53 protein-coding genes (1 of these 53 only partly in view) are annotated in these 53,463 nt (G+C 64.1%); 26 read left to right on the forward strand and 27 right to left on the reverse strand.

The genetic code is table 11. The features are described 5' to 3' along the window. Positions 1-65: the 5' end (the start) of a homogentisate 1,2-dioxygenase gene (hmgA, locus tag CAG46_RS07560; RefSeq protein ID WP_075046350.1), read on the reverse strand. Its footprint begins 1,237 nt before the window's first position; only the first 65 of its 1,302 coding nucleotides appear in the window; the start codon lies at positions 63-65; the stop codon falls past the left edge of the window. 174 nt (positions 66-239) lie between these two features. On the opposite strand from hmgA, the gene CAG46_RS07565 reads away from it, so the two are divergent. Then, positions 240-1,022: an IclR family transcriptional regulator gene (locus tag CAG46_RS07565; RefSeq protein ID WP_025340615.1), complete on the forward strand. Its 783-nt coding sequence runs from the start codon at positions 240-242 to the stop codon at positions 1,020-1,022. A 353-nt stretch (positions 1,023-1,375) separates the two neighbouring features. Here CAG46_RS07565 and CAG46_RS07570 read toward each other — a convergent pair whose 3' ends face one another. The 4 genes from CAG46_RS07570 to CAG46_RS07585 all read right to left on the reverse strand — a co-directional run bounded on the left by CAG46_RS07570 (position 1,376) and on the right by CAG46_RS07585 (position 4,655). Next, complete coding sequence (locus CAG46_RS07570) at positions 1,376-2,290, reverse strand: SDR family oxidoreductase (protein WP_085614334.1); 915 nt, start codon at positions 2,288-2,290, stop codon at positions 1,376-1,378. Between the two features lie 220 nt (positions 2,291-2,510). Beyond that, a complete protein-coding gene (locus tag CAG46_RS07575) occupies positions 2,511-3,416 on the reverse strand; it encodes an alpha/beta fold hydrolase (protein WP_075046353.1) in 906 nt (301 codons plus the stop codon). A 176-nt stretch (positions 3,417-3,592) separates the two neighbouring features. Then, entirely contained in the window at positions 3,593-4,279 is a 687-nt protein-coding gene (locus CAG46_RS07580; protein WP_024087732.1) for an LrgB family protein, read from the reverse strand. After that, on the reverse strand, positions 4,269-4,655 hold the full coding sequence (locus CAG46_RS07585) for a CidA/LrgA family protein (RefSeq protein WP_085614335.1): 387 nt from the start codon (positions 4,653-4,655) through the stop codon (positions 4,269-4,271). Before CAG46_RS07585 ends, CAG46_RS07580 begins: the two co-directional genes overlap by 11 nt. Positions 4,656-4,751: 96 nt before the next feature. Here CAG46_RS07585 and CAG46_RS07590 point away from each other — a divergent pair, with 96 nt between their 5' ends. Further along, entirely contained in the window at positions 4,752-5,648 is an 897-nt protein-coding gene (locus CAG46_RS07590; RefSeq protein WP_085614336.1) for a LysR family transcriptional regulator, read from the forward strand. Positions 5,649-5,775: 127 nt separating this feature from the next. Here CAG46_RS07590 and CAG46_RS07595 read toward each other — a convergent pair whose 3' ends face one another. Next, positions 5,776-6,231: a flavodoxin gene (locus tag CAG46_RS07595; protein ID WP_075046356.1), complete on the reverse strand. Its 456-nt coding sequence runs from the start codon at positions 6,229-6,231 to the stop codon at positions 5,776-5,778. Positions 6,232-6,359: 128 nt separating this feature from the next. On the opposite strand from CAG46_RS07595, the gene CAG46_RS07600 reads away from it, so the two are divergent. After that, positions 6,360-6,788: a PAS domain S-box protein gene (locus CAG46_RS07600; protein WP_085614337.1), complete on the forward strand. Its 429-nt coding sequence runs from the start codon at positions 6,360-6,362 to the stop codon at positions 6,786-6,788. 56 nt (positions 6,789-6,844) lie between these two features. Beyond that, entirely contained in the window at positions 6,845-7,462 is a 618-nt protein-coding gene (locus CAG46_RS07605) for a hypothetical protein (RefSeq protein ID WP_085614338.1), read from the forward strand. Here CAG46_RS07605 and CAG46_RS07610 read toward each other — a convergent pair. Then, on the reverse strand, positions 7,447-8,382 hold the full coding sequence (locus CAG46_RS07610) for a MerR family transcriptional regulator (RefSeq protein WP_085614339.1): 936 nt from the start codon (positions 8,380-8,382) through the stop codon (positions 7,447-7,449). The genes CAG46_RS07605 and CAG46_RS07610 overlap by 16 nt on opposite strands. A gap of 199 nt (positions 8,383-8,581) precedes the next feature. Here CAG46_RS07610 and CAG46_RS07615 point away from each other — a divergent pair, with 199 nt between their 5' ends. From CAG46_RS07615 to CAG46_RS07630, 4 genes are read left to right on the forward strand one after another with little or no spacing between them, the layout of a single operon-like run. Further along, a complete protein-coding gene (locus CAG46_RS07615) occupies positions 8,582-9,142 on the forward strand; it encodes a hypothetical protein (RefSeq protein ID WP_015271784.1) in 561 nt (186 codons plus the stop codon). A gap of 33 nt (positions 9,143-9,175) precedes the next feature. Beyond that, positions 9,176-9,913 carry a dihydromonapterin reductase gene (gene folM, locus CAG46_RS07620; RefSeq protein ID WP_046616343.1) on the forward strand — a complete coding sequence of 246 codons (738 nt, stop codon included), beginning with the start codon at positions 9,176-9,178 and terminating at the stop codon, positions 9,911-9,913. 9 nt (positions 9,914-9,922) lie between these two features. Further along, entirely contained in the window at positions 9,923-10,219 is a 297-nt protein-coding gene (locus CAG46_RS07625; RefSeq protein ID WP_003260708.1) for a DUF1244 domain-containing protein, read from the forward strand. Next, a complete protein-coding gene (locus CAG46_RS07630; RefSeq protein WP_003260709.1) occupies positions 10,212-10,553 on the forward strand; it encodes a HopJ type III effector protein in 342 nt (113 codons plus the stop codon). The genes CAG46_RS07625 and CAG46_RS07630 overlap by 8 nt, the downstream gene beginning before the upstream one ends. Before the next feature lie 128 nt (positions 10,554-10,681). On the opposite strand, the gene CAG46_RS07635 is transcribed toward CAG46_RS07630, so the two are convergent. The 3 genes from CAG46_RS07635 to CAG46_RS07645 all read right to left on the reverse strand — a co-directional run bounded on the left by CAG46_RS07635 (position 10,682) and on the right by CAG46_RS07645 (position 14,081). Beyond that, positions 10,682-11,590 (reverse strand): alpha/beta fold hydrolase, encoded by a 909-nt coding sequence (locus CAG46_RS07635; RefSeq protein WP_085614340.1) that lies wholly within the window; start codon positions 11,588-11,590, stop codon positions 10,682-10,684. Positions 11,591-11,757: 167 nt separating this feature from the next. Continuing rightward, positions 11,758-12,969 carry an enoyl-ACP reductase FabV gene (gene fabV, locus CAG46_RS07640; protein ID WP_085614341.1) on the reverse strand — a complete coding sequence of 404 codons (1,212 nt, stop codon included), beginning with the start codon at positions 12,967-12,969 and terminating at the stop codon, positions 11,758-11,760. Positions 12,970-13,220: 251 nt separating this feature from the next. Beyond that, positions 13,221-14,081 carry a LysR substrate-binding domain-containing protein gene (locus CAG46_RS07645; protein ID WP_075046364.1) on the reverse strand — a complete coding sequence of 287 codons (861 nt, stop codon included), beginning with the start codon at positions 14,079-14,081 and terminating at the stop codon, positions 13,221-13,223. A 135-nt stretch (positions 14,082-14,216) separates the two neighbouring features. Here CAG46_RS07645 and CAG46_RS07650 point away from each other — a divergent pair, with 135 nt between their 5' ends. The 4 genes from CAG46_RS07650 to CAG46_RS07665 are packed head-to-tail and all read left to right on the forward strand — an operon-like array spanning position 14,217 to position 18,351. Beyond that, positions 14,217-15,257, forward strand: a complete 1,041-nt coding sequence (locus tag CAG46_RS07650; RefSeq protein ID WP_085614342.1) for an agmatine/peptidylarginine deiminase — start codon at positions 14,217-14,219, stop codon at positions 15,255-15,257. Continuing rightward, a complete protein-coding gene (aguB, locus tag CAG46_RS07655; protein WP_085614343.1) occupies positions 15,254-16,150 on the forward strand; it encodes an N-carbamoylputrescine amidase in 897 nt (298 codons plus the stop codon). Before CAG46_RS07650 ends, aguB begins: the two co-directional genes overlap by 4 nt. A 2-nt stretch (positions 16,151-16,152) precedes the next feature. Further along, positions 16,153-17,238, forward strand: a complete 1,086-nt coding sequence (locus CAG46_RS07660) for an extracellular solute-binding protein (RefSeq protein WP_085614344.1) — start codon at positions 16,153-16,155, stop codon at positions 17,236-17,238. Positions 17,239-17,241: 3 nt separating this feature from the next. Beyond that, positions 17,242-18,351, forward strand: coding sequence for an agmatine/peptidylarginine deiminase (locus CAG46_RS07665; protein ID WP_085614345.1), 1,110 nt, complete (start codon positions 17,242-17,244; stop codon positions 18,349-18,351). Between the two features lie 117 nt (positions 18,352-18,468). On the opposite strand, the gene CAG46_RS07670 is transcribed toward CAG46_RS07665, so the two are convergent. Together CAG46_RS07670 and CAG46_RS07675 are read right to left on the reverse strand one after the other, a co-directional pair. Beyond that, the gene (locus tag CAG46_RS07670) at positions 18,469-19,002 is read right to left on the reverse strand and encodes a cytochrome b/b6 domain-containing protein (RefSeq protein WP_075046368.1); all 534 of its coding nucleotides are present in this window, start codon (positions 19,000-19,002) and stop codon (positions 18,469-18,471) included. Continuing rightward, positions 18,999-19,265: a PepSY domain-containing protein gene (locus tag CAG46_RS07675; RefSeq protein WP_025340633.1), complete on the reverse strand. Its 267-nt coding sequence runs from the start codon at positions 19,263-19,265 to the stop codon at positions 18,999-19,001. The genes CAG46_RS07670 and CAG46_RS07675 overlap by 4 nt, the downstream gene beginning before the upstream one ends. Positions 19,266-19,440: 175 nt before the next feature. Here CAG46_RS07675 and CAG46_RS07680 point away from each other — a divergent pair, with 175 nt between their 5' ends. Then, the gene (locus CAG46_RS07680; protein ID WP_085614346.1) at positions 19,441-20,619 is read left to right on the forward strand and encodes an acetyl-CoA C-acetyltransferase; all 1,179 of its coding nucleotides are present in this window, start codon (positions 19,441-19,443) and stop codon (positions 20,617-20,619) included. A 136-nt stretch (positions 20,620-20,755) separates the two neighbouring features. Here the strand turns inward: CAG46_RS07680 and metE are convergent, their stop codons facing one another. After that, entirely contained in the window at positions 20,756-23,047 is a 2,292-nt protein-coding gene (gene metE / locus CAG46_RS07685; RefSeq protein ID WP_085614347.1) for a 5-methyltetrahydropteroyltriglutamate--homocysteine S-methyltransferase, read from the reverse strand. Between the two features lie 314 nt (positions 23,048-23,361). On the opposite strand from metE, the gene CAG46_RS07690 reads away from it, so the two are divergent. Beyond that, positions 23,362-24,849, forward strand: a complete 1,488-nt coding sequence (locus CAG46_RS07690; RefSeq protein WP_085614348.1) for a methylenetetrahydrofolate reductase C-terminal domain-containing protein — start codon at positions 23,362-23,364, stop codon at positions 24,847-24,849. Here the strand turns inward: CAG46_RS07690 and yjiA are convergent. From yjiA to CAG46_RS07705, 3 genes are all read right to left on the reverse strand, one after another. Continuing rightward, positions 24,809-25,786 (reverse strand): GTPase, encoded by a 978-nt coding sequence (yjiA, locus tag CAG46_RS07695; RefSeq protein WP_015271793.1) that lies wholly within the window; start codon positions 25,784-25,786, stop codon positions 24,809-24,811. The genes CAG46_RS07690 and yjiA overlap by 41 nt on opposite strands. 185 nt (positions 25,787-25,971) lie before the next feature. Beyond that, positions 25,972-26,169, reverse strand: coding sequence for a YbdD/YjiX family protein (locus CAG46_RS07700; protein WP_013974210.1), 198 nt, complete (start codon positions 26,167-26,169; stop codon positions 25,972-25,974). Between the two features lie 13 nt (positions 26,170-26,182). Further along, positions 26,183-28,249, reverse strand: coding sequence for a carbon starvation CstA family protein (locus tag CAG46_RS07705; RefSeq protein ID WP_024087740.1), 2,067 nt, complete (start codon positions 28,247-28,249; stop codon positions 26,183-26,185). 178 nt (positions 28,250-28,427) lie between these two features. On the opposite strand from CAG46_RS07705, the gene CAG46_RS07710 reads away from it, so the two are divergent. Together CAG46_RS07710 and CAG46_RS07715 are read left to right on the forward strand one after the other, a co-directional pair. Further along, positions 28,428-28,790 (forward strand): PilZ domain-containing protein, encoded by a 363-nt coding sequence (locus CAG46_RS07710; RefSeq protein ID WP_085593014.1) that lies wholly within the window; start codon positions 28,428-28,430, stop codon positions 28,788-28,790. Between the two features lie 263 nt (positions 28,791-29,053). Continuing rightward, positions 29,054-30,571 (forward strand): nucleobase:cation symporter-2 family protein, encoded by a 1,518-nt coding sequence (locus CAG46_RS07715; protein WP_085614349.1) that lies wholly within the window; start codon positions 29,054-29,056, stop codon positions 30,569-30,571. 176 nt (positions 30,572-30,747) lie between these two features. On the opposite strand, the gene radA is transcribed toward CAG46_RS07715, so the two are convergent. Next, complete coding sequence (radA, locus tag CAG46_RS07725) at positions 30,748-32,118, reverse strand: DNA repair protein RadA (RefSeq protein WP_003251626.1); 1,371 nt, start codon at positions 32,116-32,118, stop codon at positions 30,748-30,750. A 177-nt stretch (positions 32,119-32,295) separates the two neighbouring features. Here radA and mscL point away from each other — a divergent pair, with 177 nt between their 5' ends. After that, positions 32,296-32,715, forward strand: coding sequence for a large-conductance mechanosensitive channel protein MscL (gene mscL, locus CAG46_RS07730; RefSeq protein WP_085614351.1), 420 nt, complete (start codon positions 32,296-32,298; stop codon positions 32,713-32,715). Between the two features lie 135 nt (positions 32,716-32,850). On the opposite strand, the gene CAG46_RS07735 is transcribed toward mscL, so the two are convergent. Next, positions 32,851-33,627 (reverse strand): ferredoxin--NADP reductase, encoded by a 777-nt coding sequence (locus CAG46_RS07735; RefSeq protein ID WP_025340641.1) that lies wholly within the window; start codon positions 33,625-33,627, stop codon positions 32,851-32,853. Between the two features lie 212 nt (positions 33,628-33,839). Between CAG46_RS07735 and CAG46_RS07740 the strand changes: the two genes are divergently transcribed. Beyond that, positions 33,840-34,547, forward strand: coding sequence for an autoinducer binding domain-containing protein (locus CAG46_RS07740; RefSeq protein WP_085614352.1), 708 nt, complete (start codon positions 33,840-33,842; stop codon positions 34,545-34,547). 96 nt (positions 34,548-34,643) lie between these two features. Then, positions 34,644-35,768, forward strand: a complete 1,125-nt coding sequence (locus CAG46_RS07745) for a methyltransferase (protein WP_085614353.1) — start codon at positions 34,644-34,646, stop codon at positions 35,766-35,768. A 131-nt stretch (positions 35,769-35,899) separates the two neighbouring features. On the opposite strand, the gene CAG46_RS07750 is transcribed toward CAG46_RS07745, so the two are convergent. Genes CAG46_RS07750 through CAG46_RS07760 form a run of 3 tightly spaced genes read right to left on the reverse strand, consistent with a single transcriptional unit; the run spans position 35,900 to position 38,512 of the window. Continuing rightward, the gene (locus CAG46_RS07750; RefSeq protein WP_008094148.1) at positions 35,900-36,055 is read right to left on the reverse strand and encodes a DUF2474 domain-containing protein; all 156 of its coding nucleotides are present in this window, start codon (positions 36,053-36,055) and stop codon (positions 35,900-35,902) included. 9 nt (positions 36,056-36,064) lie between these two features. Beyond that, complete coding sequence (cydB, locus tag CAG46_RS07755; RefSeq protein ID WP_085614354.1) at positions 36,065-37,072, reverse strand: cytochrome d ubiquinol oxidase subunit II; 1,008 nt, start codon at positions 37,070-37,072, stop codon at positions 36,065-36,067. Between the two features lie 3 nt (positions 37,073-37,075). Continuing rightward, positions 37,076-38,512 carry a cytochrome ubiquinol oxidase subunit I gene (locus CAG46_RS07760; RefSeq protein ID WP_025340645.1) on the reverse strand — a complete coding sequence of 479 codons (1,437 nt, stop codon included), beginning with the start codon at positions 38,510-38,512 and terminating at the stop codon, positions 37,076-37,078. Positions 38,513-38,856: 344 nt separating this feature from the next. Here CAG46_RS07760 and CAG46_RS07765 point away from each other — a divergent pair, with 344 nt between their 5' ends. The 3 genes from CAG46_RS07765 to trmA all read left to right on the forward strand — a co-directional run bounded on the left by CAG46_RS07765 (position 38,857) and on the right by trmA (position 42,736). Then, positions 38,857-40,077, forward strand: coding sequence for an MFS transporter (locus CAG46_RS07765; RefSeq protein ID WP_025340646.1), 1,221 nt, complete (start codon positions 38,857-38,859; stop codon positions 40,075-40,077). Between the two features lie 281 nt (positions 40,078-40,358). Next, on the forward strand, positions 40,359-41,654 hold the full coding sequence (locus tag CAG46_RS07770) for an NCS2 family permease (RefSeq protein ID WP_015271803.1): 1,296 nt from the start codon (positions 40,359-40,361) through the stop codon (positions 41,652-41,654). Continuing rightward, positions 41,651-42,736, forward strand: coding sequence for a tRNA (uridine(54)-C5)-methyltransferase TrmA (trmA, locus tag CAG46_RS07775; RefSeq protein ID WP_085593003.1), 1,086 nt, complete (start codon positions 41,651-41,653; stop codon positions 42,734-42,736). The genes CAG46_RS07770 and trmA overlap by 4 nt, the downstream gene beginning before the upstream one ends. A gap of 140 nt (positions 42,737-42,876) precedes the next feature. Here the strand turns inward: trmA and pcaG are convergent, their stop codons facing one another. After that, positions 42,877-43,482, reverse strand: a complete 606-nt coding sequence (gene pcaG, locus CAG46_RS07780; protein ID WP_085614355.1) for a protocatechuate 3,4-dioxygenase subunit alpha — start codon at positions 43,480-43,482, stop codon at positions 42,877-42,879. 10 nt (positions 43,483-43,492) lie between these two features. After that, positions 43,493-44,212, reverse strand: a complete 720-nt coding sequence (gene pcaH, locus CAG46_RS07785; protein ID WP_003251597.1) for a protocatechuate 3,4-dioxygenase subunit beta — start codon at positions 44,210-44,212, stop codon at positions 43,493-43,495. A gap of 226 nt (positions 44,213-44,438) precedes the next feature. Here pcaH and CAG46_RS07790 point away from each other — a divergent pair, with 226 nt between their 5' ends. Further along, the gene (locus tag CAG46_RS07790) at positions 44,439-45,326 is read left to right on the forward strand and encodes a neutral zinc metallopeptidase (protein ID WP_025340648.1); all 888 of its coding nucleotides are present in this window, start codon (positions 44,439-44,441) and stop codon (positions 45,324-45,326) included. 174 nt (positions 45,327-45,500) lie between these two features. Next, the gene (locus CAG46_RS07795; RefSeq protein ID WP_085614356.1) at positions 45,501-47,420 is read left to right on the forward strand and encodes a methyl-accepting chemotaxis protein; all 1,920 of its coding nucleotides are present in this window, start codon (positions 45,501-45,503) and stop codon (positions 47,418-47,420) included. Positions 47,421-47,550: 130 nt separating this feature from the next. On the opposite strand, the gene ggt is transcribed toward CAG46_RS07795, so the two are convergent. The 3 genes from ggt to CAG46_RS07810 all read right to left on the reverse strand — a co-directional run bounded on the left by ggt (position 47,551) and on the right by CAG46_RS07810 (position 51,006). Further along, a complete protein-coding gene (ggt, locus tag CAG46_RS07800) occupies positions 47,551-49,218 on the reverse strand; it encodes a gamma-glutamyltransferase (protein ID WP_025340650.1) in 1,668 nt (555 codons plus the stop codon). Positions 49,219-49,335: 117 nt separating this feature from the next. Next, the gene (locus CAG46_RS07805) at positions 49,336-50,232 is read right to left on the reverse strand and encodes a LysR family transcriptional regulator (RefSeq protein WP_025340651.1); all 897 of its coding nucleotides are present in this window, start codon (positions 50,230-50,232) and stop codon (positions 49,336-49,338) included. A 183-nt stretch (positions 50,233-50,415) separates the two neighbouring features. Then, positions 50,416-51,006, reverse strand: coding sequence for an NAD(P)H-dependent oxidoreductase (locus CAG46_RS07810; RefSeq protein ID WP_025340652.1), 591 nt, complete (start codon positions 51,004-51,006; stop codon positions 50,416-50,418). A gap of 154 nt (positions 51,007-51,160) precedes the next feature. On the opposite strand from CAG46_RS07810, the gene CAG46_RS07815 reads away from it, so the two are divergent. After that, on the forward strand, positions 51,161-51,475 hold the full coding sequence (locus tag CAG46_RS07815; protein ID WP_003258316.1) for a putative quinol monooxygenase: 315 nt from the start codon (positions 51,161-51,163) through the stop codon (positions 51,473-51,475). Here the strand turns inward: CAG46_RS07815 and CAG46_RS07820 are convergent. Continuing rightward, a complete protein-coding gene (locus tag CAG46_RS07820; RefSeq protein WP_085614357.1) occupies positions 51,465-52,229 on the reverse strand; it encodes a sulfite exporter TauE/SafE family protein in 765 nt (254 codons plus the stop codon). The genes CAG46_RS07815 and CAG46_RS07820 overlap by 11 nt on opposite strands. Positions 52,230-52,306: 77 nt before the next feature. Here CAG46_RS07820 and CAG46_RS07825 point away from each other — a divergent pair, with 77 nt between their 5' ends. Beyond that, positions 52,307-53,188: a LysR substrate-binding domain-containing protein gene (locus CAG46_RS07825; RefSeq protein WP_085614358.1), complete on the forward strand. Its 882-nt coding sequence runs from the start codon at positions 52,307-52,309 to the stop codon at positions 53,186-53,188. Positions 53,189-53,463 lie beyond the last annotated feature (275 nt).

Below are 53,463 nucleotides of genomic sequence, written 5' to 3' on the forward strand. Positions count from 1 at the left end.
TCGCTGGCAAACTCGTTGCCGAAGCCGCTGAGGTAGTGAAGGTCGGGTGACGTATCGCGATTCATCGATGCCTCCGGGCTCTGGCCGAGCCGTTGCTGGCAGCTGGCTGCTGGCCCGGGGCGGGGTGGCAGCGCGTCTGCATTGTTTTTATCGTAATCAGATTACGAATAACGTAATTTGCTACGGGCAATGCGTCAAGCTATAAAGGCGCGACTCGACGAATCCGGAAGAAGATGTCCATGGCCAAAGCCAGCTCCCCCGCCGACAACGGCAAGCAGAAAGTCCGCTCGGCGGAGGTCGGCACCGACATCCTCAAGGCCCTTGCCGAGCTCTCCCCGTCCACCTCCCTGTCGCGCCTCGCGGAACATGTGCAGATGCCGGCGAGCAAGGTGCACCGTTACCTGCAGGCATTGATCGCCAGCGGTTTTGCCGAGCAGGATGCGGCCACCAACCATTACGGCCTGGGGCGCGAGGCACTGCGGGTGGGGCTGGCGGCGCTGGGCAGCATCGATGTACTGAAGATTGCCGCACTGCCGTTGTCGCAGCTGCGCGATGAACTGAACGAAAGCTGCTTCGTTGCCGTATGGGGCAACCAGGGCGCGACAGTGGTCAGCATCGAGCCGGCGGTACGCGCGGTCACCGTGGTAACGCAGATCGGCTCGGTACTGCCGCTGCTCACGTCGTCCACCGGGCTGGTGTTCGCCGCCTACCTGCCCGAGCGCGAGACCGTGGAGTTGCGTGACCGGGAACTGGCCGCCCTGCAGCACAGCGCCGCCGACTACCAGGCGGTACTGGCGGGCATTCGTGAACGTGGCCTGCACCATGTGCATGGGCTGTTGATGCCGGGCGTGGATGCGCTGTCGGCCCCGGTGTTCAATGCCATGGGGCAGGTCGCCGCGGTGATGACCGTGGTCGGGCCGACGTCGATCTTCCATGCCGACGAGCATGGCCCGGCGGCGCAACGGCTGCTGGCGGCAGCGCGGGAAACCAGCTGGCGCATGGGCTATTCGCCCGCCGGCTGAGCGCTTGCGGCACTATTGCCCGATACGTAAAGGTGAATGTCATAAGCGGCTATTTTTCCTACAGGATCAGGCGCTTATTCTTAACTCACTGGCCGGCATGAAGGGCTCTCCCCCCCGCCTTTCAGGCCTGCGAGGTTCACCGACGTAGATTTTGAAGCTCCTTGATCTGACGTCTCGATTGGCCGCTGCGGCTTGCAGCGGCCTTTTTTATTTGCCCTGAAAATTTCCGTCGCCTGTGCTGGCCTCTTCGCGGGCTTGCCCGCTCCTACAGGGATATCACCAAGCCTGAGGGCAGTGCTATCCCTGTAGGAGCGGGCAAGCCCGCGAAGAGGCCAGCACAGGTAGTACAAAGCTCAGCCCAGCGGATACTTCTGCAAGTTCGCCATCATCTGCTGCAACGCCTGCAAGCTGTCCTGTGGGTGCACTGCCCCGTCGAAGTCGCCAATCCGTGCCCAGTTCTCCGCCACCTGCTCCGGGGTAAAGCCTTCGCGCGGATCGAAGCCTACCCCCAGGCTACGCTCCCACCGCACCTTGCCCACCCAGCCACCGCCCACTTCGAACAGCTCACCGCTGCCCTGGCACTGCTCGCTGCCCAGGTACACCACCAGCGGGCTGACCAGCTCTGGCTTGAGCCGCTCGAATACCTGGGGCGGGATCAACCCTTCGGTCATGCGGGTACCACCGGTGGGGGCGATGGCGTTGACCAGGATGCCGTGCTTGCGCCCTTCGATCGCCAGGGTACGAGTCAGCCCATACAGGCCCAGCTTGGCCATGCCGTAGTTGGCCTGGCCGAAGTTGCCGTAGATGCCGGACGTGGAAGCGGTGAAGATCACCCGCCCCCAGTTCTGCTCGCGCAGGTGCGGCCAGGCGGCGCGGGTGACCTTGTAAGCCCCCTCGACATGCACCTGATACACCTGCTCCCAATCGCTGTCTTCCATCTTGTGGAAGGTCTTGTCACGCAGGATGCCGGCATTGTTCACCAGCACATCGACCCGGCCGAAGCTGTCCAGGGCCTGCTCGACAATACGCGCGCCGTGGCTGACCGAGTCATGGTTGGCAATGGCACTACCACCAGCGGCGCGGATCTCCGCTACCACCCGATCGGCGGCGGAGGCGCTGGCACCTTCACCGTGGGTGGAGCCGCCGAGGTCGTTGACCACCACCTGCGCACCACGCGCAGCGAACAGCAGCGCATGGGCACGGCCCAGGCCGCCCCCGGCTCCGGTGACGATCACCACGCGATCTTGCAGACGGACAGGCTCGCTCATGCTCATGGCTCCAGGCAGGTTCAGGTCAGCCGAGTGTCCGCCGCCAGCGGCAGGTGGACAATCAAGCTCACGCAGGCTGAATGCCTGGCAATAACGCAGCACGATGGTTATGGGGCCGCTGTGCGGCCCATCGCCGGCGAGCCAGCTCCCACACCAACCGCGCCGGCCCCCAGGCCTGCGCTGTACTTGTGGGAGCCGGCTTGCCGGCGATGAGGCCCTGTCAGTACCAGGCCACTTTCTGCTGGAAACAGCTCAGCGGTTGTTCACGAAAGGCCAGGTAATGGCGCAGCACCTGCACTGGCGCTTCGGTATGCGGGTAATGGCCGATGCCCTGCAACTGCACGGTGTCCGGCTCCGGCACCAGTTGCCGGTAGCGCTCCACCATGTGCGCGCCGGACAGCGGGTCGACCACGCCATTGATCAAGCGCAGCGGCACGCCTTCGTGCTGCATCGCGCCAACCCAGCGCTCGCGGTGCAACCTGCGCTCCGGCATGTACCCCACCAGTTTGTGCAGGATGCGCGTGCCACGGTTGGCGGCGATCAAACTCCAGAAGTCATCCAGCACGCTTTCACTGGGTTGGGTGCAAGAGCCGTAGACCTGGATCACGCTGCGCACCAGGTCGTCACGCCCGAACGAACGCCCTACCAGCCAGCCCAGACGGCTGAGCAGCAACTTCTGGATCAGCAGCATGCGGCAGCTTTCGGGGAACAGCCCGCTGTTGAGGAACACGCAGCTGGCGATGTTGGCGCGCTGTTCATGATGCCGCGCCAGCAGTTCCTGCGCCACGCTGCCGCCGTAGTCATGGGCCAGCAGATGCACCGGCTGGTCGACCTTCAGCTCGGCGAGCAAGGCCTGCTGCAGGTCGGCCTGCTCCATCAGGCTGTACAGGTGATCGACCGGTTTGGCCGAATCACCAAATCCGAGCATGTCGCAGGCGATCAACCGGAAGCGCTGGGCCAATGGCCCCCACAGGTAGCGCCAATCCCAGCTGGCAGTAGGGAAGCCGTGCAACAGAAGCAGGGGCTCTCCTTGCCCTGCGGTCCAGTAGCGGATGCTCTGGCCCCGGAAGCTGAAACTCTGTCCCCGGGTACGCCAGACGCACAATGGAATTTCGGCCATGGGCATCAGAACGGTCCCGGTGAGATGGTGTAGGTGGAATAGAGCAAGGCTGCGGTCATTGCATGTCACCTCGGCACTTACATGTGCTCTCTATGTCGAGGCAGAGTCTAGCCAGCAGCCCATGGGCTGGAACTTGCATTGCCAGCCAGCTTGATGACTTGGCGAGTCAGTGGCACGAACGGTCAGAGCAGCATGGCCAGCAGCGGTGCCGCGAACAGGTTCAACAGCCCGGTCAGGACCATGACCAGGCCGGCCACCGAGCCTTCCTCGCGGCCCACCTCCTGTGCCCGGCTGACACCGGCACCATGGGCACCGACGCCGAACAGCGCGCCTCGCGCCAGTGGTGTGCGCAATGGCAACCAGCGCAGCAGCACACCGCCGAACATGGCGCCCAGCACGCCGGTGAACATCACGAACACCGCCGTCAGCTCCGGTACGCCACCCAGGTCATGGGCCAATGGCATGGCAAAGGGCGTGGTGATCGAACGCGGCACCAGCGACAGGCTGGTCGCGCTGTCCAGCGCCAACATATGAGCCAACCCCCAGGAACTGGCGATCGAAGCGCTGCTGCCGGCGACCATGCCCACCATCAGTGCCGGCCAGTGGCGCGCCAGCATGGCCCGTTGTTGCCAGATCGGCACCGCGAAGGCCACGGTCACCGGGCCAAGCACGCTCATCAGCCAGTGGGTGTTGCGGGCGTACTCGGCATAGGCGGTGTGCAGCGGCACGGCCACCGCCAGCAACAGAACCGGCACCAGGATCAGCGGCGACAGCAGGTAGCGCCCGCTGCGCCGGTACAGCCAGCGGCTGCCCAGATACGCCAGCAAGGTCAGGGCCAGCCAGAACAGCGGCATGGGTTCAAGGCTCATGGCGCAACCTCCAGCGGCACACCAGTTCCACGGTCAAGGCGGTCACCACCATTACCATCAGGGTGCTCACGGCGATCACCAGCAGGATGCGCCAGCCCTCGTCACGGATCAGGGCGCCGTAATCGAGCAGGCTCATCAGCGCCGGGATGAAGAACAGCAGCATCTCAGCCATCAACCAGCCGGCGCCCAGTTGCAGCATGGCCGGCTTGAGCACACCCGAGGCAAACAGCAACAGCAGTAATGCCAGGCCCATCACACCGCCAGGAATCGGCCAGCCCAGCCAGCTGGCAAGCTGGTCACCGAACAGGAACAAGGCACAGAGGATCGCCAGCTCGACGAGCAGGCGCAGGGCTTTTTTCAATAACGCGGGTTTCATGGGGGGTTCCTCGACAGGCCCTCATTTTAAGATTTGGCTGCCTAGGCCAGAAGCGAATTGTTAGACTGAACGCCATTCCAGAATGGAATTGCGATCATGGAATTCAAACAGCTGCGCAGCTTTATCGAAGTGGTCCACCGCGGCGGTTTTACCCAGGCGGCGCAAACCCTGCACATCAGCCAGTCGGCGGTGAGCAAACAGGTGGCCCAGCTGGAGCAAGATGTGGGCCAGCCGCTGCTGGAGCGCCAGGCCTCACAGCTGCACCTGACCGCTGCCGGGCGCATCGTGCTGGAGCGTGGCGAAGCCTTGCTGCGCCAACGTCAGGCGCTGCTCAGCGAACTGGACGACCTCAGCCAGATGGGCCGCGGTGAACTTCGCCTGGGCTTGCCGATGCTGGGCAGCGACGCGCTGTTCGCCGGCTTGTTCGCCGAGTATCGGCGGCGTCACCCGAACATCGCGGTCCAGTTGCTCGAAGGCGGCAGCCGCAGCATCGAACAGGCAGTCAAGAGTGGCGAACTGGAACTGGGTGGCAGCCTGACGCCCAGTGACGAGGCGTTCGACTACCAGCCGTTCTGCAACGAACCACTGGATGCCCTGTTGCCTGCCGGCCACGAGCTGGCGGGCCAGGACGGGGTGGACCTGCAGCAGCTGGCCGATACCCCGTTCCTGCTTTACCAGCGCAGCTTCGTGCTCAATGACCGGTTGCTGAAGGCGTGCCAGCAGCAGGGCTTTACCCCCAAGGAAGGCGGGCGCAGTGGCCAGGCGGACTTCCTCGCGGCGCTGGCGGCGGCGGGCCAGGGCGTGGTGCTGCTGCCCCGTGTGGTGGCGAAAGCGCTGGAGCGCCCCGGTGTGGTGCGCTTGCCGCTGCGCTCGCCGGGGGATTTGCGTTGGGATATCGCGTTCATCTGGCGGCGCGGGGTGTATCTGTCACGGGCGGCGCAGGCGTGGTTGGCGTTGGTGAGCGAATGGCCGGTGCTCGGCAGCAAGGGATGAGTTGCCCTTGCCGGCCTCTTCGCGGGTAAACCCGCTCCCACAGGAACACCACAGCCTCTGAAATCTGTGCAGTACCTGAGGGAGCGGGTTCACCCGCGAAGAGGCCGGTACAGGCGAAAAATACCCGTCAGGCTTTAAGTGTACTCACCAACTCAGCCAACCAAGGCTCTGCATCCGCCTCCGGAGTCACCGTCTCGCTGGCATCCAGGCGCAGCATCGGCTGCACTTCGCGCACGCCCAGTTCGGCAAACAGCTCGCGCATCTGCTCGCCACCACCGCAATAGGTATCGCCATAACTGCTGTCACCCAGCGCAATCACCGCACCCGGCAGGCCACGCCAGGCCGCAGGCAGGGTATCGCGAATGCTGCTGTACAACGGCATGAGGTTGTCCGGCAGTTCGCCCATGCCAGTGGTCGAGGTCACGGCCAGCAAGGCGTCGGGGGCGAAACCTTCAAGGTCCTGCAAGGTGGCGCGCGCCGCATGCCAGGCCTCCAGGCCCGCAGCCTTGAGCAGCGATTCAGCGTGACGGGCGACTTCTTCGGCGGTGCCGTAGACCGATCCGGAAATAATGGCGACTTTCATCGGGTAGAGGATTCCGAAACTGAGTGAAAACGTAGGATACTAGCATCCGGCGCTGGCAAAAGGCCGCCTCTAACAAAGTCACCCTCCTCAGCCCTGCTTCGCACCCTTGTTTATTCAATGGCCCGAACATGATCAACGCGCAACTACTGCAATCCATGGTCGATGCGTCCAATGACGGCATCGTGGTCGCCGAACAGGAAGGCGACGACACCATCCTCATCTACGTGAACGCGGCCTTCGAACGCCTGACCGGCTACAGCCGTGACGAAATCCTCTACCAGGATTGCCGCTTCCTGCAGGCCGACGACCGCGACCAGCTTGGCCGCGCCCGCATCCGCAAGGCCCTGGCCGAAGGCCGACCGTGCCGCGAAGTGCTGCGCAACTACCGCAAGGATGGCAGCGCTTTCTGGAACGAACTGTCGATCACCCCGGTAAGGCGCGACGACGAACAGCGCACCTACTTCATCGGTATCCAGAAAGACGTCACTCGCCAGGTCGAACTGGAACGGGAACTGGCGCAACTGCGCGTTCGTCCGAAAACCGACGAACGCACCTGAACCAAGTACGCCGCGCACGGTCAATCCCGTTGAAGAAATCGCCATCGAGTTCGATCATGCAAGCAGAAGCGCTCCTGACCCAGGACGAGCTGGATTTCATACAGAACATGCAGCATTCGCCGCAGTTGAACCTGGCCGACCCCATGTCGAGCCTGCTGGTCAATGGCGACCGCCGCATCCAGAGCTTGCTTACCCGCTTGGTGGCCAACGAGCAGGTAACCCTGCAGGCCCAGTTCAACAACCAGCAGATCAGCTTCCCGCTGCAACTGGTGGAAGACGAGTTCCATGCCCTGCACCTGCAACTGGGCTCACCGGAAATCTACGAAGACGGGCCCATGCTGCGCCCCTGGCGCCTGTCGATGGAGCAGCCGAGCGCGCTGCTCGATGCCCATGGGCAGGAAAGCGGCCTGTGGGTCCGCGATATTTCGTTCAAGGGTACATTGCTGGAAGTCCGTGGCCTGTCAGCGGCACCAGCCCGCTTCGAACTGCGCTTCGCCCCTGGCGGCATCCCCCCCATCGAATTGCATGGCGTGCTGGGCCGGCGCATCGGCCCGGACCTGGCCGCCTATGACCTCAGCCAAAGCCCGGCCGAAGAGATCGAACGCCTGCGCGACTACATTCTCCAGGCCCATCGCCGGGCCCACCCCGAGCTACACACTCAGGTATCGAACTGACCGGCCAGAAACTGCCGCAAACGCTGGCGCATCACGCTACCCTGCGCGCCCAGGCAGGCGATAGGGCTGCCAGCCAAGCTGTCCTGTGCCAGTTCCGCCGCTTCACCCGCCAGTAACAACGGGCATTCCAGCCCTGCCACCAGGCGCGTCAGGCGCCGGGTGAGTTCCGCCGTGGGCGGCTGGTGGGAGAACAGCACCAGGGCATCCGGCTTCAGGCGCTCGCAAACCAGTGCCAGTTCTGCCAGCGGCTGCCCGCTCGCCAGTGGCGTCACGCCAAATTCATCACTGCTCAGGATCAGGCTGGTCACCAGCAACTCCAGTTCGTGGCACTGCCCCGGCAACGGCGCCAGCAGCACCATGCGGCTGCGCGGTACACGGGCAAGTTGCAAGCGGGCCAACACCCGGCCACGCAGGAACTGATCGAGGAACAGCCACTCGCTGGCCTGCCCGTAGCCGCCCTGCCCGACCGCCAGGTCATGCCACACCGGCATGAACACTTCGCTGAATACCTGGTCCAGTGTGCAAGCGGCAAACACCTCGTCGAACAGGCGGTCCAGGCTGGCCAGGTCAAAACGTTGCAGCGCCTGGCGGATCTGCTGCTGCCAGCGCACCCAGGCGCCCGTCGCGCCACCCGCCTGCCCGGCAAGGGCATGGTCGCGGGCGAGGATGCTGGCGACCTTGCTTACCGCCACGCCGCGCTCCAGCCAGCCAAGGATGCGGCGGATGTCATCGATGTCGGCCTGGGAGTACAGGCGGTGACCACTGTCGGTGCGGGTTGGCTGGATCAGGCCATGGCGGCGCTCCCAGGCGCGCAAGGTCACGGCATTGACGCCGGTCAGGCGGGAAACCTCACGGATCGGAAACAGGTCCTGCTGCGCGAGGCTCGCATCGATTACCGGGTTCAGTCCCTGTTCGTTCATCTGCAAGGGGTACCCTGTGTGCCCAAGTTGAACACCTAGTCTACTACGGCAACCGTTTGCCGGCTGACAGTTGCCGAAGATCGCACATGGGCGATAATCCGCGCCCGATTCTTGCATGCACGCCTGCGTCGCCCACCACCCCGGGCCACACAGCCAAAGGGGCCGGCTACCCGCCAGCCCCGTTGCCAGGAGATACACGATGTCTACCCCACCCGTCACCCTGATGGTGTCGCGCCGCGCCGCCCATGGCCGCTACCAGGACCTGCTGGCCTGGCTGCATGAAGGCGAACAGCTGGCCACCGACTTCCCCGGCTACCTTGGCTCGGGCATCCTGGCGCCACCCCGCGACAGCGACGAATTCCAGATCATTTTCCGGTTCAGCGACGAGCCTACCCTGCATGCCTGGGAGCATTCCGCCTCGCGCCGGGCCTGGTTGCAGCGCGGCAACGGCTTGTTCGAGCGCCCCAAAGAGGCGCGCGTAAGCGGCATCGACGACTGGTTTGGCACCAATATGGTGCAAAAACCGCCACGTTGGAAGCAGGCCGTGGCCATCTGGCTGGCCTTCTTCCCGGTCTCGCTGGTGTTCAACCTGGTGTTCGGCCACTGGCTGGCAGCACTGGACCTGGTGCCCCGGGTACTGCTCAGCACCCTGGGCCTGACGCCGGTGATGGTCTACCTGTTCATCCCCCTTTCCACCCGCCTGCTGGCCGGCTGGCTGCATGCATCCCCGGCCCCCGCTGGCGCCCTGCGCAGCCGCTGAGGCCAGGCCGTACACGCGGTAGACAGTTCGGGTATGCTGGGCGGCAACCAAAGGACAGACAAGTTGACCGCCCCGAACATGAACAGCCCCATTCTCGTTACCGGAGCCAGCCAGCGCGTCGGGCTGGCCCTGGCCCTTGAACTGGCACAGGCCGGCCATACGGTGGTCAGTGCCAGCCGCAGCGTCCAGCCACAGGCGGCCCACCCGAACATCGTGCAGTTCCAGGCCGACCTGTGCCAGGCGGCCGACCGCCAGGCCCTGATCGACTATCTGCACAATCATTACGACGGCCTGCGCGCGATCATCCACAACGCCTCGCTATGGCTCGACGATGGCCTCGACAACCTCGAGACCATGTTCCGCCTGCACGTCGAAGCGCCCTACCACCTCAACCTGGCCCTGGGCGACCTGCTGGCCAAGGTGGAAAAGGCCGACATCATCCACATTTGCGACGAAACCTCTTCACGCGGCAGCAAAAGCCATATCGGCTACGCCGCGACCAAGGCCGCATTGCAGAACATGGTGCTGTCGTTCGCCGAAAAATATGCGCCCAAGGTGCATGTGAACGGTATCCTGCCGGGGCTGCTGATCCTCAAGGAAGGGGGCGACGAAACCTACCGCCAGCAGACCCTGAAAAAGGCCCTGCTGGAGTTCGAACCCGGCGCCGGCCCGCTGATCGAGACGGTCAAGTACCTGCTCGCCAGCCAGTACAGCACCGGCAGCCAGGTGGTCATCAACGGTGGCCGCCACCTGAAGAACCGCATGACCTGAGAGAAGCCCATGACCCCACAGCAACAGCTCGAACTCGAGGCCGCCGCGTTCCGGCGCCTGGTCGAACACCTGCAGAAGCGCACCGACGTGCAGAACATCGACCTGATGAACCTGTCCGGCTTCTGCCGCAACTGCCTGTCCAAGTGGTACAAGGCCGCGGCTGACGAGCGCCAGCTCGACCTGAGCCTGGATGACGCCCGCGAAGCGGTGTACGGCATGCCTTACGCCGAGTGGAAAGCCCAATACCAGAAAGAAGCCAGCGCCGACCAACAAGCGGCGTTCGAAAAAGGAAAACCTCGTGACTGACCTGAACACCCTGCGCGCCAGCCTGGCCAGCGGCCAACACGTGTTTGCCGACACCCTGGCGTTCATTGCCGACAACTACAGCTACCAGCCACAGGCTTTCGACAATGGCGGCGTGGCGAATGCGGCCGGGCAGAACGAAGGTTCGTGCAAGACCCTGGGCCTGGCGCTGCTGGAAGGGCTGAGCGACCAGGAAGCACTGTTGGCCTTTGGCGAGCACTACCGTGACGTGGTGGCCACGCCCGAGGGCAGCGACCATGGCAATATCCGTGCGCTGATCAAGCATGGGCTGGCGGGCGTCAAGTTTGCCGAGCTGCCGCTTGCGCGCAAGGCTTGAGATAGCCGGGGCTGCTTTGCAGCCCATCGCGACACAAGGCCGCTCCTACAGAAGACCGCGTTCCCTTGTAGGAGCGGCCTTGTGTCGCGATAGGGCCGCAGAGCGGCCCCAAGATCTCGAAACCAACCTCAGCTGATGATGGTTCCCGGCACCTCACCCGCCAATCCCCCCTGCCGCAACCACTGCAAGGCCACCGGCCACAAACTTTCGCGAAAGCGGTCATGGAAGAACGCGAAATGGCCAATTTCATCGACCGAGATATCCACAGGCGCAATGCGCAGGTGCTGGCGCTCGGCGCCCTGCAGATAACCCAGCAAACGCTCGGTCGCCGCCACGGTACCAAAGGGGTCATCGGTCAGGCTGATGGCCAGCGTCGCCGCCCGCACCTGGGCGAACGGTAGTGCCTCCAGTGCACGCCCGCTGGGTCGGTGCTCATAGCGTGGGGTACGGGTGGTCCAGTCGTGCACCACGCCGGATGGCGTGTCCTCCAGCCAACCCAGGCGCTTGCCGGGAAAGTAACCGAACACCCGGGTGAGCAGCGGCATTACCACATGCCACTTGCCGAACAGTTGCCAACGCTGGTCAGCCGCGTAATCGCGCCAATAGGCGAATTGCGCACCAACCATCACCACCCGGCGAACCTTGCTCGCCGAGGGTGCCAGCCCCACTGCGCAGCCGCCAAAACTGTGCCCCACCACGTCCACCGGCTGGCCAGGGAAATGTTCTGCGGCATGCACCAGCATGGCTTCGAAATCCAGCCGGCCCCAGTCGCTCCAGGATGCCTGGAAGCCACGCAGCGAGGCCGGGCGGGATTCGCCGATGCCACGGTAGTCGTAGGTCAGCACATCGCAACCCTGGGCGAAAAGGTAGTCGGCGAAACGCGAGTAGTAGCGGCAGCGTACCGAGGTGGCAGCGTTGATGATCACCAGCGGGCGCTGGGGGTCAGGTCGGGCGTGGCGCCAGCGGAAGCCGCCGAGGCTGTAGCCGTCGGCTGCGGTGTGGCGAAAGGCAGTGGCGGGTTGGGTGAGGCTGCTCATGGCACATTCCCTGTTGTTGTGCGCCAAAGCTAGCAAAGATTTTATAGCCTGTACCGGCCTCTTCGCGGGTAAACCCGCTCCTACAGGTATTCCATTTCCCTCAAGTTAAAAGGGATCCCTGTGGGAGCGGGTTTACCCGCGAAAGGGCCGGTACAGGCCAACAGCGATTACAGCTCGACGCAGTCGAACTTCACATCGGTAGCCACGTCTTCGTCGTAGTTGACGTCAGCGCGCTCGAAGCCGAACAGGTTGAGGAACTGCTTCTTGTAGCCGGCATAGTCGGTCAGCTCGAACAGGTTCTCGGTGGTCACCTGTGGCCACAGCGCCTTGCAGGCGTCCTGCACGTCATCACGCAGTTCCCAGTCGTCCAGGCGCAGGCGGCCCTTCTCGTCGACCTCGGCCGGCGCGCCGTCGGCACGGTACATGCGGTCGCGGTACATGCGGTCCAGCTGGTCCTGGGTGCCTTCGTGAACACCCTTCTCCTGCATGATCTTGAACACCATGGACAGGTACAGCGGCATCACCGGGATGGCCGAGCTGGCCTGGGTAACCACCGACTTCAGCACCGCCACGTTGGCGCCGCCCTTGACTTCACCGGCCAGTTTCTTGTCCAGGCGCAGGGCGGTTTCGTCCAGGTCCTGCTTGGCCTGGCCCAGCGCACCGTGCCAGTAGATCGGCCAGGTGATGTCGCTGCCGATGTAGCTGAAGGCCACGGTGCGGGCACCTTCGGCCAGCACGTTGGCGTCAGCCAGGGCGTCGATCCACAGCTGCCAGTCCTGGCCACCCATGACGGTGACGGTGTCGGCGATTTCCTGCTCGGTAGCCGGCTCGATGCTGGCCTCGATGATGGTGTCCTTGTTGGTGTCGATGGCGGTCGACTTGTACGGCTGGCCGATCGGCTTCAGGGCCGAACGCACCAGTTCACCGGTCTGCGGCAGCTTGCGCACTGGCGAGGCCAGCGAGTAGATGACCAGGTCGACCTTGCCGCCCATTTCGTTCTTGATCAGTTCGATGACCTTGGCACGGGCTTCGTCGGAGAAAGCGTCACCATTGATCGACTTGCTGTACAGGCCTTCGGCCTTGGCGAACTTGTCGAAGGCTGCAGCGTTGTACCAGCCAGCGGTGCCGGCCTTGGTCTCGGTGCCTGGCTTTTCGAAGAACACGCCCAGGGTGTCGGCCTTGAAGCCGAACGCCGCGGTGATGCGGGCTGCCAGGCCGTAGCCGCTGGAAGCACCGATGACCAGGACCTTCTTCGGGCCATCCTCGCGCACGCCCAGCTTGCGGGTGGCTTCGATCTGGTCACGGACGTTGAGCTCGCAGCCCTTCGGGTGAGTCGTGGTGCAGATGAAACCGCGGACCTTAGGATGAATGATGGCCAATGTCTGTACCTCGTCAGGTTTATGCCGGGGGAAGCGCCGCCATGGGCGATTCCGGTTGATCAGAGGGTGAGACTACCCCCGCAGGTTATCCGACACATATTACGGGGTGATCTTGGGGATGCAAAACGGTGGTTTACCTGTACCGGCCCTATCGCCGGCAAGCCAGCTCCCACAAAGACGGCGCAAAACTTGAGCCCTGTGAGGGACCTGTGGGAGCTGGCTTGCCGGCGATAGGGCCAGTGCAGGCAACATCAATCTGACAAGAGAGCCTCTTTCAGCCATTCCAGGAACTGCCGGGCCAGCGGATCATCCTGGCTGTCCCGATGCACCAGGCAAGCCCACGCCGGCCCACGCACGCGCTGCGCCGACAAAGCCTGCAAACGCCCCTCCTCCACCGCCCGCCGCGCCAGCAACTGGCTGACCAGGGCCACCCCCAACCCCTCGCTCGCCGCATCCAGCAGCAGCCCGGGGTCGGAAAAGTTCAGCCCCTTGCCCTGCTGCCCCACATCCTCGCCACCCTCCAGCTGCCAGTGGCTCCAGTCCATCTCGCGCTCGCCATGCAAGGTGGTGCGCCGCGACATCGGCGTTTGCAGCAAGGCCGGGTGGCAGGCCGGGTACAGCTGGTCCTGGTGCAGCACGTTGAAGCTGCACTCGGCCTGGGCACTGAGGTCGTCGCGGATGGCCAGGTCGATGGTCTCGGTCGCCATGTCCGGCACCTCGAAACTGGTGAACAACCACAAGTCGACATCCGGGCAGCGCTGGTGAAAGTCGGCCAGCCGCGGCAGCAGCCAGTGCCTGGCAAAGGCCGGGCTGGTGTTGACCACCAGTTGGTTGGGCTTGCGGTACTGGTCGAGCCGGCGAATGCCCACCGCCAGGTGCTGCAGCAGCGACTGCGTGGTGCTGAGCAGGTCGTGCCCGGCGTCGGTCAGGCTCACGCTGCGGCCACTGCGGTGGAACAGCGGCTGCTCCAGGTAGGTTTCCAGGCTGCGTATCTGCTGGCTGATGGCCGACTGGGTCAGGTTCAGCGCTTCGGCGGCCTTGTGGAAGCTGCCCAGCCGCGCAGCGGCTTCGAAGCCGCGCAGGGCATTCAGGGGTGGCCAGTGTTTGAGCATGATTGATAAGCCCTGCTGATCAGATGTGCGCTAAATCTATCGTTTGTCGCAGGCCAAGCCTAGCCATAGCATGGACATCAACACCCGCGACGACGGGCTTCGCTGATAAAAATCCTTAATTGATCGGAGTTCACTATGCACCTGTCCCTCGACAGCGGCTGGCGCATGCCCGCCGAATGGGCCCGCCACGCTGCCACCTGGATGGTCTGGCCACACAACCAGGCCCTGTGGGAAAGCGGCTGGCACGTGCGCCTGGCCGACGTACAGCAGGACTACGCCCGGGTCGCGGCGGCCATCGCCCGTTTCGAGCCGGTGAAGATGGTGGTCGCCCCTTCGGCCTTGCAGAGCGCACGTGCCCTCTGCGGCGCCAATATCGAACTGGTCGAAATGGCCGTGGACGACAGCTGGTGCCGGGACAGCGGCCCAAGCTTCGTCTGCCACCCACAGCATGGCCTGGCCGGCCTGAGCTGGCGCTTCAACGCCTGGGGAGGCAAGTCGCAACACGGCCAGGACCGCAGCCTCGGCCGGCGCATCCTCGACCACTTGGGTCTGGATGGCTTCAGCACGGCGCTGTGCAACGAAGGCGGGGCGATTCATGTGGACGGCGAAGGCACCCTGATCACCACCGAGTCGGTGCTGCTCAACCCCAACCGCAACCCTGGCGTGAGCAAGGCCGAGTTCGAGGCCTGCTTCGCCCGCTACCTGGGCATCCGCAAGACCATCTGGCTACCGGGCGACCCACAATACATCACCGGCGACATGACCGACGGCCACGTCGACGGTGTATGCGCCTTCGCCCGCCCTGGCGTGCTGCTGGTAGACGCCACCCATGACCAGCATTCGGTGTACGCCGAAGTCGTGCGGGAAAACCGCCGTGCCCTGGAACTGGCCACCGACGCGCAAGGCCGGCATTTCGAGCTGCTCGACCTGTATGAAGCCAGCGCCGCCGTCGACCAGGACGCCGAGGTATTCTGCGCCTCGTACACCAACTTCTACATCGCCAACGGCGCGATCATCATGCCGGCCTACGGCATCGCCGCCGACCAGGAAGCCGCCGCGCAACTGGCCCACGCCTTCCCGGGCCGGGAGATCGTACCGGTGCGCATCGACCACATCGCCCATGGCGGTGGCGGCATCCATTGCATCACCCAGCAACAACCCGAGGTGCAGCCATGAGCCTGCTGCGCATCGCCACCACCCAGATGCCGTGCAGCTGGGACCTGCCTGGCAACCTCGACCGCGCCGAACAACTGGTACGCCAGGCGGCCGCCAAGGGGGCCCAGGTAATCCTGCTGCAGGAGCTGTTCGCCACCCCGTACTTCTGCATCGAACAGGACCACCAGCACCAGGCCCTCGCCCAGCCCTACCCCGCCAGCCCGATCCTGCAGCGCTTCGCCGCACTGGCCGGCGAGCTGGGCGTGGTGCTGCCACTGAGCTGGTACGAGCGCTCCGGCAATGCCTTCTTCAACTCGCTGACCGTGGCCGATGCCGATGGCCGCCTGCTTGGCGTCTACCGCAAGACCCACATCCCCAACGCCATCGGCTACCAGGAGAAGGAATACTTCAGCCCCGGCGATACCGGCTTCAAGGTCTGGGACACCGCCTTCGGCCGCCTGGGCATCGGCATCTGCTGGGACCAGTGGTTCCCCGAGACCGCCCGCTGCCTGGCACTGATGGGCGCCGAAGTGCTGCTGTTCCCCACCGCCATCGGCTCCGAGCCCGGCTGTGCCGAACTGGACTCGCGCGACCACTGGCAGGTAGCAATGCGCGGCCATGCCGCCGCCAACCTGTTGCCGGTGGTGGCGGCCAATCGCGTGGGCGAAGAAGTCGCAGCCAGCGACGCATCGTTGGCCATGCGCTTCTATGGCTCGTCGTTCATCTGCGACCACAAGGGCGCCATGCTCGCCGAAGCCGACCGCGACAGCAGTGGCATCTGGCTGCACGACCTGGATCTGGCCGGCATGCGGGAAGACCGCCTGAGCTGGGGCATCTATCGCGATCGCCGCCCAGAGATGTACGCACCGCTGCTGACCCTGGACGGCACCCACCCACACACCCTGAGGGCATGAGCATGAAACGCCACGTTCTGGCCGCCTTGGCGCTGGCCGTCTGCGCCTGCCAGGCTCAGGCCGAGCAGCCCGTGCTGCGCCTGTACAACTGGGCCGACTATTTTGCCGAGGACACTCTCAAGCAGTTCACGGCCGAAACCGGCATCCAGGTGATCTACGACGTGATGGATGGCAGCGAAGTGCTCGAGGCCAAGCTGATGTCCGGGCGCAGTGGCTACGACCTGGTCTTCCCCGGTGATACCGTCGCCGAGCGCCTGATGCGCGCCGGTAGCCTGCAGCCACTGGACCACAGCCGCCTGGAGGCCCTGGACGACATCGAGCCCGGGCTGCGTCAGCTGCACGCCCGGTACCCCAAGGCCAGCCAGGCGACCGTGCCCTACACCTGGGGCACCATCGGCCTGACGGTGAATGCCGACAAAGTCCGCCAGCGCATGCCCGATGCACCGCTGGACAACCTCGACCTGCTGTTCAAGCCGGAGCTGGCCGCCAAATTCGCCGACTGCGGTATTTCAGTCATCGATTCACCCGACGAAGTGCTGGCAGTGGTCCTCAACTACCTGGGCCGCGAGCCACGCAGTGCCAAGCGCGAAGACCTGGCCGCAGCCAGCGAACTGCTCAAGGCGATTCGCCCGTACGTGAGCAAGTTCCAGTCGCAACCAGTGACCGAACTGGTCAACGAGAACCTGTGCCTGTCACTGGGCTACAGTGGCGACGTGATCCAGGCGCAGCGTACCGCCGACGCCGCGGGAAAGCATCTCGACTTCCAGTACCGCGTGCCGCGCCAAGGCACCACGGTGTGGATGGATACCATGGCCATCCCGGCCGATGCCAAGCACCCGGAATACGCCTATCGTTTCATCAACTTCGTCATGCGCCCGGCGAACATGGCGGCCATCAGCAACTTCACCGGTTACCCTACCGCCAGCGCCAAGGCACGCCAGGCAGTGGACCCGCGCATGCGCGACAACCCCGATATCTACCTCGACCAAGCCACCTATGCCCGGCTGATCCCGGGCCGCGATATCCCACAGGCCGACATGCGTTCACGTATGCGCGTGTGGACCCGCTTCAAGACTGCACAGGACTGAGCCATGCCAAGCCGTAGAACCTTCCTGCAACTTTCGCTGGCCGCCGGCCTCGGTGCCAGCCTCGGCCTGCCGCTGGGCCTGGCCCGCGCCGAAGAACCGGGGCGCTGGTTCATGCCGGACGAAGGCGAGCCGCAGCAACGCGCATTCATCGCCTTCGGCGCCCAGGATGCGATCTGGGAGGACTTCACCGCCGATGTGCAGGCCGCCCTCGGTCGCATCGCCCAGGCCATTGCGCGCTATCAGCCAGTGACGGTGTTCTGCCGGGCCAGCGAGCGCGAGCTGGCCGAGCAGCACTGTGCCAGCCAGCGCACAAGTTTCGTCGAGTGCGAGCTGGACGACATCTGGATGCGCGACATCGGCGCCAACTTCGTCGTCGATGATGACGGAGCCCTGGCGGCGGTGGACTTCAACTTCAATGGCTGGGGCAACAAGCAACGTCACCGCAACGATGCCCAACTGGCCAGGCGCGTAACCACGCTGGCCGGCGCCCGCTACCAGCGCAGCGACCTGGTGGGTGAAGGCGGCGCCATAGAGGTGGACGGCCACGGCACGGGCATCATGACCGAGAGCAGCTGGGTCAACGCCAACCGCAACAAGGGCTGGAGCAAGGCCGAGATCGAGGCGGAGCTCAAGGAACGCCTGGGGCTGCGCAAGATCATCTGGCTACCGGGCATCGCCGGCCAGGACATCACCGACGGGCACGTGGACTTCTATGCCCGCTTCGTCAGGCCGGGGGTGGTGATTGCCAACCTGGATAACGACCCGGACTCGTATGACTACGCCGTGACGCGCAAGCACCTGGAGATTCTCAAGCGAGCCACCGATGCAGAGGGCCGCAGGTTGCAGGTGCACGTCGTGTCGCCGCCGCTGCACGGGCGGCGCAACAAGTTCAGCAAAGGCAATGACGACTTTGCCGCTGGGTACATCAACTACTTCGTGATCAATGGCGCGATCATTGCGCCACAGTTTGGCGATGGGGCGGCGGACGAGAAAGCGCGGGGGCTGCTGACGGCGTTGTATCCGGGGCGGGATATCGTGCAGCTGGATATCGATGCCATTGCTGCGGGGGGCGGGGGGATTCACTGTGTGACCCATCAGTGCCCGGCTGTGTAGCTGAGTTGCCTGTGCTGGCCTCTTCGCGGGTAAACCCGCTCCCACAGGTACTGCGCAAACCTTGAGTTTTGCACAGTCCTTGTGGGAGCGGGCTTGCCCGCGAAGAGCCCGCCACAGTCAATCGCGGTGCCGACGGCGCCCCGTGATCATCGACCACGGCAGGTTTTCCCGCATGCGCACGCTCTCGTAGATGGCCGCCAGCACATGCACGCAAACCAGCACCAGCAGCGCGTTGGCCAGCCAGCTGTGCAGGTCCATCGGCCAGTCGACACCAAACAGCGCGTCCACCTCCTGCGACGCCCACCCGGTAAGGCCCAGGCCGGCAATGCAGGTCAGCATCAGCACCATCACCAGGGCGCCAATCGGCGAATGCCCCATGTGATGGTCAAGCTCCCCATGCAGCAGCGCCCGGGCATGGCCGACCAGGCTTGCCGGGGTTGGCCAGAAGTCTGCCCAACGCGCGCTGCGTGGCCCGACAAAGCCCCAGATCACACGCACCACCACAACGGCCAGTGCGTAGTAACCCAGCCACTGGTGCCAGTCTTCACCTTCTTCGTTGAAGAAGTAGTTGGCGAAGAACACCACGGCGATCGACCAGTGGCACAGCCGCAGCAGGGGGTCCCACAGCTGTACCGTGCCGTCGCTGTTCAATCGTGGTACTCGGTCTTGACTGCCTTGCCAGTCACTGGGTCATGGTAGATCTCGACCTTCTTGCCATCCTTGTCGAAACCGTAGATCTCGTAGCAGTTACCCTTGGTGACCTTGAACTTGTTGATCTTGTAGCCCTGCTCCTTGAGCTGCGCCTGGAATTTTTCCTGATCCTGCCAGGTGCTTTTGTCAGCGGTGGTGCATTCGGTTGCGGCGAATGCAGTGCTGCTGGCGATCAAGAGGGTCATGGCGATCAATGTACGCATGGGCATGAACTCCATTCAGATGAGTGTAAAAGCGCATCCCTCAGCATAGTTCTGCATGCCGCTTTACGCTCATTCATTTGCTTTACACATCAATCGCAAAGAAAAACAAACTTAACAAATGAGCCAAAGCCACCGATGCTTGAGGCATTACGCCCATCGCACGGAGAACAACAACATGAACGACGTGGTCATCGTCGCCGCAACCCGTACCGCCATCGGCAGCTTCCAGGGCGCCTTGGCCACTGTGCCTGCAGTAGACCTGGGTGCCGCCGTGATCAAGCGCCTACTGGAACAGACCGGGCTGGCCCCGGAGCAGGTCGACGAAGTCATCCTCGGCCAGGTGCTTACCGCCGGTTCCGGGCAGAACCCGGCACGCCAGGCCGCGATCAAGGCCGGCCTGCCCTTCAGCGTACCGGCAATGACCCTGAACAAGGTTTGCGGCTCGGGCCTGAAGGCACTGCACCTGGCCGCTCAGGCCATCCGCTGCGGTGACGCCGAGGTAGTCATCGCCGGCGGCCAGGAGAACATGAGCCTTGCCCCCTACGTGATGCCGTCGGCCCGCACCGGCCAGCGCATGGGCCATGGCCAGCTGATCGACAGCATGATCACCGACGGCCTGTGGGATGCCTTCAACGACTACCACATGGGTATCACTGCCGAAAACCTGGTGGACCAGTACGGCCTCAGCCGTGAGCAACAGGATGCCTTTGCCGCCGAGTCGCAGCGCAAGGCAGTGGCGGCGATGGAGGCCGGCCGCTTCGATGATGAAATCACCCCGATCGTGCTGCCGCAGAAAAAGGGAGAACCCAAGGTGTTCGCGCGGGACGAGCAGCCACGCCCGGATACCACCGCTGAATCCCTGGGCAAACTGCGCCCGGCGTTCAAGAAGGATGGCAGCGTCACCGCCGGCAACGCCTCGAGCCTGAATGACGGCGCCGCCGCCGTGCTGCTGATGAGCGCCGCCAAGGCCAAGGCCCTGGGCCTGCCGGTGCTGGCCAGGATCGCGGCTTATGCCAGTGCCGGTGTAGACCCGGCGATCATGGGCATCGGCCCGGTTTCGGCCACCCAGCGCTGCCTGGACAAGGCCGGCTGGCAATTGGCCGAGCTGGACCTGATCGAAGCCAACGAAGCCTTTGCCGCGCAGGCGCTGGCCGTGGGCAAGGCGCTGGAATGGGATGCCGCGCGGGTCAACGTGAATGGCGGGGCGATTGCCCTTGGCCACCCGATTGGTGCGTCCGGGTGCCGGGTGCTGGTGACCCTGCTGCACGAGATGATCAAGCGGGACGCCAGGAAAGGCCTGGCAACCCTGTGCATTGGTGGCGGGCAAGGCGTGGCCTTGGCAATCGAGCGTTGATCTCGGGCTGATTCAAGCAGGCCCGGCCTCTTCGCGGGCTTGCCCGCTCCCACAGGGACCCCACTGAAGCTGAATCCAGTGGGGGCCCTGTGGGAGCGGGTTTACCCGCGAAAGGGCCGGTACAGGCAGCGAAAAATCAGGCCTTGACACGCAGCTCGCGGGCAGCTGCGACCATGTTCACCAGCGCTGCCTCGGTCTCCGGCCAGCCACGGGTCTTCAGCCCGCAATCCGGGTTGACCCACAGGCGCTCGGCCGGGATACGCCGGGCGGCCTTGCGCAGCAGCTTGACCATTTCCTCACGGGTCGGCACCCGTGGCGAGTGAATGTCATACACACCCGGGCCGATCTCGTTGGGGTAGGCGAACCGCTCGAACGCCGCCAGCAGCTCCATGTCGGACCGCGAAGTCTCGATGGTGATCACGTCGGCATCCATCGCCGCGATCGACTCGATCACGTCGTTGAACTCGCTGTAGCACATGTGGGTGTGGATCTGGGTTTCGTCACGCACCCCCGAGGCACAAAGGCGGAAGGCCTCGGTGGCCCAATCCAGGTAATGGGCCCAGGCGCCGTGGCGCAGCGGCAAGCCTTCACGGAAGGCCGCTTCGTCGATCTGCACGATCCTGATACCCGCCGCTTCCAGGTCGACCACTTCGTCGCGGATCGCCAGCGCCAGCTGGCGCGCCTGCACTTCGCGGCTCACGTCTTCACGCGGGAACGACCACATCAGCATGGTCACCGGGCCGGTCAGCATGCCCTTCATCACCTTGCTGGTCAGGCCCTGGGCGTACTTTATCCATTCCACGGTCATGGCCTTCGGCCGGCTCAGGTCGCCAACGATCACCGCAGGCTTCACGCAGCGCGAACCATAGCTCTGCACCCAGCCGAAGCGGGTGAACACATAGCCATCAATCTGCTCGGCGAAGTACTCGACCATGTCGTTGCGCTCGGCCTCGCCGTGCACCAGCACATCCAGGCCCAGGTCCTCCTGGATTTTCACCGCATGGCGGATCTCGCTGTGCATGGCCTCGACGTAATCGGCCTCGGTCAGCTTGCCCTGCCTGTAGGCCTGGCGTGCCAGGCGAATCGCCGAGGTCTGCGGGAACGAACCGATGGTGGTGGTCGGGAACGCCGGCAGGTCGAGCCCCGCACGTTGCTTGGCGATACGTTGGGCAAACGCCGACTGACGCTGGCTGTCAGCGGGCTTGATAGCCGCCAGGCGGGCCTGCACGGCCGGCTTGTGAATACGCGGCGAAGCGGCGCGGCTGGCCTGCACGGCCTGGCTCTGGGCCAATGCGGCGGCCACGTCGTCGGCTTGTGGGGCATTGATGGCCTTGGCCAGCAGCGCCACTTCCTGGCACTTCTGCACGGCGAAGGCCAGCCAGCTGTGCAGTTCGGCATCGAGCTGGTCTTCACGGTCCAGGTCCACCGGGCTGTGCAGCAGCGAGCAGGACGGCGCCACCCACAGGCGCTCACCCAGGCGCTCATGGGCATGGCGCAGTACCTCCAGCGCCTTTTCCAGGTCGCAGCGCCAGACGTTGCGGCCGTTGACCAGGCCCAGCGACAGCACCTTGTAGGCCGGCAGGCGGTCGAGGATGGTCGGGTACTGCTCGGGCGCACGTACCAGGTCGATGTGCAGGCCATCGACCGGCAGGTTGGCGGCCAGGCCCAGGTTGTCTTCCAGGCCGCCGAAGTAGGTTGCGATCAGCTTCTTCAGTGGCGCCCGCTGAAGGATGTTGTAGACCCGCTCGTAGGCATTCTTCCAGTTCTGAGGCAGGTCCAGGGCCAGGATCGGCTCATCGATCTGCACCCATTCCACGCCTTGGGCAGCCAGGCGGTTGAGGATCTGGTCATACAGCGGCAGCAGGCGATCGAGCAGCTCCAGCTTGTCGAAATCGCCACCCTTGGCCTTGCCCAGCCACAGGTAGGTCAGCGGGCCGATAACCACCGGCTTGACCGCGTGGCCCAGGGCCTGGGCTTCTGCCACTTCTTCGAACAGCTGCTCCCAGCTCAGGGCGAACTGCTGGTCGGCGGTGAATTCGGGGACCAGGTAGTGGTAGTTGGTGTCGAACCACTTGGTCATTTCCTGGGCGTGCGCGCCGCCGCAGCAGCTGTCACCCACAGCGCCACGGGCCATGGCGAACAGGGTCTGCAGGGTGGGCCCGGCAGCGTCGTGGCTGCGAAAGCGCTGCGGGATCACGCCGAAGGTCAGCGAGTGGGTCAGCACCTGGTCGTACCAGGCGAAGTCGCCGACCGGCAGCAGTTCGATGCCGGCGTCTTTCTGCACCTGCCAGTGGCGGGCACGCAGCTCGCGGCCGACGGAACGCAGGCCGGCTTCGTCGAGTTCACCCTTCCAGAAGGCTTCCTGGGCCTTTTTCAGCTCGCGGTCGCGGCCGATACGTGGAAAGCCCAGGTTGTGTGCCAGTGCCATGTCTTGTCCCTCAGCATGCATAAATGAATGAGGGGATTTTCCGGGCGCCGGCATCTTGAGACAAACTCATTAAATTTGAGATGAACTCAAGGTTTTCTCATGTTCATGTTGTTGTGCTGCCTGTACCGGCCCTTTCGCGGCTAAAGCCGCTCCTACAGGTACCGCGCCACCCTGTGGGAGCGGCTTTAGCCGCGAAAGGGCCGGCACAGGCAAACTCGGATGTCTCATTCAGAGCACCACCCTGCGCATCCGGACATGACCCCACCCGCCTTCTGCCGCACAATGCCACCTGACCAAACCAGGTACCCGGCCCCATGAGCCTGCTGAAAACCGCGCTGCGCGAAAACACCTTCGTCTGCGTCATGGAGTTCGTTCCCAAGCCCTCCGCAGAACGCTTCGCCGCCATGGACGCGATCCTGGCACGTGCGCACCTGTGTGGCTGGCCGATGACCGTGGCCATCGGCGACCGCGTCGGCAGCCCGCTGGACATGTCGCCACTGGACGCCCTCGCCTCGTTCAGCACCCCGGTACCCGCCCTGCCGCACTTCTCCGGCAAGGACCGCGAACGCCACCACCTGCTCGCCCAACTGCAACGCATGGATGCCGCCGGCCTCGACCAGCTGTTGCTGCTCACCGGCGACCGCCTGCCGGGCCACCAGCCCGGCCAGCGCCCGGTGCGCTACCTGGAATCGGTCGCAGCCCTGCAGATCGCCCGCCAGGCCTGCCCGCACTGGCTGCTTGGCGCGGCGCTCAACCCGTTCAAGTACTGCGAGGAAGAAGGCGGCGCCCAATACTTCAAGGCCGAGAAAAAACTGGCGGCGGGCGCCGACTTCCTCACCCTGCAACTGGGTTTCGATGCCGGCAAACACCAGGAAGCCATGCACTGGATGAACCGCCAGGCCGCGCCCAAGCCGATGCTGGCCTGCCTGATGAGCCTCACCCACGGGCGTGCGACGATGCTCGAACACGTGGCCGGCGTGACCGTCACGCCGTCCATGCGCGACATGCTGGAAGCGGAAGCGGCGCAGTCCAAGGTCTTTGCCCAGGCGCGCAGCGTCGACCGCCTGGCCTTGCAGATCATCGGCGTGAAGCTGATGGGCTACGCCGGCGTGCATCTGTCGGGGGTTCACGAACTCAAGCAACTGCTGGCCCTGGAGGCACGCATCGAGCACTGGCAGGCGCAAATCCACACACTGGAACAATGGGCGCCGGCCTGGCAGGCCAGCTGGCAGATGCCCGGCCTGCCGGCAGTCAGCTTCCATCCGCCGCAGGCAAGCTGGCGCCAGGGCGAGTCACGGGTCGATGCCTCGTTCAAGGAGAAAGCGCGCTATCACCTGATGCACGGCATGCATTCGCTGCTGTTCAGCCGCCGCAATGCCCTGAGCAAGGCATTTGGCTGGGCCGTGCGCCAGCCGATGTGGGCTACCCGCCTTGGCGCGCAGGTGCTGCACAAGGTGGAACACGCGGTGAAGCACCCGCTGGTAGGCTGCGACACCTGCGGCCGCTGCCGCCTGGAAGACACCCTGTACATCTGCCCGGAAACCTGCCCCAAGGGCCTGGCCAACGGCCCCTGCGGCGGCACCGCGCTGAACCGCTGCGAGTTCGGCGACCGCGAGTGCATCCACAGCGTCAAGTACCGCACCGCCAAGGCGGTGCGGCAGACAGCGCTGCTGACCGAGCGCCTGATCCCGTGCATCGAGCTCGAGACACGCCACCGCAGCTCATGGCCGCAGTGGTTCCAAGCCCAGACACCGCGTCAGCTCAGCCCGCAGCCAGCGCCTCGAACCCAGCCCGAATCGTAGCTTCGGGCAGTTCGTCGGCGATGAACACCATCACGCTCTCGCGGGTTTCACCCTCGGCCCATTCGGCGTCCCAGTCGAAGCCATAGAGCTTGAGCACACCCTGGAACACCAGCTTGCGCGCTTCACCGGCAATGTTCAGCACGCCCTTGTAGCGCAGCAGCTGCTTGCCGTGGGTTTCCAGCAGTTCGTTCATGAAGTCGCTGAGGCGGTCGATATCCAGCGCGCTTTCCGTGCGCAGCACCAAGGTGGAGATCCGGTCCGGGGTAGCGGGTTTGAGCAGCGGGCGTAGCGCTGGTTTCAGGTTCGCGCCCAGATCGGGGTTGAGGTTGAAACCACGCACATCCAGCAGCTCGGCCAGGTCGATTCGACCATGCTCGACCACGCGGATCGCCGCCCGGCCATTGATGCGGGCCAGGCGCTCGCGCAGGGCCTCGACCGCAGCGGGCTCGACCAGGTCGGTCTTGCTCAGCAGCAGGCGATCGGCAAAGCCGACCTGGGCCTGGGCGATGGTCTGGGTCAGGTGCAGCTCGGCGTGGGCGGCATCGACCAGGGTGATGATGCCGTCGAGGATGTAGCGCTCACGCAGCTCTTCGTCGATGAAGAAGGTTTGGGCCACCGGCGCCGGGTCGGCCAGGCCGGTGCATTCGATTACCAGGCGGTCGAAGGCGATCTCGCCGGCATCCAGGCGTTCGAGCAGCAGGTACAAGGCGCGGGTCAGGTCGCCATGGATGCTGCAGCACACGCAGCCATTGGCCAGGGTCATCACCTGCACCGGCTCGTCGCCCAGCAGTTGGCTGTCGATGCCGGCCTCGCTGAATTCGTTTTCGATCACGGCGATCTTCAGGCCGTGCTCGGCCTTGAGCATGTGCTTGAGCAAGGTGGTCTTGCCGGCACCGAGGAAGCCAGTGAGTACGGTTACGGGAATAGGCGTCTGCACGCAGAACATCTCCTGTGCAGTGAAATGGACGGGGGGAGCGCGATCCCTGTAGGAGCGGCCTTGTGTCGCGATCGGGCCGCAAAGCGGCCCCGGATTTTCAGCTTCGCAGCCAAAATTGCCGGGGCCGCGTTGCGGCCCGATCGCGACACAAGGCCGCTCCTACACAGTACCGCGCTAGCCTGGACTTAGCAGCACTTGGGCCCGGACTTGCCGCCATAACGCGCTTCCTGGCGTTCGCGGAAGAACTCCTCGTACGTCATGACCGGCTTGTCCGGGTGCTTGGTCTGCATGTGCTCGACGTAGTTGTCGTAGTCGGGCATGCCGACCATCAGGCGGGCTGCCTGCCCCAGGTACTTACCCAGTCGACCCAGGTCGTTGAACATCGCAGCAGTCCTCTCAAGCGTCAGGCAGGGCCTGGAACGGGGTTTCCTTGTCGGTGCGCTCCTTGCGGCCGAGGGCGGCGAAACCGACCTTGACAGCGAAGAACAGCACGCTGAACACCACCACCAGGAACAGCACGGTCAGGCCGGCGTTGGTGTAGGCGTTGAAGATCACGTGCTGCATCTGCCCGATGTCCTTGGCCGGGGCCAGTACCTGGCCGGCGTCCAGCGCGGTGCTGTACTTCTTGGCCAGGGCCAGGAAGCCGACTGCCGGGTTCGGGTCGAACAGCTTGATCAGGCCTGCGGTGGTGGTGCAGATCAGCAGCCACACGGCCGGCAGCAGGGTGACCCAGACGTAGCGCTGGCGCTTCATCTTGATCAGCACCACGGTGCCGAGCATCAGGGCAATACCGGCCAGCATCTGGTTGGAGATACCGAACAGCGGCCACAGGGTGTTGATGCCACCCAGCGGGTCGATCACGCCCTGGTACAGCAGGTAGCCCCACAGCGCCACGCAGCCGGCAGTACCGATCAGGTTGGCAGTCCACGACTCGGTGCGCTTGAGCGCCGGCACGAAGCTGCCCAGCAGGTCCTGCAGCATGAAGCGCCCGGCACGGGTGCCGGCGTCTACCGCGGTGAGGATGAACAGCGCCTCGAACAGGATGGCGAAGTGGTACCAGAAGGCCATGGTGTTTTCACCCGGCAGCACCTGGTGCAGGATCTGAGCGATACCCACGGCCAGGGTCGGCGCACCACCGGCACGGGCCAGCACGGTGTGCTCGCCAATGTCGCGGGCGGTGGCCTCGAGCTGCTCAGGGGTGATCAGGAAGCCCCAGCTGCTAACCGTTTGCGCAACCGACGCCACGTCTGCACCGACCACTGCGGCCGGGCTGTTCATGGCGAAGTACACGCCTGGCTCGATCACCGAGGCAGCGACCATGGCCATGATGGCAACAAACGATTCCATCAGCATGCCGCCGTAGCCGATGTAGCGGGCGTTGGTTTCGTTGTCCAGCAGCTTCGGCGTGGTCCCCGAGGAGATCAGCGCATGGAAGCCGGACACCGCGCCACAGGCAATGGTGATGAACAGGAACGGGAACAGGGTGCCCTTCCACACCGGGCCGGTGCCGTCGGTGAACTGGGTCAGCGCCGGCATCTTCAGCTCGGGCGCGATGATCAGGATACCGATGGCCAGGCCGACGATGGTGCCGATCTTGAGGAAGGTCGACAGGTAGTCACGTGGCGCCAGTACCAGCCATACCGGCAGTACCGCAGCGACGAAGCCATAGCCCACCAGCATCCAGGTGATCTGCACGCCGGTGAAGGTGAACGCCGGGCCCCAGGTCGGGTCTGCGGCAATCTGGCCCCCCAGCCAGATCGAAGCCAGCAGCAGCACCACGCCGATGACCGAGATCTCACCGATATGGCCCGGGCGGATGTAGCGCATGTAGATGCCCATGAACATCGCGATCGGGATGGTCGCCATCACCGTGAACATGCCCCATGGGCTTTCGGCCAGGGCCTTGACCACGATCAGCGCCAGCACCGCGAGGATGATGATCATGATCAGGAAGCAGCCGAACAGGGCGATGGTGCCCGGGATGCGGCCCATCTCCTCGCGCACCATGTCGCCCAGCGAACGGCCGTTGCGGCGGGTGGACAGGAACAGGACCATGAAGTCCTGCACCGCACCGGCCAGCACCACGCCGGCGATCAGCCACAGCGTACCGGGCAGGTAGCCCATCTGCGCGGCGAGTACCGGGCCGACCAAGGGCCCTGCACCAGCGATGGCGGCGAAGTGGTGACCGAAGAGGATGTGTTTGTTGGTCGGGACGTAGTCCAGGCCGTCGTTGTTGAGCACCGCCGGGGTGGCACGGCGTGGGTCGAGCTGCATCACCTTGGTGGCGATGAACAGGCTGTAGTAGCGATAGGCGACTAGGTAGATGGCCACTGCCGCGACCACGATCCACAAGGCATTGATCGCCTCGCCGCGACGCAGGGCAACCACACCCAGCGCACAGGCTCCTATGACTGCCAGCGCCAGCCACGGAATGTGGCGTAGCAGGCTATTATTGTTGTTCATGGTTTGCTTCCAGCTGGTGGATTGGAAAAGACCGCCCATCGAGTCTAGGGCGAGTCATCGCGCATTGCCACACTTGCTTTGGTCTAGAGCCTCTGCGGCCAGATTGCGGTACCTGATGTACATACCACTCTAACTATAGTCAGGATGTCACCTGAGGACCTATGCGAGGATCTACCCCATGAGCGATCACGACGAACGCCGCCGTTTCCAGCGCATCGACTTCGACGCCCCAACCGAACTGCGCCAGGGCGTGCAACGCTGGCCTGCCAAGCTGCTGGACCTTTCACTCAAAGGTTTGCTGATCGAACGCCCGGCAAATTGGGATGCCGACCTGACCCAGGATTTCGATGCCATCATTCACCTGGCCCCTGATGCACGGGTACAGATGCAGGTTGAACTGCGCCATGAGGAACCAGACCGCCTGGGTTTCATCTGCCTGTACATCGACGTCGAGTCGATGACTCATCTGCACCGTCTTGTGGAATTGAACGTGGCCGACAGCACCGAAATGATGCGTGAGCTGCGCGAACTCATCGAATAATGAAATCTCTTAGCTAGCTAATGGCTTCCCCACCTTGTGTTTCCTGTCTACCCAGACAGCTTTAAGCCTGGGTAGCAGCGTTTTGTACACACCCCTCTAGCACAGCCTCTGACGAGTTGGTACGCCTTCTGCATTGGGTTCTCGCACACCTTGCGGACGCTCTTGTGCGCGCTCCGATCAAAATATTGTATACAATTCTTGTGGCAATCATTTGTAGGAAGTGTCTACAGTAGCACCACAACAATAAACAGAGAGCCTGCTCCATGACTACGTCCCCTAGCACGTCTCCCGCCAAGCGCCCCGAGGATGAAAACCTCGGCCTTGGTGCCAACCTGGCCTATGGTCTGCAGCATGTGCTGACCATGTACGGGGGGATCGTCGCGGTACCCCTGATCCTGGGGCAGGCCGCGGGCCTGAACGGTGCCGAAATCGGCATGCTGATCGCCGCTTCGTTGTTTGCCGGTGGCCTGGCCACCCTGCTGCAAACCCTCGGCCTGCCGTTCTTCGGCTGCCAGTTGCCGCTGGTGCAGGGCGTGTCGTTCGCCGGTGTGGCAACCATGGGTGCAATCCTCAGCAGCGAGGGCGGCGGTGGCCTGCCGGGCGTGCTCGGCGCGGTCATGGCAGCGTCGCTGATCGGCTTTCTGATCACCCCGGTGTTCTCGCGCATCACCAAGTTCTTCCCGCCGCTGGTAACCGGCATCGTCATCACCACCATCGGCCTGACCCTGATGCCCGTGGCCGCTCGCTGGGTGATGGGTGGCAACAGCGCCTCGCCGGAATTCGGCAGCGTGGCCAACATCGGCCTGGCAGCCCTGACCTTCGCCATCGTGCTGCTGCTGAGCAAGCTGGGCAGCGCGGCGATCTCGCGCCTGTCGATCCTGCTGGCCATGGTATTCGGTACCCTGATCGCCTGGGCGCTGGGCATGGCCGACTTCAGCAAGGTCACCGAAGGCCCGATGCTCGCCTTCCCCACGCCGTTCCATTTCGGCATGCCGGAATTCCACATCGCCGCGATCCTGTCGATGTGCATCGTGATCATGGTGACCCTGGTGGAAACCTCGGCCGACATCCTCGCCGTGGGTGAGATCATCGACACCAAGGTCGACTCCAAGCGCCTGGGCAACGGCCTGCGCGCCGACATGGCCTCGAGCATCCTGGCGCCGATCTTCGGCTCGTTCACCCAGAGCGCGTTCGCCCAGAACGTCGGCCTGGTAGCCGTGACCGGGGTCAAGAGCCGCTACGTGGTGGCCACAGGTGGCGTGATCCTGGTGGTGCTCGGCCTGCTGCCGATCATGGGCCGGGTGATTGCCGCAGTCCCTACTCCGGTACTGGGTGGAGCGGGCATCGTGCTGTTCGGCACCGTGGCGGCCAGCGGTATCCGCACCCTGTCCAAGGTCAGCTACAAGAACAACGTCAACCTGATCATCGTCGCCGCCTCGCTGGGCTTCGGCATGATCCCGATTGCCGCACCGACCTTCTACCACCACTTCCCGAACTGGTTCGAGACCATCTTCCACTCGGGCATCAGCTCGGCGGCGATCATGGCCATCCTGCTGAACCTGATCTTCAACCACTTCACCGCCGGCAACTCGGACCAGCAGTCGGTGTTTGCCGCCGCGTACGAGCGCACCATCCAGTACTCGGACATTTCAGCGCTGCGTGATGGCGACTACTTCAAGGATGGCAAGCTGTTCGATGCCGAGGGTAATGAAGTGCCGATGCTGGAACTGGACGAGCATGGCAATGAAACGGTCAGGCGCAGTGCGGTTGCCGAGCATTGACTGCTGACTGAGCGGTGAGGTGGGGGGCCGACGCGCATCGTCGGCCCCTTTTTCGTTTTGCCTGTGCCGGCCCTTTCGCGGGTAAACCCGCTCCCACAGGGTTTGCGCAATCCTGAAGCTGATGCGGTACCTGTGGGAGCGGGTTTACCCGCGAAGAGGCCGGTACAGGCCACGAATTATTCGAACAGCGCATCCAGGGCCTGCTCCAGCCGGGTAACGGCAATCACCTGCAACCCTGCCGGAGCCTCTTTCGGCGCATTGCCCTTGGGCACGATGGCCCGCTTGAATCCATGCTTGGCGGCTTCCTTCAAACGCTCCTGGCCACTGGGCACCGGCCGCACCTCGCCGGAAAGGCCGATCTCGCCAAACACCAGCAGGCCATGGGCCAGGGGCCGGTTGCGCAGGCTGGACATCACCGCCGCCAGCAGCGCCAGGTCCGAGGCGGTTTCCAGCACCTTCACCCCGCCCACCACGTTGAGGAACACATCCTGGTCATGGGTGGGAATACCGCCGTGGCGGTGCAGCACTGCCAGCAACATGGCCAGGCGGTTCTGGTCCAGGCCCAGGGTCACCCGGCGCGGGTTGGCCAGGTGGCTGTCGTCGACCAGCGCCTGCACCTCCACCAGCATCGGCCGGGTGCCTTCCCAGGTCGCCATCACCACGCTGCCCGGAACTTCCTCCTGGGTGCGGTTGAGGAAGATCGCCGAGGGGTTGGACACCTCCTTCAGGCCGCGGTCGGTCATGCCGAACACACCCAGCTCGTTGACCGCGCCAAAGCGGTTCTTCACCGCCCGCAGCAGGCGCAGGCGGCCATCGGACTCGCCCTCGAAATACAGCACGGTGTCGACCATGTGCTCGAGTACCCGCGGGCCGGCCAGCGAGCCTTCCTTGGTCACGTGGCCGACCAGGAAGATCGCCGTGCCGCTCTGCTTGGCGTAGCGCACCAGCAACGCCGTGCTTTCGCGCACCTGGGCCACGCCGCCGGGCGCCGATTGCAGCTGCTCGGTGAAAATGGTCTGGATCGAGTCGATCACCATGACCCGCGGTTTCTCGACGCGGGCCGTGGCGATGATGGTCTCGATGCAGGTTTCGGTCATCACCTTGAGCTGGTCCTGGGGCAGGCCCAGGCGCCGGGAGCGCATGGCCACCTGCTGCTGCGACTCCTCGCCGGTGACATACAGCGCCGGCATGCCCACGGCAATGTTGCACAAGGTCTGCAGCAGGATGGTCGACTTGCCGATGCCGGGGTCACCACCGATCAACACCACCGAACCATCCACCAGGCCACCGCCCAGCACGCGGTCCAGTTCGGTGCTGCTGGTGGTGAAGCGCGGGATTTCCTCGACGCTGACTTCAGCCAGGGTCTTGATCTGCGCCTGCTGCCCGGTCCAGCCGGCACGGCCGCTACTGGGCGCAGCGGCACCGCCGCTTTCGATCATGGTCTCGACCAGCGTGTTCCAGGCCCCGCATTCGCCACACTGGCCGGCCCATTTGGGGAAGGTCGCACCGCACTCGGTGCAGCCATACAAGCGCTTGGCCTTGGCCATGGCTGGGGTCTCCTGGAAAAAAACCGCCATGATAGCCGAGCCGGACGTGCCTCGAACGCCTCGGGATGCGACAAAACTATTCGTTCTAACAGCAGTCTGTGGCCCTGAGCACAACGCATGAAGCGTTTGAGTGGCTTACACTGCGTAAACCTTACCTTTTGTTACAAGGAACCAAACATGGGCATGATCAGTGAATTCAAGGCCTTCGCGGTCAAAGGCAATGTCGTCGACATGGCGGTTGGTATCATCATCGGCGCGGCCTTCGGCAAGATCGTCTCGTCTTTCGTCGGTGACGTGGTCATGCCGCCACTGGGCCTGTTGATCGGTGGCGTGGACTTCAGCGACCTGGCAATTACCCTGAAGGCTGCCGAAGGTGACGTTCCGGCGGTAGTGCTGGCGTATGGCAAGTTCATCCAGACCGTGATCGACTTCGTGATCGTGGCCTTTGCCATCTTCATGGGGGTGAAGGCGATCAACCAGCTCAAGCGTGAAGAGGCCGTGGCGCCGACTGCACCGCCTGTGCCGACTGCAGAAGAGACCCTGCTGACCGAGATCCGCGACTTGCTCAAGTCGCAGAATCAGAACCGCTTGCCTTGAGATTGCCGGGGGCTGCCTTGCAGCCCTATCGCGACACAAGGCCGCTCCTACAAGGTTTTTGCATCTCCCAGGAAATAGCGGTTCCTGTAGGAGCGGCCTTGTGTCGCGATGGGCCGCAAAGCGGCCCCAACGGCCTTACCAGTAGTTCTCCACAGCCACCTGCCCCGGCCGCTTGCTCAGGCTCAATTGCAGGTCGCGCGCCTTCAGTACCTTGCGCGTTTCATCAATCATCTCTGGGTTGCCACACAGCATCACCCGCGAATGTTCCGGCGACAGTTCCAGCCCCGCCGCCTTCTCCAGCTCTCCATTCTCGATCAGCGTGGTAATACGCTGGTTCAACGCCCCCGGGTGCGGTTCACGGGTCACCACCGGAATGAACTGCAACTTGCCGGCGAATTCGGCCAGGTAATCGCGCTGCTCCAGCCCAGCGATCTCATCCACATAAGCCAGCTCTTTCGCTTCGCGCACCGAGTACACCAGCTTGATGTTGTCGAAACGCTCCCAGGCCTCGAAGTCCTGCAGGATCGACATGAACGGGGCAATGCCAGTACCGGTCGCCAGCAACCAAAGGTCGCGGCCACCGACGAAGCGGTCGAGGGTAAGGAAGCCGAAGGCCTGGCGGTCGATCAACAGAGTATCGCCTGCCCCCAGTCGGCTCAGCTCGCTGGTGAATTCCCCACCTGGCACCACGATGGAGAAGAAGTCGAGGTGCTCGTCATGGGGCGCGCTGACCATGGAATAGGCGCGCCACACCACGCTGCCATCGGCCTTGGTCACGCCAAGGCGCGCAAACTGGCCGGAACGGAAGCGGAACCCCGCATCGCGCGTAACCCGCAGGCTGAAGAGGTTCGGCGTAAGTGGCTGAACATCGAGCAGGGTCTGGCGGGTGAACTTTTCGGCGCTAGCGGTCATATCGGGCTCCAGGTTTGGCGTGCGCACAGTGTCGCGCAAAGTGGCGCGGATAAAAACCACTGCTTTGTAGGGCCTCATCTGCGGCGATCCTGCCGAAGTCGCATCGGATCCTGACCGCTATAACAAAAAAATCTCAGCACATTGGTAGGTCTTTTCCTACAATCATCCGGGCATCCAAACGGACTGGACCTGAGGCACAAGGAGTATTTCAGATGCGCCACTGGAAACCCGAGTATCTTCGTGCGTTCGCCGACGAACGCTGCCCACAGAAGTTGTTCGGCATGGCCGTGGATATGGCGCAAGATCTGGGCATGGAGTATCTGGGGTTGAACATTCGCATCCAGATCGCTACGCAAACACCCCACCTGTTCATGTACAGCAATTACCCCCGTGAATGGATCGAGCGCTACCAGCGCGATGACCTCTACAAGCAGGATTCAGCCGCCAATGCGAGCCATGTCTCGACCATGCCGGTGCTGTGGACCGATGATCTGTATCGCGAGGCTCCGCAATTTCGTAAAGCTGCCTGCCAGAGCGGTTTGCGCCATGGCTGGACGCAGTCATTGCACGACCAGCAGCACAACGAAAGCCAGATAAGCGTGGCCAGGTCCACCAAGCCCATCAGTATTGTCGAACTCTACAGAAAGGCCGGCAGTGTGCAGTGGCTGAGTCACAAACTGCATGAAGTGATCAGCGCACATCACCTCACTGCACTATGCCCGCCGCAGCCGAAAATGAGCGAGCGGGAGCTGGAAGTGCTGAAATGGTCGGCCGCCGGCAAGACCGCCGCCGACGTTGCCTGCATCCTGTCACTGTCGCAAAGCACGGTAAACTTCCATATCCGCAGTGTCATCACCAAGACCAACGCCGCCAACAAGGCCGCCGCCATCGCCATCGCCGTCATGCGTGGCTGGATCTGACCTTCAAACCTGCGACCTTGGGCAAAGCCCTGTAGAATCGCCCGGCAAAGCCCGGGGCGAACCGCAACGGGCAGTTTCGTACCCGAGCCAGACGCCATGCCCCTGTTGACCACCCCCTACGCCGAACTCGACCTGATCCGCCAGCCGGAACAGGCCAACGACCCGCTGCAGGCTTTCGATGCCGCCGACGAGTACCTGCTTGCGCAACTGCACGAACAGGCCCCCGAGGCCAACTGCCGGGTTCTGGTGCTCAATGACAGCTTCGGCGCCCTGGCCGCCAGCCTGGCGGGCAAGCTGCAGGTAGTCAGCAGTGGCGATTCGCACTTGGCGCACCTGGCCCTGGAAAAGAACCTGGCACGCAACGGCCTGCCATTTGACAGTGTGCCGTTCGTGCCGGCCAGCGAACAGTGGCAAGGCCCGTTCGACCGGGTACTGGTGCGCGTGCCCAAGACCCTGGCCCTGCTCGAAGAACAGCTGATCCGCCTGCAAGGCCACCTGGCGCCCGGTGCGCAGGTGATTGCCGGGGCGATGATCAAGCACCTGCCACGGGCGGCCGGTGACCTGATGGAGAAGTACATCGGCCCGGTGCAGGCCTCGCTGGCGCAGAAGAAGGCCCGCTTGCTGACCGCGACGGTGGCCGAACGGCCGGTCGCCCGCTCGCCCTACCCTAGCCGCTACCGCCTCGACGCGCCGGCGCTGGAGCTGCTCAACCACGCCAACGTGTTCTGCCGAGAGGGGCTGGATATCGGCACGCGGGCGTTCCTGCCGCACCTGCCCCGCGAACTGGGCCGCGCGCGGGTGGCGGACCTGGGCTGCGGCAACGGCGTGCTGGCGATCGCCAGCGCCCTGGCCAACCCGGATGCCCAATACACCCTGGTCGACGAGTCGTACATGGCTGTGCAATCGGCGCGGGAGAACTGGCAGGCCGCGCTGGGCGAGCGCCCGGCGGTGTTCGAGGCAGCCGATGGGTTGGCGGGGGTAGAGAAGCAGTCGCTGGATGTGGTGCTGTGCAATCCGCCGTTCCACCAGCAGCAGGTGGTGGGCGATTTCCTCGCCTGGCGCATGTTCCAACAGGCGCGTGAAGCGTTGGTGGTGGGTGGGGCGCTGTATATCGTGGGTAACCGGCACCTGGGCTATCACAGCAAGCTGGCGCGGTTGTTCCGGGGGGTGGAGCAGGTGGCGGCAACGCCCAAGTTCGTCATCCTTAAAGCTCGTAAATAGGCTTTGGGGGCTGCTTTGCAGCCCATCGCGACACAAGGCCGCTCCTACAGGGAGACGCGACAATCTGAATGATCGCGTTCCCTGTAGGAGCGGCCTTGTGTCGCGAAAGGGGCGCAAAGCGCCCCATTGGTTCAATGGGTGGTCAGCCCCGCAGCCCCCATGAACAGGCGCATCACGTAGGCCGCCACGCCCAGGGCCGCCACGCTCATCGCCCAGATCAGCAGCAGCCAGCCCAGCCGCTGCCACAGGGGTTTCTTCTCGTCCAAGCCATGCTTGCCGGTCATCATGCAGCCCTCCTAGTGATAGCCGTCTTCATGGGTCACCTTGCCGCGGAACACGTAGTAGCTCCAGAAGGTATACATGAGGATGAACGGCAGGATGAACAGTGTGCCCACCAGCATGAAGCCCTGGCTCTGCGGTGGTGCAGCGGCATCCCAGATCGAGATCGACGGCGGGATGATGTTCGGCCACAGGCTGATGCCCAGGCCGCTGTAACCGAGGAAGATCAGCACCAACGTCAGCAGGAACGGCGTGTAGTGCGCATTGCGCGCCACCGCCTTGAGCAACCCGTAGAAGGTTACCAGCACCAGGATCGGCACCGGCATGAACCAGACCAGGTTAGGCATGCTGAACCAGCGGTCGGCGATCTGCGGGTAGGCGATCGGTGTCCACAGGCTGACGATGCCGATCACTACCAGCAGCACCAGCGCCAGCGGCCGGGCGATGTCGTGCATCTTCTGCTGCAGCGACCCTTCGGTTTTCATGATCAGCCAGGTGCAGCCCAGCAGGGTGTAGGCAACGATCAGCCCCAGGCCGCAGAACAGGCTGAACGGGGTCAGCCAGTCAAGGGTGCCACCGGCGAAATGCCGGTCGACCACCTTGAAGCCTTCGAGGAAGGCACCCAGCGCCACGCCCTGGAAGAAAGTGGCGATCAACGAACCCCAGATGAACGCCTTGTCCCAGATGTGGCGCTTGTCGGCCTTGGCCTTGAAGCGGAACTCGAAGGCCACGCCGCGGAAGATCAGGCCGATCAGCATCAGGATCAATGGCAGGTACAGGGCCTCCAGCACTACCGAGTAAGCCATCGGGAACGCCCCGAACAGCCCGGCACCGCCCAGCACCAGCCAGGTCTCGTTACCGTCCCACACGGGGGCGACGGTGTTCATCATCACATCTCGGTCATGCTCGCCCTTGACGAACGGGAAGAGCATGCCGATCCCCAGGTCGAAACCATCCATCACCACGTACATCATGACGCCGAAGATGATGATCACGGCCCAGATCAGCGGAAGGTCGATACCCATGGCTCAGTTCCCCTTGCTCAGGCTGGCGGAGTTGGCCTCTCGGCCATCATCGGCGGCGGACAGCGGCCGCGCCGGCGTGCGTTTGGTGCCAGGGCCACCAGGTTTGTGCTCGTCACCCTCACCGGTCTGCGGCCCTTTGCGCACCAGGCGCATCATGTAGCCAAGGCCGGTGCCGAACAGGGCGAAGTACACCACCACGAAGGCCACCAGGGTGAAGCCGAGCTGGGCGTAACTGTGGTTGGACACACCGTCTGCCGTGCGCATCAGGCCATACACCACCCAGGGCTGGCGGCCGATTTCGGTGGTGAACCAGCCGGCCAGCAGCGCGATCAGCCCGGAAGGGCCCATCCACAGGGCCAGGTACAGGAACGGCCGCGAGGTGTAGAGCGTGCCGCGCTTGCGCAGCCAGAGGCTCCACAGGCCGACGAAGATCATCAGGAACCCCAGCCCGACCATGATCCGGAACGACCAGAAGACGATGGTCGAGTTGGGCCGGTCTTCGGGCGGGAACTCCTTCATCGCCGGCACCTGCTTGTCCAGGCTGTGGGTCAGGATCAGGCTGCCGAGCGCCGGGATCTCGAGCTTGAAGCGGGTAGTTTCGGCCTGCATGTCGGGAATGCCGAACAAGATCAGCGGGGTCGGCTCGCCGGGCACGTTCTCCCAGTGGCCTTCGATCGCGGCGATTTTCACCGGCTGGTGCTTGAGCGTGTTGAGGCCATGGAAGTCACCGATCACCGCCTGGATCGGGGCGACGATCAGCGCCATCCACATGGCCATCGACAGCATCTTGCGCACCGCCGGGTTGTCACGCCCGCGCAGCAGGTGCCAGGCCGCCGATGCACCGACGAAGAACGCGGTGGCAACGAACGCGGCAGTGGCCATGTGCATCAGGCGGTAGGGGAACGAGGGGTTGAATACCACCGCCAGCCAGTCCACCGGCACCACCCGGCCATCGATGATCTCGTGGCCTTGCGGGGTCTGCATCCAACTGTTGGAGGCAAGGATCCAGAAGGTCGAGACCAGGGTGCCGAGCGCCACCATCACCGTGGAAAAGAAGTGCAGGCCACGGCCGACGCGGTTCCAGCCAAACAGCATGACCCCCAGGAAGCCAGCCTCGAGGAAGAACGCGGTCAGCACCTCGTAGGTGAGCAGCGGGCCGGTAATGGCGCCGGCGAAGTCGGAGAAGCGGCTCCAGTTGGTACCGAACTGGTAGGCCATGACCAGGCCGGAAACCACCCCCATGCCGAAGTTGACGGCGAAGATTTTCGACCAGAAGTGATAAAGGTCACGGTAGACCTGGTTGTTGGTCCGCAGCCAGAGGCCTTCGAGGACTGCCAGGTAGCTCGCCAGGCCAATGGTGATGGCCGGGAACAGGATATGGAACGACACGGTAAAGGCGAACTGCATTCGGGCGAGCTCTAAGGCCTCTATTCCGAACATGGTGCTTCCTCTTCAGATAATCCGGCGTCCGGGCCGCTGGCCCCGTCGCCCACTGCCCCCACGGTAGTCGAGTGCGGCGCGTTGGAATTGTTCTGTTCGATCGCAGGGATTTCGGCCCAAGGGCCCGATCGTTACATCTGGAACGATTGACCCAGATCAACGATTGCTAGGAAGCATAGTCCTGAATGGCCCGCCGGGCCGTGTGGTTGATTGCCGCGTGACCGGTTGCCCCACCCCCTTTCATGACGCGTGAAAAAGTGCCGACCCCGGCAAACAGTAACCGTTTGTTACAAACAGATGATACGCTGCGCACCCCTCTACTGCGCCGAGGCCCCTGGTTTCCGATGTCCGATTCCGCACCGCAGTTGTTGCGTCACCACCGCCCTTTCCTGGCCTTCTGGCTGGCCCGCGTGTTCACCGCCAGCGGCTTCCAGATGCTCACCGTGGCCATTGGCTGGCACCTCTACCAATTGACCGGCAATGTGCTGGACCTGGGCCTGGTCGGCCTGGTCGAGTTCGCCCCAAGGGTGCTGTTCATGCTGCACACCGGGCATGTCGCCGACCGCTATGACCGGCGCAAGGTCGCTGCGCTGTGCCAGAGCCTGCAGGGGCTGATAGCCCTGGCACTGGCGCTGGGCAGTGCCACCGACAACGTCACCCGCGAGCTGATCTTCGCCCTCGCCTTCCTGCTCGGTGCCACGCGTTCGTTCGAAATGCCGGCGACCCAGGCGCTGCTGCCCAATGTGGTACCGGCCGGGCTGTTCCCACGCGCGGTGGCGGCTTCGGCCTCGGCCACCCAGTCGGCAACCATTGTGGCGCCGGCGGTGGGCGGCTTCCTGTATGCCTTCGGCAGCATCTGGGTATACGGCCCCACCGTGGCCCTGTACGCCATCGCCTGCGTGCTGACCCTGAGCCTGCAGGCACGCGGCCAGGTGGCCCAGCGCGGGCGCGCCAGCATCGAATCGCTGCTGGCCGGCATCCGCTTCATTCGCAGCCGGCCGGACATCCTCGGCGCCATCTCGCTGGACCTGTTCGCGGTACTGCTGGGCGGGGCCACCGCGCTGTTGCCGGTGTTCGCCAAGGACATCCTGCTGACCGGCCCGCTGGGCCTCGGCCTGCTGCGCTCGGCGCCAGCGGTGGGGGCATTGCTGATGTCGCTGTGGCTGGCGCGTTTCCCGTTCGAGCGCAACGTGGGGCGGACCATGTTCACGGCAGTGGGCGTGTTCGGCGTGGCGACCATCGCCTTCGGCCTGTCGACCTCGTTCTGGTTCTCGCTGGCAGTGCTGGTGGTGCTGGGTGCGGCAGACATGATCAGCATGGTTATCCGCGGTGCCTTCGTGCAGTTGGAGACGCCGGATGAAATGCGCGGACGGGTGAGTGCGGTGAACGGCTTGTTCATTGGTGCCTCGAACCAGCTCGGCGAGTTCGAATCGGGGGTGACCGCGCACTGGTTTGGCACAGTGCCGGCGGTGGTGCTGGGTGGGGTGGGTACGTTGGTGGTGACCGGGGTGTGGATAAAACTGTTCCCGACACTGGCCAAGCGAGATCGATTGCATAACGGTTGATCGCTCGCCTGTGCCGGCCCTTTCGCGGGCTTGCCCGCTCCCACAAGGACCGCGCCGCCCTCAGGCCCTGTGGTGTCCCTGTGGGAGCGGGCAAGCCCGCGAAGGGGCCAGAACAGGCCATGCAGAACCCATTCCCCAACGGCCATAGGCCCCCGCCAAGCATGCTGGTATGATGCGCGGCTTTTTTCCGCCCCACACAAAACCACGGCAACCGGTACGGTCTGTGCTTTGCTGATGGGGTCGATACATTCATGGCGCCGGGGGCGCCTCGGGGAGCGGGCATGCTGGAAAGGCTGTTTCAACTAAAAGCACACAACACCAATGTGCGCACCGAGATTCTCGCGGGCGTCACCACCTTCCTGGCCATGGCCTACATCCTGTTCGTCAACCCGAGCATCCTCGGCGAGACCGGCATGGACAAGGGCGCGATCTTCGTCGCCACCTGCCTGGCCGCGGCCATCGGCTCGGTGACCATGGGCCTGATCGCCAACTACCCGATCGCCCTGGCGCCGGGCATGGGCCTGAACGCGTTCTTCACCTACACCGTGGTCCTGCACATGGGCCACACCTGGCAGGTGGCACTGGGTGCGGTGTTCCTGTCGGCGGTGATGTTCTTCCTGCTGTCGATCTTCCGCATCCGCGAATGGATCGTGAACAGCATCCCGCTGCCGCTGCGTTCGGCCATTGCCGCGGGTATCGGCCTGTTCCTGGCACTGATCGCCCTGCATAACGCAGGCATCGTCGTCGATAACCCGGCCACCCTGGTGGGCCTGGGCGACCTCAAGCAGCCAGCACCGATCCTTGCCACCCTGGGCTTCTTCCTGATCGTCGGCCTCGAGTCGCTGAAAGTGCGCGGCGCCGTGCTGATCGGCATTCTCGCCGTAACCATCGCCTCGATCCTGATGGGCGTGACGCCCTTCGGCGGCGTGGTCTCGATGCCGCCATCGCTGGCCCCGACCTTCCTGCAGCTGGACATCGCCGGCGCGCTGGACGTGGGCCTGGTCAGCGTGATCTTCGCCTTCCTGTTCGTCGACCTGTTCGACAACTCCGGCACCCTGATCGGCGTGGCCAAGCGCGCCGGGCTGATGGGCAAGGACGGCCACATGCCGAAGATGGGCCGTGCCCTGATCGCCGACAGTACCGCAGCCATGGCCGGCTCCCTGCTGGGCACCTCGACCACCACCAGCTACATCGAATCCGCCGCCGGCGTGAGCGCCGGTGGCCGCACCGGCCTGACCGCCATCGTGGTCGCCGTGCTGTTCCTGCTGGCGCTGTTCTTCGCCCCGCTGGCCGGTAGCGTGCCGGCCTTCGCCACCGCCCCGGCGCTGCTGTTCGTCGCGGTGCTGATGGCCTCGGGCCTGGCAGAAATAAACTGGGACGACGTCACCGAAGCCGCACCGGTGGTAGTGACCGCCCTGGCCATGCCGCTGACCTACTCGATCGCCAACGGCATCGCCTTCGGCTTCATTTCCTGGACCGCCGTCAAGCTGATCTCCGGCCGCCACCGCGACCTGAACCCGGCCCTGGTGATCCTTTCCATCCTGTTCGTCATCAAGCTGGGCTGGTTCAACGCATGAGTGCTGCTTTCGACCCCTCCTCCTACACCACCCAGCTGGACGCCAAGGTGGCCCGGCTGCGCGAGCTGCTGGCACCGTTCGGCGCGCCGGAGCCGGCCGTTTTCGACTCGCCGCGCGAGCATTACCGCCTGCGCGCCGAATTCCGCCTGTGGCGCGAGGACGGCCAGCGCCACTACGCCATGTTCGCCCCGGGCGAGAAGCACAAGGCGATCCTGATCGACGACTTCCCCATCGCCAGCCAGCGCATCAATGCACTGATGCCGCGCCTGAAGGCGGCCTGGCAGGCCAGCGAGGAACTGGGCAACCGCCTGTTCCAGGTGGAGTTCCTCACCACCCTGGCTGGCGATGCCATGGTCACCCTGTGCTACCACCGCCCGCTGGACGAGGCCTGGGAAACGGCCGCACGGCAGCTGGCCGAAGAGCTGGGCGTGAGCATCATCGGCCGCTCCAAGGGCAAGCGCCTGGTCATCGGCCGTGACTACGCGGTGGAAAAACTCGACGTCGCTGGCCGTGTGTTCAGCTACCGCCAGCCGGAAGGCGCGTTCACCCAGCCCAACGGCGCGGTGAACCAGAAGATGCTGAGCTGGGCCTTCGAGGCCATCGGCGAGCGCGATGACGACCTGCTGGAGCTGTACTGCGGCAACGGCAACTTCACCCTGCCGCTGGCCACCCGCGTGCGCCAGGTGCTGGCCACGGAAATCAGCAAGACCTCGGTCAATGCCGCGCTGAGCAACCTCGACGAGAACGCTGTGGATAACGTGCGGCTGGTGCGCCTGTCGGCAGAGGAGCTGACCCAGGCGCTGAATGAGGTGCGGCCGTTCCGTCGGCTGGAAGGCATCGACCTGAAGAGCTACGAGTTCGGTACGGTGTTCGTCGACCCGCCGCGGGCGGGGATGGACCCGGATACCTGCGAGCTGACCCGGCGTTTCGAGCGGATCTTGTACATCTCGTGCAACCCGGAGACGCTGGCGGCGAACATTGCCCAGTTGCAGGACACTCACCGCATCGAACGGTGTGCGTTGTTTGACCAGTTCCCCTATACCCACCATATGGAGAGTGGGGTTTTGCTGGTTCGGCGCTGACCTTCAGATCGCCGGGGCTGCTTTGCAGCCCATCGCCGGCAAGCCAGCTCCCACAGGTACTGCACCGGCCTTGAGGGCAGCGCGGTCGGTGTGGGAGCTGGCTTGCCGGCGATGGGCCGCAAAGCGGCCCCAGGCTTCACTCAGAAGTCGAAGAAGACTGTCTCCCCTTCCCCCTGAATACGGATATCGAAGCGATACGCCGTCTTCCCGTCCACTTCACAACGCTTGGCAATCAAGGTTTCACGCCGCTGCGGCTGCTCGATCAGGTTGAGCACCGGGCACTTGGCATTGGCCTCGGCCTCGTCATCGAAATACAGCCGCGTGTGCAGGTGGATGTTGATCCCCCGGGCAAACAGGCTGATGTTGATGTGCGGCGCCATCGGCACGCCCGCAGCGTTGTTCACCACACCCGGCTTGACCGTGTACAGGGTCCACTCACCGGCATCGAAGGTGGTGGCGGTGCGGCCGAAGCTGTTGAAGGCGTTTTCCAGGTTGTAGGCATCCTGGTACTCGCCGTTGGCATCGGCTTGCCACACTTCCAGGAACGAGTCGCGCACCAGGTGGCCGTTACCGTCATACACCTGGCCGATCAGCAGGATGTGCTCGCCCGGCGCGTCCGGCTTGGCCAGGCGGTTCCAGATTTCCTGGTCGCGGGTCGGGTTGCCGGCCGCTTCCAGGGCCAGGCCGATGTGCACGTAGGGGCCGGCGGTCTGCGAAGGGGTTTCCGGCAGCAATTCGATTGGCATGGCGGGGTCCTCAGCAGTTTTCGAAGTGGGTCTTGCGCTGGCCGCGCAGCACGATGTCGAAGCGGTAGGCCAGGCAGTCCATCGGGTTGGCGTTGCTCATGTCGAGCTTGGCGATCAACTGCTGCACGGCTTGCGGGTTGGCGATCGACTTGACGATCGGGCACATCGGGATCAGCGGGTCACCCTCGAAGTACAGCTGGGTGATCAGCTTGGTGGCGATCGACGGGCCGCTGATGGCGAAGTGGATGTGCGCCGGGCGCCAGTCGTTCGGGCCGTTGCGCCATGGGTACGGGCCCGGCTTGATGGTGCGGAAGCTGTAGTAGCCATCACGGTCGGTCAGGCAACGGCCGACGCCACCGAAGTTCGGGTCCAGCGGCGCCAGGTAGCGGTCGTTCTTGTGACGGTAGCGGCCGCCGGCATTGGCCTGCCACATTTCTACCAGGGTATTCGGCACAGGCTTGCCGTACTGGTCGACCACACGGCCGGCGACGATGATGCGCTCGCCGATCGGCAAGCCGCCGTTGTTGAAGTTCAGCAGCAGGTCATGGTCATGGGCGCCGAAGCCCAGGTGGGAAAAGTCCGGGCCGGTGGTTTCGCTGATCGACTGCGGGATGCTGACCAGTGCCTGGCGTGGCGAGCGGGCAATGGACGTCTTGTAGTCAGGCGTAAGGGCTTTCGGGTGCCAGTTGCGATCACGGATCACGAAGCGGCTGTTGTCCTGGGCGGGCATGCCGGTTTCCTCTCTTGGAATTATGGAAATGCGCGGGGGGTTATTTGAAACCCTGTCGCGGGCAAGCCCGCTCCCACATGCAGTTTCAGGCAGGTAGCGTGCAATGAATATTGAAATCAGCCACATCAAACATAACCATTTGGTTATGCATAAGCACCTTGGCCTGACACTCGCCGCTGTCGTGGACTAATCTTTGTCTTCTTGTTTCACGCTCCGGAGAGCATTCATGGATTGGCGAAAAGGCCGACGCAGCGACAATGTGGTCGATGCCCGAGGCGAAGGTGGTGGCGGCGGCATGCGTTTCGGCGGCGGCAAGGGGCTGGGGCTTGGTGCGGTGCTGCTGATTGTCGGCATCGGCTGGCTCACCGGCCAGGACCCGTTGCAGATTCTTGGCCAGCTCGCCGGCCAGATGGAGCAGCAACAGCAGCAGGCACCCAGCAGCGCGGGCGGCAAGGCTCCGCCCGCCAACGACCAGCAGGCCGAGTTCGTCGCCTCGATCCTGGGCGACACCGAAGACACCTGGAAAGCCCTGTTCGCCGAGGGCGGCAAGCAGTACCGCGACCCCAAGCTGGTGCTGTTCAGCGGCCAGGTTAATTCGGCCTGTGGCTTTGCCTCGGCGGCGGTGGGGCCGTTCTACTGCCCGGCAGACCAACGGGTCTACCTGGACATGTCGTTCTTCCGCGAAATGGAAACCCGCTTCGCCGCAGCCGGCGACTTTGCCCAGGCCTACGTGATCGCCCACGAAATCGGCCATCACGTACAGACCCTGCTGGGCGTGTCGGCCAAGGTCGATGCCGCGCGCCGCAGTGGCCAACGCATGGAAGGCGACAATGGCCTGCTGGTGCGCCAGGAGCTGCAGGCCGACTGCCTGGCCGGTGTATGGGCCTACCAGGCGCAGAAGCGCCTGAACTGGTTGGAACCGGGCGACGTCGAAGAGGCACTGAACGCGGCCAATGCCATTGGCGATGACCGCCTGCAGCAGCAAGGCCGCGGGCGCGTGGTACCAGACTCGTTCACCCACGGCACCTCGGCGCAGCGGGTGCGCTGGTTCAAGGCCGGGTTTGCCGAGGGCGAAGTGAACCGCTGCGATACCTTCAGCGCGCGCAACCTCTGAGGCTTCATGGGGCTGCAAGGCAGCCCCAATCAAGCCAGTTACAAATCTGCTGAAAAAGCGTTTCAGCTTCCTCCACAACTGCCGATAACCCCTGCACGAATCAGCGGGCATCCAGAACAACAACGCCTGGCGATCGAAGATCAAGCGAGCGAAAACAACTTCTGGAGAGCGTGCATGAACAGCTGGTTCGCCAACATCAGCGTCAACCTCAAACTCGGCCTGGGCTTCGGCCTGGTACTGATCCTCACCGGCCTGCTGGCCCTGACCGGCTGGACCAGCCTGGGCAGCCTGATCGACCGCAGCAACTGGATGGGTGATATCGGCCAGCTCAACAAGGACCTGACCGACCTGCGCATTGCCCGCCTGCAGTACATGATCGCCAACGGCGACGATGCCGCCGCCGCCAACACCCAGACCAAGCTGGACGCCTTCAGCAAACAGCAGGCCTACCTGGCCAGCACCTTCAAGAGCCCGGAAAACATCAAGCTGCTGGGTGAACTGGGCGAGACCATCAGCGCCTACAAGGTGTCGCTGAACAAGATGCGCCAGGGCTACGACGCCACCCGCACCGCGCGCACGGCCATGGACGGTTCGGCCAGCCGCGCCGACCAGGCCATGGACGCCCTCAGCCAGGAAGTCATGGCGCGCCCAGAAGCCGACAGCGTGCGCCTGGCCCAGTACCAGCTGATCAGCAAGGCCCGCCAGCAACTGCTCCAGGTGCGCATCGACGTACGCGGCTACATTGCCGAAAACAGCGCTGCCAACGAGCAGGCCGCCCTGCGCCAGCTGGACGCCGCCCTGGCCGAAATCGACAACCTCAAGCGCCAGCTGCCGGCCGAAGACACGCGCCTGCAACAGTTCGAAGGCTCGGTGCTGGCCTACCGTGACGCCGTGCGCCAGTTCCGCGATGCGGTCGCCAACATCACCACTGCGCGCGCCGAAATGACCGTGCAGGGTGCCGACATCGTCAAGCGCAGCGACGCGCTGTACCAGATCCAGCTGCAGCGCCGCGACATCGAGAGCACCCAGGCTCGCAGCCTGCAGGCCATCGCCACGCTGCTGGCGCTGCTGGTCGGCGTGCTGGCGGCAGTGCTGATCACCCGGCAGATCACCCGCCCGCTGCGCGACACCATGGTGGCAGTGGAAAAGATCGCCAGCGGCGACCTCACCCAGCACCTGCGCGTCACCCGCCGCGACGAACTGGGCGTGCTGCAACAAGGCATCGCCCGCATGGGCACCACTTTGCGCGAGCTGATCAGCGGCATCCGCGATGGCGTCACCCAGATCGCCAGCGCTGCCGAGGAACTGTCGGCGGTGACCGAGCAGACCAGCGCCGGCGCCAACAGCCAGAAGGTCGAGACCGACCAGGTGGCCACCGCCATGCACGAAATGGCCGCTACCGTTCAGGAAGTGGCGCGCAATGCCGAACAGGCCTCGCATGCCGCCACCGGTGCCGATGACGAAGCCCGTGCCGGCGACCGCGTGGTGGGCGAAGCAATTGGCCAGATCGAGCGCCTGGCCGAGGACATGCACCGCTCCACCGAAGCCATGAACCTGCTGCAGCAGGAAAGCCAGAAGATCGGCAGCGTGATGGACGTGATCAAGTCGGTGGCCGAACAGACCAACCTGCTGGCGCTGAACGCAGCGATCGAGGCGGCGCGTGCCGGCGAGGCCGGCCGTGGTTTTGCCGTGGTCGCCGATGAAGTGCGCGGCCTGGCCCAACGCACACAGAAATCCACCGAAGAGATCGAAGAACTGATCGCCAGCCTGCAGCATGGGACCCAGCAAGTGGCTACGGCCATGCAAGGCAGCCGTACCCTGACCGACAGCAGCGTCGAGCTGGCGCGCAAGGCCGGGGCTTCGCTGGAGAGCATCACCAGTACCGTGTCGAGCATCCAGTCGATGAACCAGCAGATTGCCGCAGCGGCAGAGCAGCAGAGTGCGGTGGCGGAGGAGATCAGCCGCAGCATCCTGAATGTGCGCGATGTGTCGGAGCAGACGGCGGCGGCCAGTGACGAGACGGCGGCGTCCAGCGTGGAGTTGGCGCGGTTGGGTGGACAGTTGCAGACGTTGGTCAGCCAGTTCCGCGTCTGATCCTGGAGTCTGGGGCCGCTTTGCGGCCCATCGCGACACAAGGCCGCTCCTACAAGGGACCGCGATCTCCTGTAGGAGCGGCCTTGTGTCGCGAAAGGAGGGCAAAGCCCTCCCAGCGATGGAACAGGTATTACTTGACGATCATCCCTACCCCACGCCCACGCGGATCCGAAGCGGTCTCCAGCTTCGTCCCATCAACCCGGATCGCCTGGATATCCCCCATCTCCCAGCCCTGGTCCTCCAGCACATAGCCCATTTTCTTCAGTTCATCAGCCACCGGCCCGGTCAGCGGCGCATAGCTGTCGAAGTAGATGGTGTCCTTGGGCAGCAACTGATGGTGCACGCGCTGAGCCGCCACCGCCTTGTCCAGCGGCATGTCGTAGTCGTACAGGTTGTTCATCACCTGGAAGATCGAGGTGAAGATCCGCGACCCACCCGGGGTACCGATGACCAGCTCGACCTTGCCATCACGGGTCATCAGGCTGGGGCTCATGGACGACAGCATGCGCTTGCCCGGGGCGATGGCATTGGCATCGCCGCCAACTACACCAAAGGCGTTCGCCGCCCCCGGCTTGGCGCTGAAATCGTCCATCTCGTCGTTGAGCAGGAAGCCGGCGCCTTTCACCACCACACCACTGCCGTAATCGAGGTTGAGGGTGTAGGTGTTGCTGACCGCATTGCCCTGCTTGTCGACGATCGAGAAGTGCGTGGTCTGGTGCGGCTCCAGGCCCGGCTTGACCTTGTCGGTGTCGGAAATGGCCTTCGGGTTGACCTGCGCGGCGCGCTTGGCCAGGTAATCCTTGGCCACCAGCTGATCCACTGGCACTTTGGTGAAGGCCGGGTCGCCAAGGTAATCGGCGCGGTCGGCGAACACGCGCTTCTCGATCTCGGCCAACAGGTGTATGTACTGCGCCGAGTTGTGCGCCACACCCTTGAAGTCCGCCGCGCGGTTTTCCTTGATGCCCAGCAACTGGGCCAGGGCGACGCCACCGGAGCTTGGCGGTGGCGCGGTATACACCACGTTGCCACGCCAGCTCACGGCCATCGGCTCACGCCAAACGGCCTTGTAGTCCTTGAGGTCCTGCTTGGTGATCAGGCCCTTGTCGGCCTGCATCTGCGCCACCAGCAGGTCGGCGGTCTTGCCCTGGTAGAACTCGCTCACGCCCTTGTCGGCGATGCGTTCCAGGGTCTGGGCCATTTCCGGTTGCTTGAACAGCTCGCCGACCTTCATGTTGCCGAAGTAGTCGTTGAAATTGGTCGCGGTCTTGAACATGCCCTGGGCATCGTTGCGGTACTGGTACTGCTTTGCGGCCACCTTGAAGCCGTTTTTCGCATAGCCGATGGCCGGGGTCAGCAGCTCGCTCCAGGGCAGCTTGCCGAACTTCTGGTGCGCCTCCCACAACCCCATCACCGTGCCCGGTACGCCAGCAGCGCGTGCCCCGACCAGGCTGAGGTTCTCGATGACCTCACCCTTTTCGTCCAGGTACATGTTGCGCGTGGCGGCCTGGGGCGCGACTTCGCGGTAGTCGAGGAAGTAGGGTTTGCCGTCGACGAACAGGGTCATGAACCCGCCACCGCCGATGTTGCCGGCCTCGGGATAAGTCACCGCCAGGGTGAAAGCCGTGGCCACTGCCGCATCCACCGCGTTGCCGCCTTTCTTGAGGATGTCGGCGGCCACCTGTGCACCATATTGATCGGGCGCGGCCACCGCGCCGCCCTCAAGGTTGGCGGCATGAACCGAGGAACAGCTCAGGATCGCGGCTGCGAGAGCCAGGTACTGGAACGGAGCAATACGCATGACACTTCCTTGGTGTTGTTTTTGTTGAGCAGTCAGTAAGGCCGAAGCGCTTCGACTGTGCAATCAACCGCAGGAAGTTTCGCCGCCTGTGGACAGGATCTGTCGCGTTCAGGCAACTCAGCTGGCGTACATCGCCAACTTGCGCTGGATGAAATCGAGGAAGCACTGGATACGCAGCGCCAGCTGGGTGTTGCGGTAGTACACCGCATGGATCGGCTGGCGGTAGCCGTTGTTGGCTTCGCTCAGCAACACTTGCAGGCGCCCGGTGCGGATGTCCTCGTGGGTCATGAAGTGCGACAGGCTGACGATGCCCTCGCCGGCCAGCGCCAGTTGGCGCAAGGTCTCGCCGCTGGAGGCGATCAGCGCCGGGCGGATGCTCCAGCGGTCACCCTGGGCATGGCGCAGTGGCCAGTGGTTGAGCGATTCGGGCTGGCTGAAGCCAAGCAGGCAGTGGTTGGCCAGGTCCTCGACCCGCTGCGGCGTGCCGTGCTGCTCGAGGTAGGCCGGGCTGGCCAGCACCTGTACCGGGCTGCAACCCAGGCTGCGTGCGTGCAGGCTGGAGTCGGCGAGTTCACCGATGCGGATCGCCACATCGGTGCTCTGCTCCAGCAGGTCGATGATCAGGTCGTCGGTATTGAGTTCCAGTTCGATGCCAGGGTATTGGCGGCGGAACTCGCCGATCCACGGCAGGATGGCGTGCAGCATGAACGGCGCGGCGGCGTTGATGCGCAGGCGCCCGGTGGGGGTCTGGCGGTTCATCGACAGGCGCTCTTCCATCTCGTCCATCTGCTCCAGGATCAGCCGCGCGCGTTCGAGGAAGAAGCGGCCCTCCTCGGTCAGGTCCATGCGCCGAGTGGTGCGGTTGACCAGCGTGGTACCCAGCTTGCCCTCAAGGCGCGACAGGGTACGGCTGACGGCGGACGGGGTCTGGCCCATCTGCTCGGCAGCAGCGGAAATCGAGCCGCAGTCGATGACGGCGACGAATACCTGGAGTTCTTCGGATCGGGTTTTCACATCTGCGCCTGTGGTTGGTCTCTGCAGGGATTAGATAGCCGCTTGTCGAGGCCAAGTCCAGCGGTGCCTGTACGGGCCTCTTCGCGGGTGAACCCGCTCCCACAGGTACACCACAGTCCTTGAAAGCCGTGCAGCACCTGTGGGAGCGGGTTTACCCGCGAAGAGGCCAGCACAGGAAAAACCTTACTGTGCCTTGCCAAATACCTTGTCCAGATGCGCCTCATAGGCCGCCAAAGCAGCCGGCACATCCGGCCGCTTCATCACATCCACTGCCAGGAAAGTCGGCAGCCCGGTCATGCCGAGGAACTGGTTGGCCTTGTGGAACGGGAAGTACACCGCGTCCACCCCCTTGCCCTCGAAGAAATCGCTCGGGTCGTCGAATGCCTGCTGTGGTGCATTCCAGGTCAGCGAAAGCATGTACTGCTTGCCGTGCACCAGGCCACCGCTGCCGTACTTCTGCGAGTAGTCCGCACGGGTACGGCCGTCGTTGGCATACAGGCTGCCGTGGCCTGCGGTGAACACCTCGTCGATGTACTTCTTCACGGTCCATGGCGCGCCCATCCACCAGCCAGGCATCTGGTAAATCACCACATCGGCCCAGAGGAACTTCTCCACCTCTTCCCGGGCGTCGTAGCCGCCGTCGATGAAGGTCTGGCGCACATCGAAACCGGCCCGGTCCAGGTGAGCGATGGCCGCTTCGTGCAAGGTCGCGTTGAGGCGACCGCCGGAGTGAGCGAACTGTTTACCACCGTTGAGCAAAAGGATCTTCTTCATGCGGGCCTCGCGGAAAATTCAGGCCGGCAGGTTAGGGGCTCGCGGGCGCGGGATACAGTAATGCATGGGCAAAATACAATTGACCTGAAGTCACGAATCAACAATACATTATTGCCTTAGAATCGCATCACCTCCCATCAACGAGTAGCGACCCATGAGTGAGCAGTACGCCTTCATCCTCAAAGCCAAGACCCGCCCGGAAATGGCTGAAGCGTTCGAAACCCTGTTCCGCGCCTACGTCGAGCCAAGCCGCCAGGAGCCGGGCTGCATCGAGTACCACATGCTGCGCGACAAGCAGGACCCGAGCCTGTTCGTGTTCTTCGAGGTCTGGGCCGACAAGGCCGCGCTGGATGTGCATTCGGCCCTGCCGCACATGACCGCGTTCTTCGAAAAGCGCATGGACTACCTGGAACGCGACTTCGACATCCAGATGATCGACATGCTCAGCGCATCAAGCGCTAACCGCTGATCAGCAAATGGCCGCCGAGTGCGGCCAGGCCGATGAAGAAGCAGCGTTTGAACAGCAGCGCGCTGATGCGCTGACGCAGCCACTGGCCGGCCAGCATGCCGAGCAAGGCCGGCGCCAGCATCAGCAGCGAAGCACCCAGTGCCTGGCCACCCAGGGCATCCTGCCCGGCCAGGCCAACGGCCAAGGCCAGGGTCGAAACCGTGAACGACAGGCCCAGGGCCTGGACCATCTGATCCCGGCTTAAACCCAGGCTCTGCAGGTATGGCACAGCCGGTATCACGAATACCCCGGTCGCCGCCGTGACCACGCCCGTGACCAGCCCGCAAAGCGGCGCCAGCCAAGGCTCCCGCCCCGGTGCCAGGCGCAGGCCCGGGCCGACCAGCCCGTACAGCGCATACACCATCAAGGCCGCGCCCAGTGCATGTGCGGCCCAAGGGCCGCTGTTGATCCCCAGCCAGGCACTGCCCAGCAAGGTACCGACGAAGATCATCGCCAGCATCGGCCACAGGCGCACCAGCAACCCCCGCAGGTGCCCACCGCTGGCCAGCTGCCACAGGTTGGTGAGGGTCGACGGCACGATCAGCAATGCCGCAGCCTGCGCCGGTGACATAGCCAGGCCCAACAGGCCCATGGCGATGGTCGGCAGGCCGAGGCCGATCACGCCCTTCACCGCACCGGCCAGCAGGAAGGTCAGTACCACCAGCAGCGACAGCGCTGGGCCAATGTTCTGGTAGAAAGCGAGCAAGGTATTCATGGGCCGATGATGGCGTGCGCCGGCCGGGGTGAAAATCTGCCATATACTCAGCCAGACTCTTGCCAGGACAGAGCCACATGCATTTCGACCTGATCGACCTCAGGCTGTTCCAGCACACCCTGGAGTGCGGCAACATCACCGCCGGTGCCAGCCGCAGCCATCTGTCGCTGGCAGCAGCCAGTGCGCGCATCCGCGCCATGGAGGCATCGCTGGGCATCCCTTTGCTGGAACGCAACCGCCGTGGTGTACAAGCAACTCCGGCAGGCCAGGCACTGCTGCAGCATGCCCGGCTGATAACGCAGCAGGTCGAGCGCCTGCAGTTCGACCTGGGCCAGTACGCACAAGGGCAGCAGGGCCAGGTGCGCCTGCTGTGCAACACGGCTGCGCTCACGGAGTACCTGCCGGAACTGCTGGCCGGCTACCTGGCTGAAAACCCTGGAGTCAGCGTGGATGTGCAGGAGTTGCCGAGCCTGCGCATCGTGCAATCGATTACCCAAGGCATGGCAGACCTGGGCATCGTTTCGACCGCCGCACCCAGCGCGCACCTGCAGACCCGGCCGTTTCGCGAAGACCCGTTGGTGCTGGTAACGCCGCAGCGCCACCCGCTGGCCAAGGAGGTCGCGCCGAGCTTCATCGATAGCCTGGCCCATGGCTATGTCGGCCTGGGGGCTGGCAGTGCACTGGCGTTGTACCTGGAAGAGCAGGCACTGCGCGAGGGGCGGCGCATGCGGGTTCGAGTGCGTGCCGAGGGGTTCGATGGCGTGATCCGCATGGTTGCGGGCGGGGCCGGGGTGGGGGTGGTGCCGCTGGCTGCGGTGAAACGTTGGCAAGGGGTGTTGCCGTTGCACTGGGTGGCGCTGACGGAACCATGGGCCAATCGCCGGTTGCTGGTGTGTGCACGCGATTTTGCGGCATTGCCGGGGTATGCCGCAGGGTTGGTAACCACCCTCACCCGCTGACGGAGTGGATGGCACGGGCTTCGCCCGTGTTCGCGGGTGAACCCGCTCCCACAGGATATGTGGTATCTCTCGGATGGACACTATACCTGTGGGAGCGGGCGAGCCCGCGAAGCAGGCACCGCGATTGATGGCACGGGCTTCGCCCGTGTTCGCGGGCGGGCCCGCTCCCACAGGGTATGTGGTATCTCTCGGATGGACGCTATACCTGTGGGAGCGGGCGAGCCCGCGAAGCAGGCACCGCGATTGATGGCACGGGCTTCGCCCGTGTTCGCGGG

Source organism: Pseudomonas sp. B23(2017), assembly GCF_002113725.1.
Classification (GTDB): domain Bacteria; phylum Pseudomonadota; class Gammaproteobacteria; order Pseudomonadales; family Pseudomonadaceae; genus Aquipseudomonas; species Aquipseudomonas putida_Z.

What these genes read in the sequence shown, in the direction of transcription:
- CAG46_RS07735 (WP_025340641.1), bottom strand. Translation starts at nt 33,627, where the DNA reads ATGACCGCTAGCGCCGAAAAGTTCACCCGCCAGACCCTGCTCGATGTT.
- CAG46_RS07645 (WP_075046364.1), bottom strand. Translation starts at nt 14,081, where the DNA reads ATGCTCAAACACTGGCCACCCCTGAATGCCCTGCGCGGCTTCGAAGCC.
- CAG46_RS07635 (WP_085614340.1), bottom strand. Translation starts at nt 11,590, where the DNA reads ATGAGCAGCCTCACCCAACCCGCCACTGCCTTTCGCCACACCGCAGCC.
- CAG46_RS07675 (WP_025340633.1), bottom strand. Translation starts at nt 19,265, where the DNA reads ATGCGTACATTGATCGCCATGACCCTCTTGATCGCCAGCAGCACTGCA.
- CAG46_RS07590 (WP_085614336.1), top strand. Translation starts at nt 4,752, where the DNA reads ATGGAATTCAAACAGCTGCGCAGCTTTATCGAAGTGGTCCACCGCGGC.
- CAG46_RS07810 (WP_025340652.1), bottom strand. Translation starts at nt 51,006, where the DNA reads ATGAAGAAGATCCTTTTGCTCAACGGTGGTAAACAGTTCGCTCACTCC.
- cydB (WP_085614354.1), bottom strand. Translation starts at nt 37,072, where the DNA reads ATGGGTATCGACCTTCCGCTGATCTGGGCCGTGATCATCATCTTCGGC.
- CAG46_RS07745 (WP_085614353.1), top strand. Translation starts at nt 34,644, where the DNA reads ATGCCCCTGTTGACCACCCCCTACGCCGAACTCGACCTGATCCGCCAG.
- aguB (WP_085614343.1), top strand. Translation starts at nt 15,254, where the DNA reads ATGAGCCTGCTGCGCATCGCCACCACCCAGATGCCGTGCAGCTGGGAC.
- pcaG (WP_085614355.1), bottom strand. Translation starts at nt 43,482, where the DNA reads ATGCCAATCGAATTGCTGCCGGAAACCCCTTCGCAGACCGCCGGCCCC.
- CAG46_RS07710 (WP_085593014.1), top strand. Translation starts at nt 28,428, where the DNA reads ATGAGCGATCACGACGAACGCCGCCGTTTCCAGCGCATCGACTTCGAC.
- ggt (WP_025340650.1), bottom strand. Translation starts at nt 49,218, where the DNA reads ATGCGTATTGCTCCGTTCCAGTACCTGGCTCTCGCAGCCGCGATCCTG.
- CAG46_RS07825 (WP_085614358.1), top strand. Translation starts at nt 52,307, where the DNA reads ATGCATTTCGACCTGATCGACCTCAGGCTGTTCCAGCACACCCTGGAG.
- radA (WP_003251626.1), bottom strand. Translation starts at nt 32,118, where the DNA reads ATGGCCAAGGCCAAGCGCTTGTATGGCTGCACCGAGTGCGGTGCGACC.
- CAG46_RS07610 (WP_085614339.1), bottom strand. Translation starts at nt 8,382, where the DNA reads ATGAACGAACAGGGACTGAACCCGGTAATCGATGCGAGCCTCGCGCAG.
- CAG46_RS07570 (WP_085614334.1), bottom strand. Translation starts at nt 2,290, where the DNA reads ATGAGCGAGCCTGTCCGTCTGCAAGATCGCGTGGTGATCGTCACCGGA.
- CAG46_RS07595 (WP_075046356.1), bottom strand. Translation starts at nt 6,231, where the DNA reads ATGAAAGTCGCCATTATTTCCGGATCGGTCTACGGCACCGCCGAAGAA.
- CAG46_RS07770 (WP_015271803.1), top strand. Translation starts at nt 40,359, where the DNA reads ATGCTGGAAAGGCTGTTTCAACTAAAAGCACACAACACCAATGTGCGC.
- CAG46_RS07740 (WP_085614352.1), top strand. Translation starts at nt 33,840, where the DNA reads ATGCGCCACTGGAAACCCGAGTATCTTCGTGCGTTCGCCGACGAACGC.
- CAG46_RS07815 (WP_003258316.1), top strand. Translation starts at nt 51,161, where the DNA reads ATGAGTGAGCAGTACGCCTTCATCCTCAAAGCCAAGACCCGCCCGGAA.
- CAG46_RS07795 (WP_085614356.1), top strand. Translation starts at nt 45,501, where the DNA reads ATGAACAGCTGGTTCGCCAACATCAGCGTCAACCTCAAACTCGGCCTG.
- trmA (WP_085593003.1), top strand. Translation starts at nt 41,651, where the DNA reads ATGAGTGCTGCTTTCGACCCCTCCTCCTACACCACCCAGCTGGACGCC.
- CAG46_RS07660 (WP_085614344.1), top strand. Translation starts at nt 16,153, where the DNA reads ATGAAACGCCACGTTCTGGCCGCCTTGGCGCTGGCCGTCTGCGCCTGC.
- CAG46_RS07615 (WP_015271784.1), top strand. Translation starts at nt 8,582, where the DNA reads ATGTCTACCCCACCCGTCACCCTGATGGTGTCGCGCCGCGCCGCCCAT.
- CAG46_RS07575 (WP_075046353.1), bottom strand. Translation starts at nt 3,416, where the DNA reads ATGCCCATGGCCGAAATTCCATTGTGCGTCTGGCGTACCCGGGGACAG.
- CAG46_RS07700 (WP_013974210.1), bottom strand. Translation starts at nt 26,169, where the DNA reads ATGTTCAACGACCTGGGTCGACTGGGTAAGTACCTGGGGCAGGCAGCC.
- CAG46_RS07705 (WP_024087740.1), bottom strand. Translation starts at nt 28,249, where the DNA reads ATGAACAACAATAATAGCCTGCTACGCCACATTCCGTGGCTGGCGCTG.
- CAG46_RS07665 (WP_085614345.1), top strand. Translation starts at nt 17,242, where the DNA reads ATGCCAAGCCGTAGAACCTTCCTGCAACTTTCGCTGGCCGCCGGCCTC.
- CAG46_RS07580 (WP_024087732.1), bottom strand. Translation starts at nt 4,279, where the DNA reads ATGAGCCTTGAACCCATGCCGCTGTTCTGGCTGGCCCTGACCTTGCTG.
- CAG46_RS07600 (WP_085614337.1), top strand. Translation starts at nt 6,360, where the DNA reads ATGATCAACGCGCAACTACTGCAATCCATGGTCGATGCGTCCAATGAC.
- CAG46_RS07790 (WP_025340648.1), top strand. Translation starts at nt 44,439, where the DNA reads ATGGATTGGCGAAAAGGCCGACGCAGCGACAATGTGGTCGATGCCCGA.
- CAG46_RS07760 (WP_025340645.1), bottom strand. Translation starts at nt 38,512, where the DNA reads ATGTTCGGAATAGAGGCCTTAGAGCTCGCCCGAATGCAGTTCGCCTTT.
- CAG46_RS07820 (WP_085614357.1), bottom strand. Translation starts at nt 52,229, where the DNA reads ATGAATACCTTGCTCGCTTTCTACCAGAACATTGGCCCAGCGCTGTCG.
- CAG46_RS07680 (WP_085614346.1), top strand. Translation starts at nt 19,441, where the DNA reads ATGAACGACGTGGTCATCGTCGCCGCAACCCGTACCGCCATCGGCAGC.
- CAG46_RS07625 (WP_003260708.1), top strand. Translation starts at nt 9,923, where the DNA reads ATGACCCCACAGCAACAGCTCGAACTCGAGGCCGCCGCGTTCCGGCGC.
- mscL (WP_085614351.1), top strand. Translation starts at nt 32,296, where the DNA reads ATGGGCATGATCAGTGAATTCAAGGCCTTCGCGGTCAAAGGCAATGTC.
- CAG46_RS07750 (WP_008094148.1), bottom strand. Translation starts at nt 36,055, where the DNA reads ATGATGACCGGCAAGCATGGCTTGGACGAGAAGAAACCCCTGTGGCAG.
- CAG46_RS07585 (WP_085614335.1), bottom strand. Translation starts at nt 4,655, where the DNA reads ATGAAACCCGCGTTATTGAAAAAAGCCCTGCGCCTGCTCGTCGAGCTG.
- pcaH (WP_003251597.1), bottom strand. Translation starts at nt 44,212, where the DNA reads ATGCCCGCCCAGGACAACAGCCGCTTCGTGATCCGTGATCGCAACTGG.
- CAG46_RS07650 (WP_085614342.1), top strand. Translation starts at nt 14,217, where the DNA reads ATGCACCTGTCCCTCGACAGCGGCTGGCGCATGCCCGCCGAATGGGCC.
- CAG46_RS07565 (WP_025340615.1), top strand. Translation starts at nt 240, where the DNA reads ATGGCCAAAGCCAGCTCCCCCGCCGACAACGGCAAGCAGAAAGTCCGC.
- CAG46_RS07715 (WP_085614349.1), top strand. Translation starts at nt 29,054, where the DNA reads ATGACTACGTCCCCTAGCACGTCTCCCGCCAAGCGCCCCGAGGATGAA.
- CAG46_RS07605 (WP_085614338.1), top strand. Translation starts at nt 6,845, where the DNA reads ATGCAAGCAGAAGCGCTCCTGACCCAGGACGAGCTGGATTTCATACAG.
- CAG46_RS07765 (WP_025340646.1), top strand. Translation starts at nt 38,857, where the DNA reads ATGTCCGATTCCGCACCGCAGTTGTTGCGTCACCACCGCCCTTTCCTG.
- folM (WP_046616343.1), top strand. Translation starts at nt 9,176, where the DNA reads ATGCTGGGCGGCAACCAAAGGACAGACAAGTTGACCGCCCCGAACATG.
- CAG46_RS07690 (WP_085614348.1), top strand. Translation starts at nt 23,362, where the DNA reads ATGAGCCTGCTGAAAACCGCGCTGCGCGAAAACACCTTCGTCTGCGTC.
- metE (WP_085614347.1), bottom strand. Translation starts at nt 23,047, where the DNA reads ATGGCACTGGCACACAACCTGGGCTTTCCACGTATCGGCCGCGACCGC.